At 66.8% G+C, this 57,112-nt stretch carries 50 protein-coding genes, 1 tRNA gene and 1 pseudogene (1 of these 52 running past the window's edge); 17 read left to right on the top strand and 35 right to left on the bottom strand.

The features are described from left to right. Window positions 1-23 precede the first annotated feature (23 nt). Window positions 24-1,250 (bottom strand): DNA polymerase IV, encoded by a 1,227-nt coding sequence (dinB, locus tag ABRP34_RS00505; RefSeq protein ID WP_353711855.1) that lies wholly within the window; start codon window positions 1,248-1,250, stop codon window positions 24-26. 75 nt (window positions 1,251-1,325) lie between these two features. On the opposite strand from dinB, the gene ABRP34_RS00500 reads away from it, so the two are divergent. Both ABRP34_RS00500 and ABRP34_RS00495 read left to right on the top strand, forming a co-directional pair. Further along, window positions 1,326-1,871 carry a hypothetical protein gene (locus tag ABRP34_RS00500; RefSeq protein ID WP_353711854.1) on the top strand — a complete coding sequence of 182 codons (546 nt, stop codon included), beginning with the start codon at window positions 1,326-1,328 and terminating at the stop codon, window positions 1,869-1,871. After that, a complete protein-coding gene (locus ABRP34_RS00495; RefSeq protein ID WP_353711853.1) occupies window positions 1,871-2,962 on the top strand; it encodes a polyprenyl synthetase family protein in 1,092 nt (363 codons plus the stop codon). The genes ABRP34_RS00500 and ABRP34_RS00495 overlap by 1 nt, the downstream gene beginning before the upstream one ends. A 52-nt stretch (window positions 2,963-3,014) precedes the next feature. On the opposite strand, the gene ABRP34_RS00490 is transcribed toward ABRP34_RS00495, so the two are convergent. Then, the gene (locus ABRP34_RS00490; protein ID WP_306922283.1) at window positions 3,015-3,368 is read right to left on the bottom strand and encodes an Rv2175c family DNA-binding protein; all 354 of its coding nucleotides are present in this window, start codon (window positions 3,366-3,368) and stop codon (window positions 3,015-3,017) included. A gap of 250 nt (window positions 3,369-3,618) precedes the next feature. Here ABRP34_RS00490 and ABRP34_RS00485 point away from each other — a divergent pair, with 250 nt between their 5' ends. Continuing rightward, on the top strand, window positions 3,619-4,938 hold the full coding sequence (locus tag ABRP34_RS00485; RefSeq protein ID WP_353711852.1) for a LysM peptidoglycan-binding domain-containing protein: 1,320 nt from the start codon (window positions 3,619-3,621) through the stop codon (window positions 4,936-4,938). Window positions 4,939-5,051: 113 nt separating this feature from the next. Next, complete coding sequence (locus ABRP34_RS00480) at window positions 5,052-7,313, top strand: PASTA domain-containing protein (protein WP_353711851.1); 2,262 nt, start codon at window positions 5,052-5,054, stop codon at window positions 7,311-7,313. A gap of 77 nt (window positions 7,314-7,390) precedes the next feature. On the opposite strand, the gene ABRP34_RS00475 is transcribed toward ABRP34_RS00480, so the two are convergent. Next, on the bottom strand, window positions 7,391-8,782 hold the full coding sequence (locus ABRP34_RS00475; RefSeq protein ID WP_003801783.1) for a class II 3-deoxy-7-phosphoheptulonate synthase: 1,392 nt from the start codon (window positions 8,780-8,782) through the stop codon (window positions 7,391-7,393). Window positions 8,783-8,937: 155 nt separating this feature from the next. Continuing rightward, window positions 8,938-9,726 carry a lysophospholipid acyltransferase family protein gene (locus tag ABRP34_RS00470; RefSeq protein WP_353711850.1) on the bottom strand — a complete coding sequence of 263 codons (789 nt, stop codon included), beginning with the start codon at window positions 9,724-9,726 and terminating at the stop codon, window positions 8,938-8,940. Window positions 9,727-9,836: 110 nt separating this feature from the next. On the opposite strand from ABRP34_RS00470, the gene ABRP34_RS00465 reads away from it, so the two are divergent. The 3 genes from ABRP34_RS00465 to ABRP34_RS00455 are packed head-to-tail and all read left to right on the top strand — an operon-like array spanning window position 9,837 to window position 12,140. Beyond that, window positions 9,837-10,625: an alpha/beta fold hydrolase gene (locus ABRP34_RS00465; RefSeq protein ID WP_353711849.1), complete on the top strand. Its 789-nt coding sequence runs from the start codon at window positions 9,837-9,839 to the stop codon at window positions 10,623-10,625. Continuing rightward, window positions 10,622-11,434 carry an alpha/beta fold hydrolase gene (locus ABRP34_RS00460; RefSeq protein WP_353711848.1) on the top strand — a complete coding sequence of 271 codons (813 nt, stop codon included), beginning with the start codon at window positions 10,622-10,624 and terminating at the stop codon, window positions 11,432-11,434. The genes ABRP34_RS00465 and ABRP34_RS00460 overlap by 4 nt, the downstream gene beginning before the upstream one ends. Then, window positions 11,427-12,140: a hypothetical protein gene (locus tag ABRP34_RS00455; RefSeq protein ID WP_353711847.1), complete on the top strand. Its 714-nt coding sequence runs from the start codon at window positions 11,427-11,429 to the stop codon at window positions 12,138-12,140. Before ABRP34_RS00460 ends, ABRP34_RS00455 begins: the two co-directional genes overlap by 8 nt. 25 nt (window positions 12,141-12,165) lie before the next feature. On the opposite strand, the gene ABRP34_RS00450 is transcribed toward ABRP34_RS00455, so the two are convergent. Beyond that, complete coding sequence (locus tag ABRP34_RS00450; protein WP_353711846.1) at window positions 12,166-13,311, bottom strand: ROK family glucokinase; 1,146 nt, start codon at window positions 13,309-13,311, stop codon at window positions 12,166-12,168. A gap of 194 nt (window positions 13,312-13,505) precedes the next feature. Between ABRP34_RS00450 and ABRP34_RS00445 the strand changes: the two genes are divergently transcribed. Continuing rightward, a complete protein-coding gene (locus tag ABRP34_RS00445; RefSeq protein ID WP_353711845.1) occupies window positions 13,506-15,326 on the top strand; it encodes a long-chain fatty acid--CoA ligase in 1,821 nt (606 codons plus the stop codon). A gap of 100 nt (window positions 15,327-15,426) precedes the next feature. Here ABRP34_RS00445 and ABRP34_RS00440 read toward each other — a convergent pair whose 3' ends face one another. Both ABRP34_RS00440 and ABRP34_RS00435 read right to left on the bottom strand, forming a co-directional pair. After that, the gene (locus tag ABRP34_RS00440) at window positions 15,427-16,875 is read right to left on the bottom strand and encodes a hypothetical protein (RefSeq protein ID WP_353711844.1); all 1,449 of its coding nucleotides are present in this window, start codon (window positions 16,873-16,875) and stop codon (window positions 15,427-15,429) included. 196 nt (window positions 16,876-17,071) lie between these two features. Next, the gene (locus tag ABRP34_RS00435; RefSeq protein ID WP_353711843.1) at window positions 17,072-20,467 is read right to left on the bottom strand and encodes a pyruvate carboxylase; all 3,396 of its coding nucleotides are present in this window, start codon (window positions 20,465-20,467) and stop codon (window positions 17,072-17,074) included. Between the two features lie 304 nt (window positions 20,468-20,771). Here ABRP34_RS00435 and ABRP34_RS00430 point away from each other — a divergent pair, with 304 nt between their 5' ends. Beyond that, window positions 20,772-21,593, top strand: a complete 822-nt coding sequence (locus ABRP34_RS00430; protein ID WP_353711842.1) for a ParA family protein — start codon at window positions 20,772-20,774, stop codon at window positions 21,591-21,593. Between the two features lie 96 nt (window positions 21,594-21,689). On the opposite strand, the gene ABRP34_RS00425 is transcribed toward ABRP34_RS00430, so the two are convergent. The 5 genes from ABRP34_RS00425 to gcvH all read right to left on the bottom strand — a co-directional run bounded on the left by ABRP34_RS00425 (window position 21,690) and on the right by gcvH (window position 24,790). After that, window positions 21,690-22,286: a MerR family transcriptional regulator gene (locus ABRP34_RS00425; RefSeq protein WP_003801807.1), complete on the bottom strand. Its 597-nt coding sequence runs from the start codon at window positions 22,284-22,286 to the stop codon at window positions 21,690-21,692. A 252-nt stretch (window positions 22,287-22,538) separates the two neighbouring features. Then, complete coding sequence (locus ABRP34_RS00420) at window positions 22,539-23,042, bottom strand: bifunctional nuclease family protein (protein WP_003801809.1); 504 nt, start codon at window positions 23,040-23,042, stop codon at window positions 22,539-22,541. Next, the gene (locus ABRP34_RS00415; protein ID WP_353713277.1) at window positions 23,042-23,758 is read right to left on the bottom strand and encodes a MerR family transcriptional regulator; all 717 of its coding nucleotides are present in this window, start codon (window positions 23,756-23,758) and stop codon (window positions 23,042-23,044) included. Before ABRP34_RS00415 ends, ABRP34_RS00420 begins: the two co-directional genes overlap by 1 nt. Window positions 23,759-23,780: 22 nt before the next feature. Beyond that, on the bottom strand, window positions 23,781-24,257 hold the full coding sequence (locus ABRP34_RS00410) for an FHA domain-containing protein (protein WP_003801812.1): 477 nt from the start codon (window positions 24,255-24,257) through the stop codon (window positions 23,781-23,783). A 146-nt stretch (window positions 24,258-24,403) separates the two neighbouring features. Next, entirely contained in the window at window positions 24,404-24,790 is a 387-nt protein-coding gene (gene gcvH / locus ABRP34_RS00405) for a glycine cleavage system protein GcvH (RefSeq protein WP_003801813.1), read from the bottom strand. Window positions 24,791-24,944: 154 nt separating this feature from the next. Here gcvH and ABRP34_RS00400 point away from each other — a divergent pair, with 154 nt between their 5' ends. After that, entirely contained in the window at window positions 24,945-25,817 is an 873-nt protein-coding gene (locus ABRP34_RS00400; protein WP_353711841.1) for a DNA-formamidopyrimidine glycosylase family protein, read from the top strand. Between the two features lie 81 nt (window positions 25,818-25,898). Here ABRP34_RS00400 and ABRP34_RS00395 read toward each other — a convergent pair. The 10 genes from ABRP34_RS00395 to ABRP34_RS00350 all read right to left on the bottom strand — a co-directional run bounded on the left by ABRP34_RS00395 (window position 25,899) and on the right by ABRP34_RS00350 (window position 35,515). Then, window positions 25,899-25,975: transfer RNA gene (locus ABRP34_RS00395), tRNA-Pro, on the bottom strand. 140 nt (window positions 25,976-26,115) lie between these two features. Then, window positions 26,116-27,666, bottom strand: a complete 1,551-nt coding sequence (gene der, locus ABRP34_RS00390) for a ribosome biogenesis GTPase Der (RefSeq protein WP_003801817.1) — start codon at window positions 27,664-27,666, stop codon at window positions 26,116-26,118. Window positions 27,667-27,676: 10 nt separating this feature from the next. Then, window positions 27,677-28,393 (bottom strand): lysophospholipid acyltransferase family protein, encoded by a 717-nt coding sequence (locus ABRP34_RS00385; protein ID WP_353713276.1) that lies wholly within the window; start codon window positions 28,391-28,393, stop codon window positions 27,677-27,679. 10 nt (window positions 28,394-28,403) lie between these two features. Beyond that, window positions 28,404-29,117, bottom strand: coding sequence for a (d)CMP kinase (gene cmk / locus ABRP34_RS00380; RefSeq protein WP_306922245.1), 714 nt, complete (start codon window positions 29,115-29,117; stop codon window positions 28,404-28,406). Further along, window positions 29,117-30,226 carry a prephenate dehydrogenase gene (locus ABRP34_RS00375; RefSeq protein WP_353711840.1) on the bottom strand — a complete coding sequence of 370 codons (1,110 nt, stop codon included), beginning with the start codon at window positions 30,224-30,226 and terminating at the stop codon, window positions 29,117-29,119. The genes cmk and ABRP34_RS00375 overlap by 1 nt, the downstream gene beginning before the upstream one ends. A 3-nt stretch (window positions 30,227-30,229) precedes the next feature. Further along, window positions 30,230-31,450 carry a pseudouridine synthase gene (locus ABRP34_RS00370; RefSeq protein WP_003801825.1) on the bottom strand — a complete coding sequence of 407 codons (1,221 nt, stop codon included), beginning with the start codon at window positions 31,448-31,450 and terminating at the stop codon, window positions 30,230-30,232. A gap of 106 nt (window positions 31,451-31,556) precedes the next feature. Continuing rightward, a complete protein-coding gene (locus tag ABRP34_RS00365; protein WP_353711839.1) occupies window positions 31,557-32,186 on the bottom strand; it encodes an SMC-Scp complex subunit ScpB in 630 nt (209 codons plus the stop codon). After that, entirely contained in the window at window positions 32,183-33,022 is an 840-nt protein-coding gene (locus tag ABRP34_RS00360) for a ScpA family protein (RefSeq protein ID WP_353711838.1), read from the bottom strand. Before ABRP34_RS00360 ends, ABRP34_RS00365 begins: the two co-directional genes overlap by 4 nt. 5 nt (window positions 33,023-33,027) lie before the next feature. After that, the gene (locus ABRP34_RS00355) at window positions 33,028-33,927 is read right to left on the bottom strand and encodes an AAA family ATPase (protein WP_003801831.1); all 900 of its coding nucleotides are present in this window, start codon (window positions 33,925-33,927) and stop codon (window positions 33,028-33,030) included. A 247-nt stretch (window positions 33,928-34,174) separates the two neighbouring features. Further along, on the bottom strand, window positions 34,175-35,515 hold the full coding sequence (locus tag ABRP34_RS00350) for a cation:dicarboxylase symporter family transporter (protein WP_353711837.1): 1,341 nt from the start codon (window positions 35,513-35,515) through the stop codon (window positions 34,175-34,177). Window positions 35,516-35,654: 139 nt separating this feature from the next. Here ABRP34_RS00350 and ABRP34_RS00345 point away from each other — a divergent pair, with 139 nt between their 5' ends. Further along, window positions 35,655-37,391, top strand: a complete 1,737-nt coding sequence (locus tag ABRP34_RS00345) for a sensor histidine kinase (protein ID WP_353711836.1) — start codon at window positions 35,655-35,657, stop codon at window positions 37,389-37,391. After that, on the top strand, window positions 37,388-38,101 hold the full coding sequence (locus ABRP34_RS00340; protein ID WP_003801835.1) for a response regulator: 714 nt from the start codon (window positions 37,388-37,390) through the stop codon (window positions 38,099-38,101). The genes ABRP34_RS00345 and ABRP34_RS00340 overlap by 4 nt, the downstream gene beginning before the upstream one ends. 80 nt (window positions 38,102-38,181) lie before the next feature. Here ABRP34_RS00340 and ABRP34_RS00335 read toward each other — a convergent pair. After that, window positions 38,182-39,919 (bottom strand): annotated as a pseudogene (locus ABRP34_RS00335) (DUF222 domain-containing protein). A gap of 393 nt (window positions 39,920-40,312) precedes the next feature. On the opposite strand from ABRP34_RS00335, the gene ABRP34_RS00330 reads away from it, so the two are divergent. The 4 genes from ABRP34_RS00330 (at window position 40,313) to ABRP34_RS00315 (ending at window position 44,598) form a co-directional block, all read left to right on the top strand. After that, window positions 40,313-40,969, top strand: coding sequence for a GntR family transcriptional regulator (locus ABRP34_RS00330; protein WP_003801839.1), 657 nt, complete (start codon window positions 40,313-40,315; stop codon window positions 40,967-40,969). Beyond that, on the top strand, window positions 40,962-42,482 hold the full coding sequence (locus ABRP34_RS00325; protein ID WP_353711835.1) for an MmgE/PrpD family protein: 1,521 nt from the start codon (window positions 40,962-40,964) through the stop codon (window positions 42,480-42,482). The genes ABRP34_RS00330 and ABRP34_RS00325 overlap by 8 nt, the downstream gene beginning before the upstream one ends. After that, window positions 42,483-43,388 (top strand): methylisocitrate lyase, encoded by a 906-nt coding sequence (prpB, locus tag ABRP34_RS00320; protein ID WP_353711834.1) that lies wholly within the window; start codon window positions 42,483-42,485, stop codon window positions 43,386-43,388. It begins immediately after the preceding gene. Window positions 43,389-43,458: 70 nt separating this feature from the next. Continuing rightward, window positions 43,459-44,598: a bifunctional 2-methylcitrate synthase/citrate synthase gene (locus ABRP34_RS00315; protein WP_353711833.1), complete on the top strand. Its 1,140-nt coding sequence runs from the start codon at window positions 43,459-43,461 to the stop codon at window positions 44,596-44,598. Window positions 44,599-44,685: 87 nt separating this feature from the next. On the opposite strand, the gene ABRP34_RS00310 is transcribed toward ABRP34_RS00315, so the two are convergent. The 12 genes from ABRP34_RS00310 to ABRP34_RS00255 all read right to left on the bottom strand — a co-directional run bounded on the left by ABRP34_RS00310 (window position 44,686) and on the right by ABRP34_RS00255 (window position 56,726). Then, the gene (locus tag ABRP34_RS00310) at window positions 44,686-46,209 is read right to left on the bottom strand and encodes a hypothetical protein (protein WP_353711832.1); all 1,524 of its coding nucleotides are present in this window, start codon (window positions 46,207-46,209) and stop codon (window positions 44,686-44,688) included. A 1-nt stretch (window position 46,210) separates the two neighbouring features. After that, window positions 46,211-46,735 (bottom strand): sigma-70 family RNA polymerase sigma factor, encoded by a 525-nt coding sequence (locus ABRP34_RS00305; RefSeq protein ID WP_353711831.1) that lies wholly within the window; start codon window positions 46,733-46,735, stop codon window positions 46,211-46,213. 75 nt (window positions 46,736-46,810) lie between these two features. Then, entirely contained in the window at window positions 46,811-47,302 is a 492-nt protein-coding gene (locus ABRP34_RS00300) for an 8-oxo-dGTP diphosphatase (protein ID WP_353711830.1), read from the bottom strand. A gap of 54 nt (window positions 47,303-47,356) precedes the next feature. Further along, window positions 47,357-48,250, bottom strand: a complete 894-nt coding sequence (gene xerD, locus ABRP34_RS00295; RefSeq protein ID WP_245531512.1) for a site-specific tyrosine recombinase XerD — start codon at window positions 48,248-48,250, stop codon at window positions 47,357-47,359. Window positions 48,251-48,384: 134 nt separating this feature from the next. Then, a complete protein-coding gene (locus tag ABRP34_RS00290; RefSeq protein WP_003801855.1) occupies window positions 48,385-49,047 on the bottom strand; it encodes an NUDIX hydrolase in 663 nt (220 codons plus the stop codon). A gap of 32 nt (window positions 49,048-49,079) precedes the next feature. Further along, window positions 49,080-50,837, bottom strand: coding sequence for a CTP synthase (locus tag ABRP34_RS00285; protein WP_003801857.1), 1,758 nt, complete (start codon window positions 50,835-50,837; stop codon window positions 49,080-49,082). A 90-nt stretch (window positions 50,838-50,927) separates the two neighbouring features. Beyond that, window positions 50,928-52,667: a DNA repair protein RecN gene (recN, locus tag ABRP34_RS00280; RefSeq protein ID WP_353711829.1), complete on the bottom strand. Its 1,740-nt coding sequence runs from the start codon at window positions 52,665-52,667 to the stop codon at window positions 50,928-50,930. A gap of 3 nt (window positions 52,668-52,670) precedes the next feature. Further along, a complete protein-coding gene (locus ABRP34_RS00275; protein ID WP_003801861.1) occupies window positions 52,671-53,696 on the bottom strand; it encodes an NAD kinase in 1,026 nt (341 codons plus the stop codon). Between the two features lie 13 nt (window positions 53,697-53,709). Beyond that, window positions 53,710-54,522, bottom strand: coding sequence for a TlyA family RNA methyltransferase (locus ABRP34_RS00270; RefSeq protein WP_353711812.1), 813 nt, complete (start codon window positions 54,520-54,522; stop codon window positions 53,710-53,712). A 2-nt stretch (window positions 54,523-54,524) separates the two neighbouring features. Beyond that, window positions 54,525-54,827, bottom strand: coding sequence for a hypothetical protein (locus tag ABRP34_RS00265; protein ID WP_353711811.1), 303 nt, complete (start codon window positions 54,825-54,827; stop codon window positions 54,525-54,527). A 9-nt stretch (window positions 54,828-54,836) separates the two neighbouring features. Then, window positions 54,837-55,829 carry an HAD-IIA family hydrolase gene (locus ABRP34_RS00260; RefSeq protein ID WP_353711828.1) on the bottom strand — a complete coding sequence of 331 codons (993 nt, stop codon included), beginning with the start codon at window positions 55,827-55,829 and terminating at the stop codon, window positions 54,837-54,839. Window positions 55,830-55,835: 6 nt separating this feature from the next. Further along, entirely contained in the window at window positions 55,836-56,726 is an 891-nt protein-coding gene (locus tag ABRP34_RS00255) for a hypothetical protein (RefSeq protein ID WP_353711827.1), read from the bottom strand. Between the two features lie 54 nt (window positions 56,727-56,780). Here ABRP34_RS00255 and ABRP34_RS00250 point away from each other — a divergent pair, with 54 nt between their 5' ends. Further along, window positions 56,781-57,112, top strand: partial view of a hypothetical protein gene (locus tag ABRP34_RS00250; protein WP_353711808.1) — the start only. It continues 583 nt past the right edge of the window; only the first 332 of its 915 coding nucleotides appear in the window; the start codon lies at window positions 56,781-56,783; its stop codon lies off the right edge, out of view.

Below are 57,112 nucleotides of genomic sequence, written 5' to 3'. Positions count from 1 at the left end.
GGAATCACGTCAGCCGGAACTCATCAGGAGTTGCCGCTGCCCGGCTCAAGCAGCCGGGCCGGAAGCACGGACTTACTGCCGAATTTCTGGGCCACTTTGTCCAGCGCCTGTTCGGCGGCCCGCCAGTTGTCATCGCGCCTGTCCAGGCTCAGTTGGAGGGAGGTCTGGGCGGCGGCTTCCAGCTGCTCCGCACGGACGCCCACCAGCCGGACCGTCAGGGGCCGGCTGCCCAGTGACTCCAGCAGCTGGATGGCCACTGCATAGATGAGCTGCGCACTGTCCAGTGGCGTGTGGACGGTGCGGCTTCGGGTTACGGTGGAGAAGTCGGCGTACCGCAGCTTGAGCGCCACCGTCCGGGCCACCAGCCCGGAAGCACGAAGCCGCTCGGCGGTGCGGTGGGACAGCCGCAGCAGCTCCCTGTGCAGCAGGGCATCGTCCGCCGTGTCCGCTGCGAACGTTTCCTCCGCTCCGATGCTTTTCTCGACCCGCACCGGCGTGACAGTCCGGCTGTCGATACCCCAGGAGAGCCGGTGGACGTGCTCACCGGTGGCGCCCAGCACCTTCTTGAGCGAGGAGACCGGCGTGGCAGCGACGTCCGCCACGGTACGGATTCCCATGCGGGCCAGCACCTCCGCCGTCTTGCCCCCGACACCCCAGAGGGCATTGACCGGAAGGCTGTGAAGATACGGTACGGTCTGCTCCGGCCGGATGAGCAGCAGGCCGTCCGGCTTGCACCGGGTTGAGGCAATCTTGGCCACGAACTTGCTGGCGGCGATCCCCACGGACGCCGTAATGCCCAGTTCGCCGGCGACCCTCCGCCGGATCAACTGCCCGATTTCCGACGGCGGACCGAGCCTGCGGATCGCGCCGCCGACGTCCAGGAACGCCTCGTCAACACTGAGCGGCTCGACGAGCTCGGTGATGGACTCAAATATCGCCATCAGCTGGCCGGACACTTCGTAATACAGCTTGTGCCGGGGCTCGATGATGGTGGCCTGCGGACACAGCCTGCGGGCCACCGCCATGGGCATCGCCGATTTCACGCCGAACCTGCGTGCCTCGTACGACGCAGACAGCACAACGGAACGCTCCGCAGGAAAGCCTACGATGACCGGCCGGCCGCGCAGGTCAGGGCGGGCCCTCAGTTCAACCGAGACAAAAAACGCATCCATGTCGACGTGCATAATGCTCGCCCGCCGAAGGTCCCGCAGCCGCGCTTCCGTCTGCTCTCTGTCTTCGTCCGGCCCCACAACTGCAATCCTATGCCCTGCACCTGACTAAACTGGAGGCTGAATCCGGCATCAACACCCAGGAGGACCGCACCTGTGAAGGTCATTCGAACGCTCATGCCTGCCCGCCTTGGGCTGCTCGCCGCTGGAGCGGCCGTAGTGGCGGCGGCGTCAGCGTGCACACCACAGGAACCCGGTTCCGCGACGTCCGCGTCAGCGGCGCCGGCATCGTCGTCCGCAGTGGCGACCGCCACGGCGTCCGCGACCGCAACCGCCAGCCCGAGTGCAACACCTGGCACGTCGGCCACCGTGGGGGCGCTCGTCGCCGGCTTCCCGTCCAAGCTTCTTCCCGTGATGCCCGGGGCCAAGGTGGTTGCCAGCAGCTTCGATAAGTCAACATCCCCGGCCACCGCCGCACTGGTGGGATCAACCGCCGCCAAGCCGGCCGCCGTCGTCGCGTATTACACCAAAGCCCTGGAGGCACAGGGCTTCAAACCCGTTCCCGGCAACACGGTGGGCAGCGTGGCGTCCAAGGACTTCGTGCGGGCGGGCAACGAGACCGTTAACATCGCCGTCCCCGCAACCGGCGGAATTTCCACCTTCACCATCGGCGCCAACGTGACGCCCGAGTCCGTCAAGTGATGGTGGCCGAGCAGCTTCGCGTGGAGCAGGCGGACTTCGTGGCCGCCGTAGCGGGAAAGCTCACGGACTTCTTGACAACCCGGCAGTCGATCATGATGGCAATCTCGCCGGACATCGATCCCATCATGGGGTCCATCTCCAATCTGGTCACCGGAGGGAAGCGGCTTCGTGCCCTCATGTGCTACTGGGGATGGCGCGGAGCGGGCGGCCCCGCCTCGGCCGAGGACATCGTCACAGCAGGCGCCGCGCTTGAGCTGTTCCAGGCGGCAGCCCTGATCCACGACGACATCATCGACCGGTCGGACACCCGCCGCGGCGGACCCAGCGTGCACCGCCGGTTCAGCCAGCTCCACGAGTCCCAGGGCTGGGCGCTCGACAGCGAACGCTTCGGCCACGCCGCGGCCATTCTGGCCGGCGACCTCTGCCTATCCTTCAGCGAGGAAGCCTTCACCGATATCGGCGAAACGGCAGCCTCAGGAAGCAGGGCAAGGCTGATCTTCAACCTGATGCGTTCGGAGGTCATGGCCGGCCAGTACCTGGACATCCTCGAAGAGGTGGCCGGGCCGGTCCGGGACCGCGCCGGGGCCGTCAGCCGCGCCCAGTCGATCATCCGCTTCAAGTCGGCCAAGTACTCGACGGAACATCCGCTCGCCCTGGGCGGTGCGCTCGGCGGAGCCTCGGACGAACTGCTCCGCGGCTACTCCGCGTTCGCCCTCCCCCTGGGCGAGGCCTTCCAGCTTCGCGACGACGTCCTGGGCGTTTTCGGCGACCCGGTCACCACTGGAAAGCCAGCGGGAGACGACCTCCGGGAAGGCAAGCGGACGGTCCTCGTGGCCTTCGCCCTGGACCTGGCCACCCCCGAGGAGTCCGCGTTCATCGACTCAAAGCTTGGCAGCCCCGACCTGAGTGAGGAAGACGTGGCCGAGATCCGCCGGATCATCGCGGACTGCGGTGCGCTGCAGGCCACGGAAGTGCTGATCGAGGAATTCGGTGCAGCGGCATACGCGGCACTGGAGGTCCTGCCCTTGGAAGACCTCCCCAAGACCGCGCTGCGGCGGCTGGCTGAGGCGACAGTGAGCCGGGCCGCCTGATCGGCTGGCCCGGCCCCTCCATCAGGCTGGGTTAGTTACCAGGCTGGGCCGGCTACCAGGCCAGGGACTGCGCCCGGCGTCGGATTTCCGTCTTGCGGCCCTCACGGAGGGCATCAATGGGCCGCCCGCGAAGTGACTCGTCAGGGGTAAAAAGCCAGCCGATAAGCTCCTCGTCAGAGAAACCGGCGTCTGACAGCACCACAATCGTGCCCTTGAGGCTGTCCACGACGTGGCCGTCCTGGAGGAAAGCCGCGGGCACCGAACGGATTCGCCGTTCCCCAATCCGCAGGGCCGCCAGCGCGCGCTCGTCAAGGAGCCCGTGGACTTTGGTAATGGACACATCCAGCAACTGGGCGACGTCGGGCAGGGGCAGCCAGTCGCCTACAAGGGTTTCTACAGTACTCACGGGTCAAGGTTGCCATGTCGGGCGCCCGCAAGCCTAGTCGAAACAGCTCACGTGTGCGCCCGCTCCATTTTCGCGCGCGACACTCCCAGCCGGGCAGATTTCCCGGCTGAAGGCCCGTTCTTGTGCTAACCGAAAAATCGTGAGAGATTCACATAGATAACATTCGCAACACGATTAACATCAGTAACATTGGTATCACGAGCAACTGGCATGACCGACAGCATTCGCCGCTGAGAAGAGGATCTTTCCCATGACGACGACCCGCTCCACTAAGCAGTCACCCCGGCCGGGGCTGCCCCTGATCGCGGCCACGACGGCCACGCTCCCCGCCGTCATGCTTTCCTCCCTTGCGGTCGCCCAGCCCGCAGATGCCGACGCCCGGCCCCAAACCGTGCCCGCAACACTCGCCGCCGCCATCGAGGCACAGGCTGCAGCAGTCAAAGCTGGCATCATCCCCGCAGCCGCCGTGCCGGCCGCGCTCCCGTCGGGCCTTCAGCCCACCCGCGTCACCCCGACGGCCCACACGGTGGTCCGCGGGGACACGGTCAGCGGCATCGCCGGCCGGTACGGGCTGAGCACCACTGCCGTGCTGAAGCTCAACAACCTGAAATCGAACTCCGTGATCTACCCGGGGCAGCGGATCAAGCTGACGGCAGCCGCCGCTCCGGCGGCCAGGACTGCTGCTGCGCCTGCCGGCACCGCTGCCAGGACTTACACAGTCAAGTCCGGCGACACACTGGGCGGCATCGCCGGGCGGCACGGCGTCAGGCTCTCCCAGGTGCTCAGCTGGAACGGGCTCAAGGTGACGTCGATCATCTACCCCGGCCAGAAGATCCGCCTCGGCGCCGGCACGGCTGTCGCGACGGCACCGGCCAAGGCGGCAGCACCGGCCGCCACCCGCTCAGCCTCCTACGTCATCAAGTCCGGGGACACACTGTCCGGCATCGCGGCCAGGCACGGCGTCAAGCTAGCGGACATCCTGTCGGCGAACCGGCTGAAGGTCACCAGCATCATTTACCCCGGCCAGAAGCTCGCCATTCCCGGGAAGGCCGCAGCCGTCCAGCCGGCATCCAGCGTCACGCCGCTCGTGCCCAGCTCGTTCCTGGGCTACACCTACCCGGCAGCCGTGGTCAGCTCGGCCAACAAGAACAAGGCCCTGCTCAACGCCTCGCCGGTTCCGTCGCTTGCCCAGATGCAGTCCATCGTGGCCGACACGGCACGGCGGATGGGCGTGGATCCGGCGCTGGCACAGGCCTTCGCGTACCAGGAATCCGGGTTCAACCAGCGGGCGGTGTCTCCGGCCAACGCCATCGGCACCATGCAGGTCATCCCCTCCTCCGGCGAATGGGCATCCGACCTCGTGGGCCGGAAGCTGAACCTGCTTGATCCGTATGACAATGCCACCGCCGGAGTCGCAATCATCCGCCAGCTGATCCGGACCAGCAAGAGCCTGGACTACGCCATCGCAGGCTATTACCAGGGCCAGTACTCGGTCAACAAGCACGGAATGTACACCGACACCAAGCGCTACGTCGCAGCCATCAAGGCACACCGTAAGAACTTCAGCTGACGCCCTCAACTGACCCCGGTGCCGGCAGATCCCGGCTCCGGGGAGCATAACGATACGGGTCCGGATCGCATGTTGATTCGGACCCGTTTCCGTGCAGCACTTAGTATCGAAGAGTGCAGGAAAACGCTTTAGGCAGTCTCGTTGGGTCCCTGGTGGACAACCGCTACCAGGTGAAGTCCCGGTTGGCGCGGGGCGGGATGTCCACCGTCTATGTGGCCACGGACCAGAGGCTGGACCGTGATGTTGCCCTGAAAGTCCTGCATCCACATCTGGTCAACGACGGCAGTTTCCTGGACCGCCTGGCCCGGGAAGCACGGGCAGCCGCCAAGCTCTCACACCCGCATGTGGTGGGCGTCCTCGACCAGGGGCACGATGGAGACACCGCCTACCTCGTGATGGAGTACATCAAGGGGCACACCCTCCGCGACGTCATCAACAGCAAGGGCGCCCTGTCCCCCCGGCTGGCCCTGGCACTCATCGATCCGGTGGTGGAAGGCCTGGGGGCTGCCCATGCCGCCGGCCTGATCCACCGCGACGTCAAGCCGGAGAACGTCCTGATCGCCGACGACGGCCGGATCAAGATCGGCGACTTCGGCCTCGCGCGCGCCGTGACGACGACAACCAGCACAGGTGCCCTGATCGGCACCGTCGCGTACCTCTCGCCGGAACTGGTCCTTGGCAAGCCGGCCGACGCACGAAGCGACATCTATTCCACGGGCATCATGCTGTTCGAGATGCTCACCGGACGCCAGCCGTTCGACGGCGACGTCCCCATCCAGGTGGCCTACCAGCACGTGAATTCCGCTGTGGGTGCCCCGTCAGGCCTGGTTCCAGGCCTCGCGGGGGAAGTGGACGAACTCGTGCAGTGGTGTACGGCCAGCGACCCCGAGCAACGGCCGGTGGACGGCAACGCCCTGCTCGCGGAACTCCGTCATATCCGGACCAACCTCACCGACACCGAACTTGACCTGCAACCCCCCGCAGCCATCCAGGCGGCCGCGTCGGCAGGTATGGCCCCCGACGTCGGCCCGCGCGGCATGGGCGCTCCCCCGGCACCTGCCCGGATGCCGTCCCGCATGCCGCAGAGCCCGCACGCCCAAGGAAACCAGGGAGGCCCGGGAAACCAGGCAAACCACACCGAGCTGCTCGCACCCATTCACGGCGATGACGTCCCCCGGGGCCGGCCCACGGAAGTCATTTCCCGCACCAGCAACCCGACCACCGTGTTTTCCGCCCCCGCCTCCTCACCTCCCGCCTCCTCACCCCCCGCCTCTTCAAGGCCTGCCGATTCAACTCCTGTCTCTTCAACTCCTGTCTCTTCAACTCACAGGCCGGTCCTCCCGCCCTACGGGTTCGACAACGACGACGACAGGGAGGCTGCCCCGCTCCCCCTGAGCAAGCGGGAACAGCGGAAGCTGGACCGCCACGAACAAAAGGAACGGTCGCGCGCGGCGGCCACTCCCGTCCGAACGCTCCGGGAAGGGAATTCCCGGCGCCGGGGAGCGCTCTGGATTGTGGTCCTGGTGATCCTGGCCCTTCTGGCCACGGGAGCGGGCTGGTTCTTCGGCATGGGCCCCGGCTCCCCCGGCACCGTGCCGGTCGTGGCGAACAGGACCGTGGCGGAGGCCCAGCAGCTGCTCCGGGACGCCGGTTTCCAGTCCAGTACCAAGGACGTCTTCGACGACGACGTCAAAGCCGGACTCGTGGTGGGATCAGAGCCGGACGCCGGAACGCAAATCCGCAAATTCCAGCAGGTCTCGCTGTTCGTGTCCAAGGGTCCGCAGCTATTTCCCCTGCCGCAGCTGACGGGCAAGACGCTCGATGCGTCCAAGGCCGCACTCAACGGGGCCGAGATGGCGCTGGGCAAGGTCACCGAAAAGTTCGATGAGGAGGTGCCTGCCGGCACGGTGCTGGGCCAGGCTCCGGCCCCGGGAACCGCCGTGCGGCATGGGACACCGGTAAGCCTCACTGTCTCGAAGGGCCCGCAGCCCATTCCCGTGCCGGACGTGCGCGGACAGGACCAGGACGCGGCGTTCCGTGCCATCGAATCCGCCGGCCTGAAAGCCGTCTTCGCCGACGAAACGGTGCATGACCGGAACGTTCCCAAGGGCGCCGTGGTCAGCCAGGAGCCTGCTTCAGGAACCCTGACAAGGGGCCAAACGGTCACCCTGACGATTTCCGAGGGGCCCAAGCTCGTGAAGGTGCCCAACTACATCGGCAAACAGGTGGAAGACGCAACCGAAGCGCTGCGGAAGCGCGGTTTCCAAGTCCGCGTCAACGAAGTCCTTGGCGGGTTCTTCGGCACGGTGCGGGACCAGGATCCCGTCGACACCGAGGTCCCTGAAGGCTCCGTCGTCACCCTCACCGTGGTCTAAGCCCGGACGGCAAACGAAAGACCGGCGCCGGGGAGCCTCAACTGCTCCCCGACGCCGGTCTTTCCTCGCCTTTGCTGTTAGCGGCGGGTGAGCGCGCCCGCCACGAGGAAGGCCATCTCCAGCGACTGCATGTGGTTCAGCCGGGGATCACAGACCGACTCATAGCGGTCAAGGAAGGCTTCCTGGTCGATGGGGTCGGCACCGCCGAGGCATTCAGCCACGTCATCCCCGGTCATCTCGACGTGCAGGCCGCCCGGAACCGTCCCCAGGGCATGGTGCACTTCGAAGAACCCGCGCACCTCGTCAATGACGTCGTCGAAATTGCGGGTCTTGTAGCCGTTGGGCGAGGTGACGGTGTTGCCGTGCATCGGGTCCGTGACCCACAGGACCTGGGCACCGGAGGCGGTGACCTTTTCCACGAGGGACGGGAGCTTCTCGCGGATGTTGCCGGCACCCATGCGGGTAATGAACGTGAGCCTGCCGGGTTCACGCTCCGGATCCAGCTTGTCGATGAGGCGCAGGGCGTCGTCACCGGACGTAGACGGGCCCAGCTTGACGCCAATCGGGTTGCGGACCCGGGACAGGAAGTCCACGTGCGCGTGGTCCAGCTCGCGGGTACGCTCACCGATCCACAGGAAGTGGCCGGAGGTGCCGTAGGGCAGGCCGGTGCGGGAGTCGATGCGGGTCAGCGCACGCTCGTAGTCGAGCAGCAGCGCCTCATGGCTGGCAAAGAATTCAACCCGCTTGAGGGCTTCGAAGTCCGCGCCGCAGGACGCCATGAACTTGATGGCGCGGTCGATGTCGCGCGCGAGTGACTCGTAGCGGGCATGGGCAGGGTTCTCGGTGAACCCCTTGTTCCAGGTGTGCACCAGGCGGAGGTCCGCGAAGCCGCCCTGGGTGAAGGCCCGGATGAGGTTCAGCGTGGACGCGGAAGTGTGGTAAGCGCGCAGCATGCGGCTGGCGTCGTGGGCCCGCGACTCGGGGGTGAAGTCGTATCCGTTCACGATGTCACCGCGGTATGCCGGCAGGGTCACGCCGTCCCGGGTCTCGTCATTGGAGGAACGCGGCTTGGCGAACTGGCCGGCCATGCGCCCCATCTTGATGACGGGCATCGCCGCACCATAGGTCAGCACCACGGCCATCTGCAGGATCGTCTTTACGCGTGCGCTGATCTTGTCCGCCGTGGCACCTTCAAAGGTCTCGGCGCAGTCACCGCCTTGGAGCAGGAATGCCTTGCCCTGGGCTGCGGCGGCGAGACGCTCGCGGAGGATGTCCACTTCGCCGGCGAAAACGAGCGGCGGCAGCACCGACAGTTCCTTGACGGACGCGTTGAAGACCCCGGGGTCCTGCCAGCTCGGCTGCTGGGAGATGGGAAGATCCCGCCAGTTGTCGAGTCCCGGATAGTTGGCCGCACCGCTCTGTGAAGTGCTGGTCAGGGAAGAGGCAGGTTTTGCAGATAGCTCAGTCACATTACTAAGAGTAGTTGGCCTGACCGGCTCGGGACACCCGGACTGTCATGCGCCCGGGCAGGGCGTCACAGATGCAGGGCGTCACAGATGCAGGGCGTCACAGATGCACAGCGCCACAGATGCGCAGCGCTAAAAGGTCAACGGGTCACAGCCTGCTAAGCCGACCGGGACGAACCGGCCTCCCCGGGCTCTTCGCCAGACTTCCCCGGCTCTTCGCCCGGCTTTCCGGGCTCTTCGCTGCCCTTTCCGGGCTCTTCGCCAGACTTCCCCGCCAGCCTGAGCTTGACCACCGAGGCGTACTCGTCCACGTATTCCTGCCCGGAGAGCCGCATGAGCTCGTACATGATCTCGTCCGTGACGGACCGCTGGATCAGCCGGTCATCAGCCAAGCCTTCATACCTGCTGAAGTCCAGCGGTTTTCCAAAGATCATGCCGATCCTGCGGATGTTCGGCAGCCGCTTGCCGATGGGCTGGACTTTGTCCGTTCCGATCATCGCCACCGGGATGACCGGGACGCCGGCCTGGAGCGCCAGCCGCGCCACCCCCACCTTTCCGCGGTAGAGCCGCGAGTCGGGGCTGCGGGTGCCTTCGGGATAGATGCCCAGCAGTCCGCCGTGCGTCAGCACGTCCATGCCCGCCTCGAGTGAGGCCGCCGAGGCCGCCCCGCCGGAGCGGTCCATGGGCAGCTGGTTGGTCAGGCGGAAGAACATCGCGGTCAGCCGGCCCTTGATTCCGGTGCCCGTGAAGTATTCGGACTTGGCCAGGAAAACGACAGGCCTCGGCACCATCAGCGGCATGAAGATCGAGTCCGAAAATGAGAGGTGGTTGGAGGCAATAATGGCTGCACCCTCGGACGGGATGTTGTCCAGTCCCTTGACCCATGGCCGGAAAAGAGTGCGGACCACCGGCCCCAGGAAGATCCGCTTCATGACCCAATAGAACACGTGTCTTACCTCTCCGGAAGGCTACCGCCGGGGCGTTCAGAGGGCCCGGCGGCACTGCAATGCAACCCTACTCTAGTGAGAATTGTCCGGAACAGTGACACGATGGATCCATGACAGAAAGCAGCGACCGGACGAGGCCCGCCGCTTTCAGCTACGCGGGACACGGCCCCAATGCACGGACCGGAATCGCGATTTCCCACGGCTTCACCGGCAGTCCCTTGAGCATACTGCCGTGGGCCGAATACCTGGCCGGGCGCGGCTTCGCCGTCACTGTTCCACTGCTCCCCGGACACGGCACCAGCTGGCAGGATCTGGCCGGCACAGGATGGCGCGAGTGGCACGGCGCCTTCGAGCAGGCATATCTGGACCTGGCCGCAAAGACGGACGAATGCTACGTGGCCGGCCTCTCAATGGGCGGTGCGATCGCCCTCCTCACCGCATCCCGCCACAGCGTCGCGGGCGTCGCCGTCGTCAATCCCGGCCTGAGTTTCTATGATCGGCGCGTCCGGATCATTGGCCTGCTGAAGTACATCCAAAGAACCACTGTGCCCATTGCGGAGGAAAATCCGACGGCGGCCACCACCGACGACGGGGACTACTCCCTGACGCCGCTGGCGGCGGTTCACCAGTTGAAGCGGCTCTTCGCTGCCGCCGCCCGCGGACTGCCGCGGATCACCGCCCCGGTGCTGGTCTTCAAGTCGGTCAACGACGCAGTAGTACCCCCGAGCTCACTCAGCCTGATACGGAAGCGCCTCACCTCCGCAGCCCTCGACGTGGTGCCGCTCAGGAACAGCGGGCACGTGGCTACGCTGGACACGGACGCCCAGGAAATTTTCGAGTCCTCGGCGCGGTTTTTCCAGCTGCGTTCCCGAAGCCACATACCGTCGGAGAAGTCATGACCACAGTTCCCGATCACAGTCCGTTCAGCAGCGCCTTCTCCGGCGAGGGACCGTCTATCGGCATTGCGCTGTCCCATGGGTTCACCGGCAGCCCGCACAGCCTCCGTATGTGGGCCCAGTCCTTTGCCGATGCCGGCTTTGCAGTCAGAATGCCCCTGCTTCCGGGCCACGGCACCACCTGGCAGGAGCTTTCCCGCAGCCGCTGGACGCAGTGGCATGAGGCGATGGACGACGCCTACCTGGAGCTCGAGTCCGAGTGCGACCTCGTGTTCGCCGCCGGCCTGTCCATGGGCGGCGCCCTGGCATTGCGCATCGCCGCGACCAGGCCTGTGGCCGGAGCGATTCTCGTCAACCCCGCGCTTGTCATCGATGACCGCCGGGCCCCGCTGGCCGGCATCCTCAAACTGGTCCTCAAGAGCACGCCGGCCATCGCCAACGACATACGGAAACAGGGCGTCGACGAGGGCGCATATTCCCGGACCCCTGTGGCGGCCGCCCACGAACTGCATAAGATGTTCAAGGACACGGTCCGTCTGCTGCCACGCATCACAGCGCCCGTGCGCGTGTTCCGCTCCGCTGTGGACCACGTTGTTTCCGATTCCAGCATCACGGCCCTGCGGCGCGGGCTTACCCACGCCCCACTGCAGCTCACGCGGCTGGACAACAGTTACCACGTGGCCACGCTGGACCACGACGCCGGCCAGATTTTCGGCGGCTCGGTGGACTTCATCCGCTCCGTGGTGGCAGACATCCGCCAGGAATCCGCCGACTCCGCGACAGCCAGCCAGAAGGGCGCCACCGATGAATAGGCCCGATTCGAACTCGTCCGATCCGAGTGCCAACCAGGACGACGCCGTCTGGCTTGACCTGGTGGCCAGGCTCCAGGGCGACGCCCCGGTTCCCGATGCGGACGTCGTTCCCGGCGACAGTGACTCCCCGGGCACCGGGTCTTCCCGCCATCACGGCGGACCCCGGCACAGCACGGCTACCAGCGACGACGCCGGCCCTGCACCGGAGGAAGGCCCTGCACCGGCAGAACGGGCGGACGACTCCGGTCCGGAAGGCGCTGCAAGGCGCTTTACCGATTTCGATCCCTTGGGCCTGGCGCCCCGGGCGCCCCGGGAACTGTCGGCCGCCGAGCGGCAGGAGGCTGCCGACCGGGAGAAAGCAGCCGGGCAGCCAGACTCCGCCGAGCCCGGACAGGCCGCCCGGTCCGGAGAGGGCGACGTTCGGGCCGGCGCGGGCGATCCGCGCGACTACAGCGTCGAGGACGACGACGGCGGGTTCGTCCCGGAGGAGCCCCCCAAGCTTTCGGCGACGGATCCGCTGACGATGCTGGCGTGGCTGGGCGCCGTGGGCGCTCCGGTTGCCCTGGTCCTGTCGTCCATGTTCTGGCGCTCCGCGCCGCTGCTGGCAATCCTCGGCATGGTGGCCGTCTTCATCGGGGCTGTGGTGTACCTGATCATGAAGCTGCCGCAGGAGAAAGACGAGAACGACGACGGCGCCCGGGTCTGACGCTTCCGTCAGCGGAGGATCGGGGTCAGCGGTGCATACGGCTCCGGACCCGCGACAGGTCGGCAGCGCCGATCAGGCCGGCGTTGGGCCCAAGGGCCGCCAGGTCGATGTCGGCGGCCGGACGGAATCCGCGGCCGGTGAGGTTACGGGCAAAGGCCTTGCGCGCCGGAGCCACCAGCAGTTCGCCGGCCGCGCAAAGGCCACCGCCGATCACGAACTTCCCGGGATCGAGGGCGGCGGCGAGGTTCGCCAGCCCCAGCCCGAGCCAGTTCCCGACGTCCTCCAGGAGTTCCCGGGAGGCGGCGTCGCCCGCGATCGCCAGTTCCGTCACCGTGGCTCCGGTGATGCGCTCGGCGCTTCCGTCCACGGCCTTGAGAAGTTCCTGGGCCACCGGCGAGTTCGCCAAGGCCAGTTCCCGGGCCTCCCGGCCAAGGGCATTGCCTGAGGCGTACTGTTCCCAGCAGCCGCGGTTGCCGCACTCGCAGCGGTGCCCGCCGGGCATGATGATCTGGTGGCCGAACTCCCCCGCCACGCCGAACCTGCCGCGTTCAACGTGCCCGTCCATCACCATGGCTCCGCCGATGCCGGTGCCAAGGGTGATGCAGACCAGCCGGTCCTGCCCCTGCCCGGCGCCAAAGCGCCACTCGGCCCAGGCCGCAGCGTCGGCGTCGTTAACCAGCATGACGGGGCGCCGCAGCAGGTGCTGCAGGTTTTCCCGCAGCGGTTCGTTCCGCCAGGCGAGGTGCGGGCTGAACAGCACCGTGCCGCCGTCGAGATCCATCCACCCGGCGGCGCCAATGCCCACCGATCTGATCCGGGCACCGGCGCTCAGCTCCTCGACGAGTTCGACGATGACGCGCTCCACCGCACGCGGATCGCTGCCGGGCGTGGACCGGCGCGCCTCGCGCAGGATGTGGCCCCCGGCGTCCACCACGCCGGCGGCAACTTTGGTGCCGCCAATATCAATGCCGATGGCGAGTCCCCGCCGGCCCAGCCGCAGCTGCTGCCGAAACAGCCGGTGGCCCGCCGGCTGGCCACCGTACGCCGACACCCGGGGCCGTGCCACTGGCCGCCGTAATGCCCCGCGCCGTGGCGCCCATTCAGCGGGCAGGCCGCCCCGGCCGGAGTCTAGTAGCGGGGCTGGCTGGTCGTTGGGCGGGGTGGGTTGCATAGTCCCCCATTCTAGATGTCGCCGCAGAGCGTCTCCGCAGGTACGACGCACACACGACACGCCCGGCACACTGGCGCCCCGCACTTCTCCGCCGTAAAGTTACCGGCGGGTAACCAGGATCTACCGGCCATCGCAGTGTGAGGTACTAAGGTTGGGGTTACCCGCTGCGGCCAACGGATATCAAAGGAGCTAACGTGCGCGAATTCAGCGTTCCGCCCTTGGCGAACGTCCCCCTGGACAGCAACATCACGGACCTTGTGCTGCGCCAAGCGGCAAAGTCATCCAACCCTGCCCTGTTTTCGCGCCTCGACTCCGCCGGCCAATGGCAGGACATCCGGGCCAAAGAGTTCCTGGCTGACGTGTCGGCCCTCGCCAAGGGGCTCATCGCCAGCGGCGTGGGCGCGGGCGACCGGGTGGGCATCATGTCCCGGACCCGTTATGAGTGGGCACTCATCGACTTCGCCATCTGGTTCGCAGGTGGCGTTTCCGTTCCCATCTACGAAACGTCGTCACCTTCCCAGGTCGCCTGGAACCTGGGTGACTCCGGTGCCGTCGCCGCATTCGGCGAATCGGACCACCACGAAAACGTCATCCGGCAGGCCGCTGCCACCGAAGGCCTCACGGCGCTGACCCACGTGTGGCAGCTGGAGGGGGACGGCCTCGACACCGTCCGCGCGGCGGGCGCCGCCGTCAGCGATGACGAGCTCGACGCCCGGCGGCGCTCCGCCGGGCTCCGCGACCTCGCCACCATTATCTACACCTCCGGCACCACCGGCCGGCCCAAGGGCTGCGAACTCACCCACGGAAACTTCGTGGAGCTGTCCGAGAACGCTCTGGCAACCTCGCTGAGCGGCGTTGTCAACGAGCAGTCCCGAACCATCATGTTCCTGCCGCTGGCGCATGTCTTCGCGCGCTTCATCTCGGTCCTGGCCGTGGCCGCCGGTGTCACCGTGGCACATACCCCCGACATCAAGCACCTGCTGCCCGATCTGCAGAGCTACAGGCCGACGTTCATCCTCGCCGTTCCGCGCGTGTTCGAAAAGGTGTACAACTCGGCCCTCACCAAGGCCGAGGACGGCGGCAAGGGTGCAATCTTCCACAAGGCCGCCGAAACCGCGATCGCCTACTCGCGTGCGCGGCAGGCAGGTGGCGCCGGCCTGGGCCTGAAGCTCAGGCACGCGGTCTTCGACAAACTCGTCTACGGCAAGCTCCGCGCCGCCATGGGCGGCGAGGTGGCGCATGCGGTGTCCGGCGGAGGCCCACTGGGCGAGCGTCTGGGCCACTTCTTCCAGGGCATCGGCCTGCAGATCCTGGAGGGCTACGGCCTCACCGAAACCACGGCACCTGTCAGCGTCAACACGCCGGAGCGGATCAAGATCGGCACCGTCGGCGTCCCGATTCCCGGCAACAGCGTCCGGATTGCCGACGACGGCGAGATCCTGGTCAAGGGCATCTGCGTCATGCAGGGGTACTACCAGCGCCCCGACCTGACTGAGGAGTCGTTCACTGATGGCTGGTTCCGCACCGGGGACATCGGCCAGCTCGACGACGACGGCTACCTGCTGATTACCGGCCGGAAGAAGGAAATCATCGTCACCGCCGGCGGCAAGAACGTGGTTCCCGCACTGCTCGAGGACCAGATCCGGGCTGATGCGCTGGTGTCACAGGTGCTCGTGGTGGGTGACAACCGCCCGTTCATCGGCGCCCTGGTGACCCTCGATGAGGAAGCCCTCCCGGGCTGGCTGCAGCGCCACGGCCTGCCGGCGGACACGCCCCTGGGCGACGCCGCCAGCCATTCCGAGGTCAAGGCCGCCGTGCAGGAGCTCATCAACCAGGCCAACCAGTCGGTGTCGCAGGCGGAGGCGATCAAGTCCTTCCGGATCGTGCCGAGCGACTTCACCGAGGCCTCCGGCCACCTGACCCCGTCCATGAAGGTCAAGCGCGCCCAGGTCATGAAGGACTTCGAAGCGGTGATCGATGACATGTACACGTCGCCGAAGCCCAGCCGCACCTAGCCGAGGGCTCGGTCCACCTCCGGAGTTTTTGTCCGCTTGTCGCGGCTTCCAGGGCCTCCGGAGGCCAATAAGTGTCCAAAAACTCCCGCCGGCGGGGGGCTCAGGCCTGCTGCAGCTCGTCCACTACCAGCGCGGCCAACTCCACGGCCGCGGCGCGGGTGGCGGGCTTCAGCTGGCCGAGGCGGATCCGTGAGCCTTCCGCCAGGTGCCGGTCGTGCGGAATACGCACCACATTCTTGACCCGGGACAGGAAGTGCTGCTCGATTTCGTCGATGTTGACCAGGGTGCGGTCGCCGGCGGCCATATTGATGACCACGGTGGCCTTGGCGACGAGATCCTGGCGGCCATGGGCTTCAAGCCAGGACAGCGTTTCGGACGCCAGCCGGGCCTCGTCCACGCTTCCGCCCGACACTAGTACCACGGCGTCGGCCTTTTCCAGCGTGCCCTTCATGACCGAGTGCACCATGCCGGTGCCTGAGTCGGTCAGCACGATCGAGTAGTACCGGCCCAGGATGTCGGTGACGGCGCGGTAGTCGGCGTCGTCGAAGGCGTGGGCCACCATGGGATCTGTGTCGGAGGCGAGAACATCGAGGCGCGAACCGTCGCGCGCGGTGTAATTGGACAGCTGTGCGAACGAGTTCACGGTGAACCTGTCCTTCACCAGCTGGCGGGCCGTGAAATCAGCCCGGCCCGGGGAACGGTCCGAGAGTGTGCCCCGGTCCGGATTGGCGTCCATCGCGATGACCCGGTCCTCACGCAGCTCCGCCAGCACCATACCGAGGAGTGTGGTGACGGTGGTCTTGCCCACTCCGCCCTTGCGCGAGAGCACCGGCACGTACCGGGTCCGCTCCCCCAGCCGCAGGGCGATGCGGTGCTCCATTGCCCGCTGGATGCGGACCTGGTCCGAGTCGCCCAGGTTCACGTAGCCCAGGGTCATTTGGTACAGCCATCGGCGCCAGCCCGAGACCGGTGCGGCAGCGGACCTGGTGAGGAGACGGTCGGCGGTCAGGGCGGCAGCAGGCTCAGGCCCCTCGGGGCGTTCGCGGCGCCCAGGGAGATCCCTGGCTTCTTCAGCCGGCGCCGGTTCGGCGGCGACAGCCACGCCGGCTGCTGAATCTGCGCCGGCCGGCTCCGTGCCCACGGCTGCTGGACCTGCTGCGTCCTGGCCCCCGGCCCTGACATCCCCTGGGGTGACATCCGCAGCGTTGACGCCCGCCATGTTGACTCCCGCCGTGCTGACGCCGTCGGGACCCGCCGTGACGACGGGCATGGCCACCGGCGCAATTCCCTGCTGCACCACGCCGCCGACTGCCGAGAGCGACCCGGCGGAGGTGCGGTCCTGGGCGTCGGAAACAGTCACCACGCTGATGTCCCCTGTCGGCGCGACGCTGGCGGCGTCGGAGCGGGCCACGCCGGCGTCGGACGGAGCCACGTCCGCAGCGTCCGCCAGTGACACGCCGCCGGGACGGGTTCCAGCCTCCCCCGCAACGTCGACGACGGGGGGCCTGTCGGGGCGCGGCCCGGGCTTGGGCGTATTGGTCTGCGTCATGGCTTCCGCTCTGTCTTGTACTGGCTTCCGGTGAAGTTCCGGGCTGCCAATGTGGTTCGGAAATGGCTGTGGGGGCGGCTTGGCGCCGTCCCCACAACCTTTTTCTGTTTTCCACCCTACCTGCAGGGCGGCCACTGGCCACCCTGCAGGCTAGTCAGCGGTCATTCTGCCCGCCGGGCAGCTGCCCAACAGTCGCCTACTCGACGACGATCAGCAGGTCACCGCCCTGTACCTGTTCCACAGCGGAAATGGCCAGCCGCGTCACCTTGCCGCCCACCGGCGTCGTGATGGATGCCTCCATCTTCATGGCCTCGATGGTGGCAATGGTGTCGCCTGCGTTGACGGTGTCGCCCGCCTTGACGGTGACCGTCACGGCGCCCGCGAAGGGAGCGGCGACGTGGCCCGGGATGGACGGGTCCGCCTTCTCTGCCGTCTTCACGTTACTGACGACGGACTTGTCGCGCACCGAGACCGGGCGGGACTGGCCGTTCAGCGTGCACATGACCGTGCGCATGCCCTTCTCGTCCGGCTCGGACACGGCTTCCAGGGACGCGATGAGGCGCACACCCTTTTCGAGCTGGATTACGTGCTCCTCGCCGCGCTGCAGGCCGTAGAGGTAGTCACGGGTGTCCAGGACCGAAACGTTGCCGTACATCTCCCTGCTCTTGAGGTAGTCCTTGGTGGGACCGGCGAAGAGCAGCCGGTTCAGCGTCTGCTGGCGGGTCTTGGAGTCACCGCGGAGAGCGGCGCTGTCCTCGGCACTCAGCTCGGCATCGCGCACCTTGATGCTTCGACCCTGGAGGGCCTTGGTGCGGAACGGTTCCGGCCAGCCTCCGGGAGGATCGCCCAGCTCACCGGACAGGAACCCGATGACGGAGTCCGGGATGTCGTAGTTCTGCGGGTTCTCGTTGAAGTCGGCCGGGTCTGCGTTCAGGCCCACGAGGTGCAGAGCGAGGTCGCCCACCACCTTGGACGAGGGGGTCACCTTGACCAGGTGGCCAAGGATCCGGTCGGCTGCGGTGTACATGTCCTCGATCGCCTCGAAGCGCTCGCCCAGGCCCAGCGCGATGGCCTGCTGGCGGAGGTTGGACAGCTGGCCGCCCGGGATTTCGTGCTGGTATACGCGGCCGGTCGGGCCCGGCAGGCCCGACTCGAAGGGAGCGTAGACCCTGCGAACGGCTTCCCAGTACGGCTCGAGTGAGCTGACGGCGGCCAAGCTGAGCCCGGTGTCACGTTCAGTGTGGGCCAGGGCAGCAACCAGGGCCGACGCCGACGGCTGGCTCGTGGTGCCGGCAAGGGATGCCGAGGCGACGTCAACGGCGTCGACGCCTGCATCGACTGCCGAGAGCAGGGTGGCGAGCTGGCCGCCCGCGGTGTCGTGGGTGTGCAGGTGGACCGGGAGGTCAAAGCGTTCCCGCAGTGCCGAGACGAGCTTCGCGGCGGCTGCCGGACGCAGCAGGCCTGCCATGTCCTTGATGGCCAGGATGTGGGCGCCGGCTTCGACGATCTTGTCCGCCAGGCCCAGGTAGTAGTCCAGCGTGTAGAGCGTTTCGTCCGGGTCCAGCATGTCCCCCGTGTAGCACAGTGCCACCTCGGCGACGGCGGTGCCGGTGGCCCGGACGGCGCGGATGGCAGGTGCCATCTGGCTGACGTCGTTCAGTGCATCGAAGATGCGGAAGATGTCGATGCCCGTGGCCGCTGCCTCGTTGACGAAGGCCTCCGTCACTTCCTCGGGGTATGGGGTGTAGCCCACGGTGTTCCGGCCGCGGAGCAGCATCTGCAGGCAGACGTTCGGCAGGGCCTTGCGCAGCGCGGCGAGCCGGTCCCAGGGATCCTCGCCGAGGAACCGCAGGGCGACATCGTAGGTAGCGCCGCCCCAGGCCTCAACGGACAGGAGATCCGGCAGGAGGGTGGAGACCGCGGGTGCGGCGGCCAGCAGGTCCCTGGTGCGGACGCGGGTGGCCAGCAGGGACTGGTGGGCGTCGCGGAACGTGGTGTCCGTGACGGCGACGGCCGTCTGCTCGCGCAGCGCCTTGGCGAAGCCCTCCGGCCCGAGTTCCAGCAGCCGCTGGCGGGAGCCGGGGCGGGCTTCGATGCCCTTGACTGAGGGGAGCTTGTCCGCCGGGTCGCTGTGGACCGGAAGTTCGCCGTTCGGCTTGTTCACAGTGACCTCGGCGAGCCACGTCAGCAGCTTGGTGCCGCGGTCGGCGGAGACGCGCGCCTTCAGCAGTTCGGGCCGCTCGTCGATGAAGGACGTGGCCACGTTGCCTGCGATGAAGTCGGCGTCATCCAGGACGGCCTGCAGGAAGGAGATGTTGGTGGAGACACCGCGGATACGGAATTCCGCCAGTGCGCGGCGAGCCCTGGCAACAGCGGCGGGGTAGTCCCGGCCGCGGCAGGTGAGCTTTACCAGCATCGAGTCGAAGTGCGGGCTGATCTCGGCACCCGAGTAGACGGTACCGCCGTCGAGCCTTACGCCGGCACCGCCGGCGGAGCGGTAGCCGGTGATCTTTCCGACGTCGGGCCGGAAACCGTTGGCCGGGTCCTCGGTGGTAATGCGGCTCTGCAGCGCGGCGCCCTTGAGGAAGACCGTTTCCTGGGACAGGCCCAGGTCAGCCAGGGTCTCGCCGGCGGCGATGCGCATCTGCGCCTGGACGAGGTCGACGTCGGTGACCTCTTCCGTGACGGTGTGCTCCACCTGGATACGGGGGTTCATTTCGATGAAGACGTGCTGGCCGGCGCGTTCGCCCACGGTATCCACCAGGAACTCGACCGTTCCGGCGTTGACGTAGTTCAGGGCCTTGGCGAACTTCACGGCGTCCCGGTACAGGGCCTGGCGGATGCCTTCGTCCAGGTTGGGGGCCGGGGCGATCTCGATGACCTTCTGGTGGCGGCGCTGGATGGAACAGTCACGCTCGAAGAGGTGCATGACGTTGCCCTCGGCGTCGGCCAGGATCTGGACCTCGATGTGGCGCGGGCGCAGCACGGCCTGCTCAAGGAACATGGTGGGGTCCCCAAAGGCCGCGTCGGCTTCGCGCATGGCGGACTGCAGCGCCTCCGGCAGGGCCTCGCGGGTGTCGACGCGGCGCATGCCGCGCCCGCCGCCGCCTGCCACGGCCTTGGCAAAGATGGGGAAACCGATCTCATCCGCAGCGGCGAGAAGCTCGTCGAGGTCCTTCGACGGCGCACTCGACTTCAGCACGGGAACGCCGGCCTTGCGGGCGGCCTCCAGGGCTGCCACCTTGTTGCCGGCGAGTTCCAGGACCTCTGCGGGCGGACCCACGAAGGTGATGCCTGCGGCCTTGGCGGCACGCGCAAGGTCGGGGTTCTCAGAGAGGAAGCCGTAACCGGGGTAGATGGCGTCCGCGCCGGACTCCTTGGCAACGCGAACCACCTCGTCAACGTCCAGGTAGGCGCGGACGGGGTGTCCCTCTTCGCCAATCAGATACGCCTCATCGGCCTTCTGGCGGTGGATCGAGTTACGGTCCTCATTGGGGAACACAGCGACTGTCTTGGCGCCCAGTTCGTAGCCAGCGCGGAAAGCACGGATTGCGATTTCTCCGCGGTTGGCCACCAGAATCTTGGAAAACATACTTCTCCTGCATCATTGCGGGTGGTATCGGTAAGTGGTCACAGTGTGTAAGACGGGCCGGAGGAAACACAAATCATTGTGTCTACCATCACAGAATTATCCGTCATGTCCGGGCCATATTCACTGCCGGGCCTGTATTTACTGCGAGGCATGCCCGGATCCCGATAAGAAGGGATTCGGGCCGAGGTCAACATATGATGAATGGGGCGGCGGAAGCCTGCCCCTGTTCCTGCAGCACCATCGGGCAGCACCGGAACGGAACGTACCCCAACACGGCAACCGGCGTTAGGTATTGGTTTATCAAGTGCAAGTAGTCAGCATAAGCAGCCTCAAGGGCGGTGTCGGCAAGACATCCGTGACAACCGGACTGGCGTCTGCGGCACTGGCCGCAGGCATCCCAACCCTCGTAGTTGACCTCGATCCCCATGCCGACGCCAGCACAGCCCTCGGGGTGCAGCCCAGCGACAAGCTGGACATCGGCAGAATGCTGAAAAATCCGCGCAAGGCCAAGATCGCCGAGAACGTTGTGCCCAGCGGCTGGATCAGCCGGGCAGCCACCAATGGTTCAGGCCCAGCGGTGCTCGATGTCGCCGTCGGGTCCGCGTACACCGGGATCTACGACCGGCCCGACCTCGGCAAGCGCGATCTGCGCAGGCTGTCCGCGGTGCTCGCCGGTGCGGACGCCTATGAGCTCATCCTGGTGGACTGCCCGCCGTCCCTGAACGGGCTCACCCGCATGGCCTGGTCCGCCAGCAACAAGGTGGCCCTGGTGGCCGAGCCCGGGCTATTCTCCGTCGCCGGTACCGAACGCACCATGCGGGCCATCCAGCTGTTCCGGCAGGAATTCGCGCCGAACCTCTCCCCGGCCGGCATTGTGGCCAACCGGGTGCGCTCCGGATCCTCCGAGCACGCTTTCCGGCTCGCCGAGATGCAGGCCATGTTCGGTGACCTCCTGCTGGCCCCACACATCCCGGAGCAGGCCAACTGGCAGCAGATCCAGGGCGCAGCACATTCCGTCCACCACTGGCCCGGCGACTCCGCCAAGGCCGCGGCCAGGCTCTACGACTCACTGCTCGAAAATCTTATGGCCGCCAACAAGACCAGCCGCAGCCGGGTGGCCCGCTAGCAGCGTGGTTTGCTCCCAGCCATGATCCCGCTGCATGCAGAAGGCCGCCTCCCCTACGGGAGGCGGCCTTCTGCGTAAATCTCGCGGCTGCCGCCGCTAGCCGATCTTGCGGGCGGCGCGGCGCTTGCTGAGTTCGTCGTCCGGGAACGTCTGTTCGCCGGCGTGCTCGCTGGGCAGCGAGGCGAGGCTTCCCTCGACTTCGCGCCACACGCGGCCCACGGCGATGCCAAACACGCCCTGGCCGCCCTGCACGAGATCGATGACCTCGTCCGCGGAGGTACATTCGTAGACGCTGGCGCCATCGCTCATGAGCGTGATCTGGGCCAGGTCCTCGACACCGCGTTCACGGAGGTGCTCCACGGCGCTGCGGATCTGCTGCAGGGATACCCCGGTGTCCAGCAGGCGCTTGACCACTTTCAGGACCAGGATGTCGCGGAAACCGTAGAGCCGTTGGGAGCCGGAACCTGCTGCGCCGCGGACTGCAGGCTCCACCAGGCCGGTGCGGGCCCAGTAGTCGAGCTGCCGGTAGGTGATCCCGGCCGCCTTACAGGCCGTGGGCCCGCGGTAGCCGGCGTCCTCGTCCAGAACGGGGAGATCCTCAGTGAAGAGAAGGCCCTGAGCACCGCTTGCGGGCACGGCAACGCCGGCCGTCGAGGGTTGCTTCAGCTCGCCTGCTTCGCCTTTCGGACTCACGTGGATCCTCCTTGTCATGAGCTCCCCTGAGGAAGTTGCCGCAACAGCTGCTACGCGCATGAAGTCCGGAAGAAATTCACGCTTGTAATTCGGCCGGAGTAGCACTTTCCAGTGTGACTTGCGCCGCTGTCGTATGCAATGGGAACTTGGTACCTTCGACGTTAGGCCTGCCACGGCCCAAGGTCAAAGACGTTCGCTTGATTATCGGGGCGTGTCGAAAGTTTCAGCCTTAACTTTAACCTTAACGTGACCTTAGCCGTCGAAATCCTCGGGTTCGACGTCGTCAAGGAACTCCCGGAACCGGCGCAGCTCGCGCTCTTCCTCCACCGTGGGGCCGGGCTCAGTGTCCTCGCCTTCGTCATGCTCGGTGATGCGCACGCCGGCCTCGTCCATGACAGAGTCGGCGCACCAGATCCGGCACTTGGCGCGCAGTGCGATGGCCAGCGCATCGGATGCCCTTGAGCTCACCGTGGCCCCGTTCTCGAACTGGAGCTGGCCGTAGAAGATGTTGTCCTCCACGGCCACGATGTTCACGCTGACCACGGAATGCCCGAGCGTCTCCACGACATCAACCAGGAGGTCGTGGGTCATGGGGCGCGGCGGCACCACGCCCTGCTGGGCCAGCGCAATGGCACTTGCCTCGGGTGTCCCGATCCAGATGGGAACGTGCCGTTCTCCGTGCATCTCGCGGAGCAGAACCAGGGGCTGGTTTGAAGGCAGTTCGATGCGGACGCCCACAATCTCGACTTCGATCATCAGATTTCCATCCGCGAGATACGGTCCTGCACGAGGGCCCGGTGCAGGGTGAGGCAGAGGTCGCTGATTTCCCGGGCGGCTTCCGCCGCGCGGGCCTGCGATGCAGCGTCCCGTCGCGAGGTCAGGGTGGCCACGGCCCGTTCAACGAGTCCGAATTCGCGCTCCGCGGCTGCCTGGAAGGGCCGGAGGTGCCGTGGCTCCAGGCCGTGACTCTCCAGCTGGACGCAGGCGCGCGCCACCTGGAGGGCGTGCTCGTCAAATTTGCCGTCAGTGTGCCCGATGAGGCCGAAGCTGAGCAGGGACTGCAGGAGCGGCACGCTGGCCCCCGACTCCGCGCGCAGCTGTTCCTCGCTGAGCCTGCGTGCTTTGTTCTGGAGTTCCGCGGCGAGCTCGTCCGAGACGATCCGCGGGGAGACGGTAACCCCGGGCGGAAGGTTCTCGGGCCGTTCGCCCCTGTCGATGGCGTCAAGGTAGTCCTTGATGACCTTCAGCGGCAGGTACTGGTCGCGCTGAAGAGACAGGACGAAGCGGAGCCGTTCGACGTCGCTGTCGGCGTACTGCCGGTAGCCCGCGGGGGTACGCCGGGGATTGATGAGTCCTTTTTCCTCAAGGAACCTGATTTTCGACGCCGTCATGCTCGGAAAGTCATCGCTCAGCTGAGCGAGCACTTCCCCGATGTTCAGGACCAGTGGTCCCCGGCGCTCCGGTTGTGCCATTGCCACAGGCAGCCGCTCCGAATCAGACGCGTCCTGCTGCGCGGGCAGGGCTCAGGTAGAAGGTGAGACGGAACTTGCCAATCTGGACTTCGTTTCCGGACCTCAGTTCCACGCTGTCCACGCGGTCATGGTTGACATAGGTGCCGTTCAGGCTTCCGGTGTCCACCACCTCGAAGCTCCGCGGTGTGCGCCGGAACTCGACGTGGCGGCGGGAGACCGTCACGTCGTCGAGGAAAATGTCAGCATCCGGGTGCCGCCCGGCCGTGGTGACATCAGAGTCAAGGAGGAACCGGGCACCCGAGTTCGGCCCGCTGTGGGCCACGAGCAGGGCGGAGCCGGAGGGCAGTGCCTCGACAGCAGATCGTTCCTCCGGGGAGAGCTTGGGTACGATCGTTGGCTCGTCATGAACCGGAGTGAGGTTGATCGAGGTGGTTTCCGAGGCCCTGCCCGCACCCGTGCCGTAATCGCCGTTGGTGTGGTTCTGTTCGCCGCCAACCATGGATTCCTCCTCCTTCGTTGCAGATGTCCCCCTGCAATCAACGCGTACCGTCCGGGGCTGCCTGGCAGCTCCGGTGTGCCGCCCGCCGTCCGGCCATTGGGGTCCATTGCTGGACTCCGGTGGCCGGGCTGCGGGACTGGTTAGCTTTAGCCTACCTGTTGTTCGTACTCCGATGCACTGAGCAGGGAATCCACTGCATCAGGTTCGGCGAGCTTGACTTCGATGAGCCAGCCGTCGCCGTACGGATCGGAGTTAATGAGCGCTGAATCGCTGTCGAGCGCCTCGTTGCGGGCCACGATCTCGCCGGAGACAGGCGCGTAAATGTCGCTGACGCTCTTGGTGGATTCAACCTCCCCCACGACGTCGTTTGCCTTAACAGTGGTACCAACTTCAGGCATCTGGGCGTAGACGACATCCCCGAGGGCGTCCTGGGCGAAGTCGGTGATCCCCACGCGGACCACGCCATCGGCATTCGGTGCGGTCACCCATTCGTGTTCGGCGGTGTAGGACAGATCAGAGGGAATGTTGCTCATCAGGGGCCTTTCATCGGGTCAATCACCAATGTCAACGGAGGCGTAGGGAACAGCCACCGGTTGAAAGTATATGCACAACTCCCTGGCCGCCGGATGTGCCATGATGCCCCGCGGAAACCGCCCGATCCGGCATCCCGTATGGCAAAGTGGTGCCATGCCGGAACTACCCGAGGTGGCCGCACTGAGCACGTTCCTCGACACGCGGCTGCGCGGCGCGGTGCTGGAGAAGCTGCAGATCCTGTCGGTGGCCGTGCTCAAGACGGCCGACCCGCCCTACACGGCGCTGGCGGGCCGAACGATCAGCGGCGTGGAGCGGTTCGGGAAGTTCGTCAGCATCAACGCCGACGGCCTGTATTTTGTCTTCCACCTCGCCAGGGCGGGCTGGGTCCGCTACACCGAAAAGCCCTCGCCCGATCCGCTCAGGCCCGGCAAGGGTCCCATCGCGGCACGCCTGCTCCTCGCCGGGGCGGACGGCGGGAAGATGGGCATCGACCTGACCGAGGCGGGCACCAAGAAGGGCCTGGCAATCTACGTGGCGTCAAAACCGGGCGACGTTCACGGCATCGCCGAGCTCGGCCCGGACCCACTGGCGCCGGCCTTCAGCCGGGAGATGTTCGCCGAGATCCTCGCCGGGCACGCGCATCAGATCAAGGGTGTCCTCCGGAGCCAGAGTGTCATTGCCGGCATAGGTAATGCGTACAGCGATGAAATCCTGCACGCGGCGAAAATTTCCCCGTTCGCCATGGCCAATTCCCTGGAACCGGCGAAGGTCGGGATCCTGTTCGACGCCATCCACACCGTCCTGGGAGCCGCAGTGGCGCAGGCCCAGGGGAAGGCGCCCGCCGACCTCAAGGATGCGAAACGGAGCGGCATGAATGTGCATGGCCGCGCCGGCCAGCCCTGCCCGGTATGCGGCGACACAGTCCGGGAGGTGTCCTTCGCGGACACTGCGCTGCAGTACTGCCCCACCTGCCAGACCAACGGCAAGATCCTGGCCGACCGCAGAACGTCCCGCTTCCTCAAGTAGCGCGTGCCGCCGTCGGGCGGCAACAAAAAACGGGCAACAAAAAAACCCCGCCGACCCGGTTGGGTTGGCGGGGTTTTGTTGTGGTCGGGCTGACAGGATTTGAACCTGCGACCCCTTGACCCCCAGTCAAGTGCGCTACCAAGCTGCGCTACAGCCCGTCAGTTCCGCCGTTCTCCGCTTCGGTGATCATTCCAAAGAATTTCACCTAAGCAGTCCGGCCGAACCACCTAGAAGAGCTTACACGATTCCGGAGGGTGCCAGTGACACTTTCCGGCATTCGCCGCCCGGTGTGTCGTAATTAACGCTTCTTGCCACGCTTTTCACGCACACGCATGCTGACTTCGATGGGCGTTCCCTCGAAGCCAAAGGTTTCCCGCAGGCGGCGGGTGATGAACCGGCGGTAGCCCGGGTCCAGGAACCCCGTGGTGAACAGGACGAACTTCGGGGGCCGGCTGGACGCCTGCGTACCGAAGAGGATGCGGGGCTGCTTGCCGCCGCGGACCGGGTGCGGGTGAGCCGCCACCAGCTCGCCCAGGAAGGCGTTGAGCCGTCCGGTCGGAATGCGCCTGTCCCAGTTTTCCAGCGCCAGTTCCAGCGCCGGCACCAGGCGGTCCTTGTGCCAGCCGGTCTTTGCGGAAATGTTGACGCGCGGTGCCCACTCCACGTGCGCCAGGTCCTGTTCGATTTCGCGTTCCAGGTACCGGCGGCGTTCGTCGTCCAGCAGGTCCCACTTGTTGAACGCGAGCACCAGGGCGCGCCCCGATTCGATGGCCAGCTGCAGGATGCGGACATCCTGTTCGCTGAGCACCTCGTCAACAGCCAGGAGAACGACGGCGACCTCCGCCTTTTCCAGCGCGCTCTGGGTCCTGAGGGAGGCATAGAAATCGGCGCCCTGTGCCATGTGCTGGCGCCGGCGGATGCCGGCGGTGTCCACGAAGCGCCAGGTCTGGCCGCCGAGCTCGATGAATTCGTCAACGGGGTCTCGCGTGGTGCCGGCGGTGTTGTCCACCACCACACGCTCGGAGCCGGCCAGCTTGTTCAGCAGGGAGGACTTGCCGACGTTGGGACGTCCGATCAGGGCGATCCGGCGGGGGCCGCCGGAGCGTTCAACGCCCTCGACGGTGGAGAATTCCGGCAGGGTGTCCATGACGTGGTCCAGCAGGTCGGCGACGCCGCGGCCGTGCAGCGCGGAGACGGGGTACGGCTCGCCGAAGCCCAGGCCCCACAGGACTGCCGAGTCGGCTTCCTGCGCAAAGTCGTCCACCTTGTTGGCCACGAGGATGACAGGCTTCTTGCTCCGCCGGAGCATCTTCATGACAGCCTCGTCGGTGGCGGTTGCGCCTACGGCAGAGTCAACGACGAACAGCACGGCGTCAGCGAGCTCGACTGCCATTTCGGCCTGTTCCGCCACCCGGGCGTGAATGCCGCGGGCATCGTGCTCCCAGCCGCCGGTGTCCACCAGGGTGAAGTTCCGGCCGTTCCAGTTCGCCGAATACATCACCCGGTCACGCGTCACGCCGGGGGTGTCCTCCACGACCGCCTCGCGGCGGCCGAGGATGCGGTTGACGAGGGTTGACTTGCCGACGTTCGGGCGGCCGATGATGGCGAGCACGGGGTCCAGCTTGAGCGGGCCCTCAAGCTCGTCCTCGTCGTGCAGGCCGCTGAGGAGCGCGGCGTCTTCCTCGTCGAGTTCGTAGTCGTCCAGTCCGGCGCGGAGGGAGGCGGCGCGAAGCTCGGCCTCGTCGTCGTCCAGGGCTGCCAGATGTTCAGCCACCTGGTCCGTGCCGGTGGGCGTGTATTCGTCTTCGCCGGCGCCGGAGTGGCCGGAAGTTTGAGTCGTATCGCTCATTGCACTTTCCTTAATGGTGGTCTGCCGGCGGCCCGGCTACTGCTGTTGTACGTTGGTGCGGATGATCCGCGGAGGGCAATGACAGCCCGCTGAGCCGGACAGTGTCGCGGATGTGCGCGGCCAGAGTGTTACGGATTTCCGTAGCCGCCCTGTCCATTGAAGCACGCCCGGTTTCTTCCGGTTTCCGGCCGAGCGCGAGGGGCTGGCCAAAGCTGACGTGCAGCCTGCGGCCCGGTTTCGGGATGCTGTCCAGGTGTTCGCCGCCCTGCCGCGTGCCCAGGATGGCCACGGGCACCACGACGGCGTCGGAATTCAGGGCGAGCCACGCCACCCCGTTGCTGATGCCGGCTGCGGTGCCGCTCCCCCGGGTTCCCTCGGGCAGGATGCCGACGCAGCGGCCGGCGTCGAGCACGTCCTTGCTGAGCTGCAGGACCGAGCGGTCCCCCGCCCGGTCAACCGGAAGCTGGCCCGATGCCTTCAGCACGCGGCCAAGGAAGCCCTTGAACATCTCCTTCTTAACGAGGATGTGCATGGGCCGGGGTGAGGCACCGAACATGACGGGTCCGTCGAGGAAGCTGATGTGGTTTCCTGCGAAGATCACCGGCCCCGCGGCCGGGACGTTGGAGCGCCCGGTCACGGATGTGCGGTAGACGATGTTGTTCAGGAACCGGCCGACGGGCCGGCTCCAGGCCATGGTCCAGCTGCCGGGAACTCCAGCCCCCGGCATCCTGGCGGAATCACTCATGGTTGATGACCTTGGTGACGATGCGCAGCGCGGCGGACACGGTTTCCTCGAAATCCAGCTCCGATGAATCCAGAGTCACCACGCCGTCCGCCGCCTGGGTGAAATTCACCACCGTGGAATCCTTCGCGTCCCGCTGGGTCACCTGGGCGGCCAGCTGCTCAGCGCTTTGCGTCCCGCCGAGCTGGATGCCGCGACGGCGGAGCCGCGCCTCCTCGCTGGCGGTCAGAAGCATGCGGACCTGGGCAGCGGGCGCGACGACGGTGGTGATGTCCCGGCCCTCCACCACCATGCGGCGGTTGTGCTTTTCAATCAGGGCGCGCTGGCGGCGGATGAGTTCCGTCCGGGCACCGAGCGTGGTGGCGACGGCGCTGACGGCCGAGGAGATGGCCGGTTCCCTGATGGCGTCGGTGACGTCGGTGCCGTCGACCCGCACATACTCGGTGTGCGGGCTGGTGCTGATGTCAAGCGGCAGTTCTTCGGCGGCCAGTTCGACGGCGGAGGCATCGGCGAGGTCTGTGCCGCGGTCGAGGCAGTACCAGGTGAGGGCACGGTACATGGCGCCCGTGTCCAGATACGCAAGGCTGAGCCGGCGGGCCACTTCCTTGCTGACGCTGGACTTTCCGGAGCCGGACGGCCCGTCAATGGCCACCACGAGCGGGCGGCCAAGCCGGAGGGCAGGCAAAGTTTCGGTCAGTTCCTGTGTCATTACTGCAGTACCCGCCATCCACGGTCGCTTAGTGCTTCTACAAGGAGGTCATGCGCGCTCGGCAGCACCGAGATCTCCACCATGCCCACATTCTGCCCTGAGGAGTGGTCCAGCCGGAGATCTTCGAGGTTGACGCCAATCTCACCGATCTCGGTCAGCAGCCTGGCGATCTGGCCGGGCCGGTCGTCCACGAGCACCGTGAGCCAGGAATATGCCTGCGGCGGCCCGCCGTGCTTACCCGGAATCCGTGCCTGCCCGGCGTTGCCTTCACTCATCAGTTGGGCCAGGTCGAGACGGGCTCCGGCGGCTGCGGGGTCCTCAAGCGTTCCGATCAGCCGGTTGAGGTCGTCGCGAACCCCGTAAAGGATCTGCACCACCTTGCCGGCATTCGCACCCAGGATCTGGACCCACAGCGTGGGGTCGCTGGCTGCGATGCGGGTGGTGTCGCGGAGCCCGTTCCCCGCGAGGGAGAGGGCGTGCAGCGGCGTGTCCTGCAGACGGGTCGCCAGCAGCGAGGACATCACCTGCGGCAGATGGGACACCAAGGCCACGGCGCCGTCGTGTTCCTCGGCCGTGAACTGCGAAACGACAGCACCGAGGTCGGTGGCCAGCGCCCGCGCAGCCTGGACCGCCCCGGCCGAGGATTCCTCGGTCGGGCATACAACCCACGGCATGGAGGTGAAGAGCTCGCCGCGGGCGGCGACGGGCCCGGATTTCTCGCGTCCGGCCATGGGGTGGGTACCGACGTAACGGCTGAGGTCCGCGCTGCGGGTGCGCAGGTCATTCAGGATCGCCGCCTTGACGCTGGCGATGTCGACGACGGTGGCGTACGGATAGCCTGCCAGCGCTCGTTCGACAACGTCCGCGGTTACGTCCGGCGGCGATGCGACAACCACGAGTTCAGGACTTTCGTCCCCCATGGCCGTCAGCGGGAGGCCGGCGCCGATGTCGACGGCGACCGCCTGGTTGGTGGGCGAGGGATCGGACAGGTAGACCGCAACGCCACGGCCGCGCAGGCCAAGGCCGATGCTGGTGCCGAGCAGGCCAGTGCCAATAACGACGACCGGGCCGTTCAGGTGGCCGCGGCCGTGCGTACGGAAAGCCGACATCCCTTACAGCCCCACGGATGCCAGCAGGTGGCCGACTTCCTGCTTGCCCAGGTTGCGGATGCTTCCCTGGCGCTGGTCGCCCAGACCGATGGGGCCCACCTTGACGCGCACCAGGCGCAGCACCGGGAAACCGACGGCGTCGAACAGGCGCCGGACAATGCGGTTCTTGCCGGAGTGCAGCACAACTTCGATCAGCACGTGGCCCGGAGTTGAGTCGACCAGCCGGAAGGAGTCGACCGACGCGAAGCCGTCCTCGAGTTCGATGCCGTCCTTGAGCTGCGCGCCGATGCCCTGCGGGAACGGCCCGCGGACCTGGACGAGGTAGGTCTTGGGGACCTCGTAGGACGGGTGGGTCAGCCGGTTGGCCAGCTCGCCGTCGTTGGTCAGCAGCAGCAGGCCTTCGGTGGCAACGTCCAGGCGCCCGACATGGAAGAGCCGTTCACCCTGGTTGTTGCGGATGTAGTCGCTGATGCACGGCCGGCCTTCGGGGTCCTCCATGGTGGACACGACGCCCTTGGGCTTGTTGAACACCATGTAGACCAGCGTGTCATCGAGCTGGATGCGCAGGCCGTCCACGTGGATAACGGCGGTCTTGGGGTCGACGCGGACGCCGAGCTCGGTCACGACCTTGCCGTCGACTTCCACGCGGCCCTCGGCGATCATTTCTTCACAGACGCGGCGCGAGGCGACTCCGGCCGAGGCCATGACCTTCTGCAGGCGGACGCCGTCGGCGTCGTGGACTTCCGACTGCGGCACCTCGGCGCGGGGACCGCGCGTGCGAGAGGGCCGGCGGACCGGCCCCAGACTCTGGCCGAAGCGTTCGCTGCCGAACGCGCGCGAACCCGCCGTCTTGGGGGCGCCGGACTTGGGCTTCAGCGCGCCCGGGGTGCCGGGGGCCTTGTTCGCTCCGGGCTTCCGGGCAGCGGCGGCCTTGCGTGCGCCGGCCTTGGGTGCCCCAGTCCTGGACGCGGGGGCCTTGGACCCCGGCTTCCAGTCGCCGGCCGGCCGGCGGCCCGCGGGTGCCTCGTCCGGATCGACGAAGCGCTCCTCGCGTGGCTTGGCCTTGTAGGTGCGGTCGCCGAAGGGGCGGTCGCCGCCCTTGGGGAAGTCGCGCTTCCCGGCGCCCGCCCCGCGGCCCTGTGCTGCGCCGCGCGGCGCGTTGCGCTCCGGACCTTTACGTCCGGAGCTGTTACGTGGTGAACCCTGGCGTCCCGCCTGTGTCATGACCCGTCCTCTGTGATTTTGACCGGCAAAGGTTGTCCAGAGACAACACTAGCCAGCCGTGCAGATTAAATCTGCCCTGGTAAAAACTGCTTCGCAGGCGTGGCGCCTACATTCTTCCGGCGTCGTAGAACTCTTCAATTCCTTCAAGCCCCGGAAGGTGCGGTGAAAGGTGAGGCAACTCAGCCACCGAGCCGATTCCCATGCGCTCAAGGAAATACGACGTCGTGCGGTACAGGACAGCGCCCGATTCCGGATCTGTTCCGGCATCCTCGATCAGCCCGCGCTGGGTCAGCGTCCGCACGACAGAGTCAACGTTGACTCCGCGAATTGCAGACACCCTTGCCCTGGACACCGGCTGCCGGTAAGCGATGACGGCGAGTGTCTCGAGCGCCGCCTGGGTCAGCCTGGCTGTCTGCCCTTCCAGGACGAAACTACCGACGACGTCGGCGAATTCAGCCCGGGAGTAGATGCGCCAGCCGCCGGCGACATTCCGCAATTCAAAACCCCGGGGGCTGGAAGCGACTTCATGCTCAGGTCCATTACTGCCAGTTTCCATATCCGGGGCTTTAACAGTATAGCCGTCATAATCACGCTGCAGGTCCAGCAGCAGCGCCTCGACGGCGGGCACCGTCAGGTTGAGTCCTGCCGCGAGGTCGGTGGCGGAGGTGGGCTCGTCCAGCACCATCAGCACCGCCTCAAGCGCGGCGCGTTCCCGGCCCGCAATTGGATCCGTCATGGCTGCTCCTCATATTCCTCACTCAGGTGCTCCCCTGTCCATCCGGTGCCGGCCGCTGTCCAGCGCACGGTCAGGTCGCCCAGCGGCGCCACCTGGTCGAAGGCCACCACCTGGTCCCTGAACAGCTCCAGAAGCGCCAGGAAGCGCGCCACCACAACCAGGGTGGATTCGGCGTCGGCGATCAGCGCCCGGAATGTCAGGGGCCGGCCGTCCTGCAGCCGCAGTCCGATCAGCTCCGCCTGCTCGCGAACACTCACCGTGCCGCCGTGCAGGTGGGCCACACCGACCTCTGTCGGCGCCGGGGCCTTGGGCTTGAGGGCGGCCTCGGCCAGCGCCGCGAACTGTGCGGGGCTGTGCTTCCAGACGAGCTCCGGCAGCATCGCGGCGAAATGTTCCTCGAGGGCGACCTGCCGCGGATAGCGAAGGGACTCCAGTTCCAGCGTGGCGTCCATCAGCGCGGCGACCTGTTTGAAGGCCTTGTACTGCAACAGCCGGGCAAAGAGCAGGTCACGTGCCTCGAGGAGGGCGATGTCGTCGTCGTCCTCCACCTCGCCTGCGGGCAGCAGGCGCGCTGCCTTCAGGTCCAGCAGCGTGGCCGCGATGACAAGGAACTCGCTCGCCTCATCAAGGGCCCACTCCTCCCCCAGCTCCTGGAGGTTCCGGATGTACCGGATGAACTCATCGGTGACCGTGGCCAGGGCCACCTCGGTGATGTCCAGCTGGTGTTTGGAGATCAGCCCCAGCAGGAGGTCAAAGGGGCCGCTGAAGTTGGCAAGGCGAACTTCGAAGCCGGACCGCCTGGCCTCGGCGGGGGGCGTTGCCGGCTCTGCGGTCATGCGGGCTAGGGCGCGCCGCCGCGCGAAATCAATTCCTTGGCGAGGCGGCGGTAAGCGTCGGCACCCACATGGTTTCCGGCGTAACTCGTGATGGGCTCGGCGGCCACGGTGGCGTCGGCGAACTTGATGGAGCGCTTGATGACGGTTTCGAAGACCTTGTCCCCGAAGGCTTCCACCAGTCGGCTGATGACCTCGCGGCTGTGCAGCGTGCGGGCGTCGTACATCGTGGCCAGCACGCCGTCCACCTGCAGCCGCGGGTTGAGGCGGTCCTGGACCTTGTCGATGGTTTCGACCAGCAGGGCCACCGCGCGCAGCGCAAAGAATTCGCAAATCAGCGGAATGATCACGCCGTGGGCCGCGGTCAGGGCGTTGACGGTAAGCAGGCCGAGGGAAGGCTGGCAGTCGATGAGGACGACGTCGTACTCGTCCTCGACCTTCTTGAGCGCCCGGTCGAGAACCTGCTCGCGTGCCACCTCGTTGACCAGCTGCACTTCGGCCGCGGAGAGGTCGATGTTGGCGGGCAGCAGGTCCACGTTCTCCACGCCGGTCTGGTGGATGGCCTCGCGGATGTCGATCTTGCGGTCCATCAGGACGTTGTAGACGGTCAGATCCAGTTCGTGGGGGTTGACGCCGAGCCCGGCGGACAGGGCGCCCTGGGGGTCAAAGTCCACCAGGAGCACACGCCGGCCGTATTCGGCCAGCGCCGCGGCAAGGTTGATGGTGGAGGTGGTCTTGCCCACCCCGCCCTTCTGGTTAACCATGGCTATGACGCGGGCCGGTCCATGGGAGGACAGCGGCGCGGGCTCCGGAAAATCGCGGTGGGGGCGGCCCGTGGGACCCATAACGGCGTCTTCCAGGTCGAGTTCCGTGCCTTCCAGAGTTGCTGAACCCTGTTCGCTGCTCACGTATCAATCCACACTTTCGATGACGGTGATTTTCTGCCGCTGTCTGCCAGCGCCCCTGCTACTTCCACCCCAAGGTTACAGCGCCCGACACGGCATTCCATGGACCTTGACTTTTGGCGGCGTTTGAGCCTTTACCTTGTACCTGAAGTCGAAGGTTGCTGGCCGGCAGCAAAGAAACCGCCCGCACAGGCTTGGCCTGTGCGGGCGGTTTCGCTGTGGCTGTATGCCGGCGCCTTGTGCCTTGGCCTTATGCCTTGGCCGGTACGGCCTGCTCGGGCGTTTCCGCCACACCGTGGTGGTGCGCCACCATCGTCTGCTCGTCGAACGGATCCTGGCCGGACAGCACCAGGTTCACCTGCTCGCCGTCGACCTCCTTGACCCAGGTGCCGATCAGCAGGGTGGCGACGGCGTTGCCGGTGAAGTTGGTCAGCGCACGCGCCTCGGACATGAAGCGGTCGATTCCCACGATCATGCCGACGCCGCCCAGAAGTTCAGGCTTGTGTGCCTGCAGGCCGGCAGCAAGCGTGGCCAGTCCGGCACCGGTGACGCCGGCTGCGCCCTTGGACGCGATGATCATGAAGATCAGCAGGGAGATCTGGGCGCCGAGATCCAGCGGCGTTCCCATGGCGTTGGCCACGAAGAGCGAAGCCATGGTCAGGTAGATGGCCGTGCCGTCCAGGTTGAAGGAGTAGCCGGTCGGCACCGTCACGCCGACCACCGGCTTGGAGACGCCCAGGTGCTCCATCTTGGCGATGAGGCGCGGCAGGGCGGCCTCAGAGGACGACGTCGAGAAGATCAGCAGGTACTCGCGGGCCAGGTACTTCATCAGCTTGAAGATGTTCACACCGGTGACAACCTGCAGCAGGCCGCCGAGGATGACGACGATGAACACGGCACAGGTGATGTAGAACGCGATCATCAGGGTGAACATGCTCACGATGGCCTGGAAGCCGGTGGCGCCGACCACTGCGGCGATGGCACCGAAGGCACCCACGGGGGCAAGCCACATGATCATGATCAGGATGCGGAAGACCAGGGCCTGGCCATGCCCGATGGCCCTCAGGATCGGCGCGCCCTGCGGGCCCATCCGCTGCAGCGCGAAGCCGACGAGGATGGCAGCGAGCAGGGTGGGAAGCACCGGAATGTCGCCGGGAATGATGCCCAGCAGGAAGTCAACCGTACTGTCCGTGGCCGCCTTCTTGTTGGGGTCGTACGGCGCGAGCTGCAGCCCTTCACCCGGGTGGATGAGGTTGCCGACAACGAGGCCGATCGCCAGGGCGAAAGTGGACATGACGACGAAGTAGCCCAGGGCCAGTCCGCCGACCTTGCCGACGGTGGCCGCCTTGGCGATGGAGCCGATACCCAACACGATGGTGCAGAAGATGACCGGGGCGATCATCATCTTGATCAGCTTGATGAAGCCGTCACCGAGGGGCTTGAGTGATTTTCCGACCTCGGGGAACAGCAGTCCCACCAGAGCGCCGAGAATGACAGCGGCGATAACCGCGATGTACAGGTAGTGGGACTTGTCGAGTCCCTTGCGCTCGGCCTTGGCCGGCACTGCCGACTCTCCTCGTTGAGAAGCCATCTTTCTCTCCTTATGGATAATCTGGAAGACGCTTCGGCACAATCTCTGGGCTCCGCGCGTCGGTCCTTTGTGATTTCCATCATTCGCCACGGAGTGACTTGGCTCACCGTTGCGTTCATATTGGTCATGGGAGGTGTTGATGATCCACCGCTGGAGCATTGCGAGGCGGCTGTTCGTGGCGAACCTGCTGTTCATGCTGGCCCTGACGGCCATCGTCGGGACGGCCGTCTTCGTTGACGCCCGGGACCATGCCTACGAGGAAGCCGGCCGCCGGATGGGGGCTTTGGCGACGTCCATCGCCGATAACCCGCTTGTTCTGCAGGCCGCCGCTACCGGGAACCCGACGGCGCAGCTCCAGCCCTACGCGCTGAGGGTCATGGCCGACTCCGGGGCCGACTTCATCACCATCATGGCGCCGGACCGGACGCGGTGGACGCACCCTTTGGACGAGGAGCTGGGCCGCCCGTACATCGGTTCGATCCAGGAGGCCCTCGAGGGCCGCGTGTTCACCGAGATCACCGCCGGAACGCTCGGGCCGTCGGTGCGGACGATCGCTCCGGTGAAGGACGCCCGCGGTGGGGTCCGCGCGCTTGTGGCGGCCGGCGTGACCGTTAACACGGTGGACGTGGCTGTGTCCGGCAGGCTGCCGGCGCTGCTGGCGGTGTCCGGGTTCCTGCTGGCAGGCGGATCGCTCGCGTCCTGGTTTCTTGGCCGCTACCTGCGGCGCGTGACCAGGGGGTGGGGACCCGAGCAGCTGGCCCAGCTCTTCGCCTACTACGAATCCGTGCTCCACTCAGTCCGGGAAGGTGTTGTCCTGATCGATCCGGCCGGAAGGGTGGTGATCTACAACGACCAGGCGGCCGAACTGCTGGGCCTGGAACCGCGGGAAGCCGAGGACGACCACGCGGCCACACCGCAGCTCGCCGACCTGCCCCTGGCGCCCAGCCTGAAGGAGCTTTTTGAATCGGGTCGCACGGCCCACGACGAAATCCACCTCACCCATGACGGCGTCCTGGTGGTAAACCAGCGCCCTGCAGTGGGGCCGGGATCCTCCGCCGAACGCCGGCGCGGCCCCGTGTTCGGAACCGTTGCCACCATCCGCGACCGCACGGAGATCGAATCCCTGGGCACCGAGCTGGAGAGCATGCGGACACTTTCCGATGCCCTCCGCGCCCAGACCCACGAGCATGCAAACCGGCTTCACACGATGGTCTCCCTGCTGGAGCTGGGCAGGACGGACGAGGCCCTGGACTTTGCCACGAAGGACCTGGAGCTGAGCCAGCAACTGGCGGACGACGTGATCGGTTCGGTCCAGGAGCCGGTGCTGAGCGCCCTCGTCATGGGCAAGGCGGCCGAGGCCCACGAGCGCGGCGTGGAGTTCGTGGTCGAGGCGTCCGGGCCGGCCCTCAGCGGAGAGCTGGCCGTCCAGGACCTCGTCACGGTGGTCGGCAATCTGCTGGATAATGCCATCGACGCCGCCGCCGACGCCCCCGCACCCAGACGGGTGGAGCTGCTGGTGGACACGTCCCGCGGCGACCTGGAGATAGCGGTGCAGGACTCCGGCAAAGGCATTGACCCATCAGCTGTGGACGACGTGTTCCGCTACGGTTTCAGCACCAAGACCGCCGGGCCGTTCGGGCGGGGCCTTGGCCTTGCGCTGGTCAAACAGGCCGTCCAGCGTCTGGCCGGTACCATGACCATAAGCAACTCCATCACTGGCGGGGCGCGCTTCCACATCGCGCTCCCGGCCAGCGCCGCTACCGGCACATTGCCCCCAGACACCTTTCCGCCCGGCTCGTTGCCGTCAGGCACATTACCGCCAAGCACATTGCCGTCAGGCACGCCTACATCGAGCCTCCCGGAGGAGCACACGTGACAGACATCCGAGTCCTCGTCGTCGAGGACGAGCCCGTCGCGGCTGCGGCACATGCCGCCTACGTGGGCCGGGTGGACGGCTTCACGCTGGCAGGAACGGCTCCGGATGGCCAGTCGGCGCTCCGGATGCTCACTGAGTTTTCCGCCGCCAGCAGCCCGGTGGAGCTGGTTCTGCTGGACATGAACCTGCCGGACCTGCATGGTCTCGATATCGCCCGGCGGATGCGCTCCGCCGGGCACTTCGCCGACATCATTGCCATCACAGCTGTCCGGGAACTGGCGATTGTGCGCAGCGCCGTCTCCATCGGCGTCGTGCAGTACCTCATCAAACCGTTCACCTACGCGACGTTCGCGGACAAGCTGGAGAGCTACCGGCAGTTCCGTGAACAGCTGGCGGGGCCGGAGGCGGGGTCGGCGAAGGCGGCGGCGTCGCAGAGCGATGTGGACCAGGCCTTCGCCAGCCTGCGTGCGCCGTCCGAGCTTCCGCTGCCGAAGGGTCTGGCCCCTTCAACGCTCGACGCCGTCCGCGACTTTATCAAGGAACAGCCCGGTGCCGTCTCCGCCACCGAAGTCATGACTGCCCTGGGCATGTCGAGGGTGACCGCGCGGCGGTATCTCGAGTACCTGGCCGACGCCGGGACGGTGTCCCGGACGGCGCGGTACGGGGCTCCAGGCCGTCCCGAGAATGAATACCGCTGGTCCCGCGCCTGACTTACTGGGAACCCTGTAAATGGGCACCCTGCAATCCTGCCCGCCCTTGATCATCCAGACCCCTTGGGCGGGACGCGCCTTCAGGCATGCCGCTGAGCAGGAACTGCCATGGGAGACGCCTTAAGCGGCCGCGGGTGAGGACCAGTGGGCCAGGGATCCTCAGGCTGTGGTGGTCGGAGTCTGTCGAGGACCCCCGGGCCCTCGACATCGTCAACGTCGCCGAACACGTCGATGTCATCAGGCTCGCCTGGCTCATCCGGCGGTTCGGGCCAGTGGGGCGGCTCCTGCCATCCTCGGTTGCGCAGCGATTCGGGCCAGGTTGGTGGTTCCCAGTCCTGCTGTTCGCTGCGGTAGGACCGGCCTGACGGGGAGACCCAGCCCGGCGGCGCGTCCCGCGTAGCTCCGACAGGCTTCCAGGTTGTTTGGTGTTTGAGTCTGTGGTGCTTGGGGCAGGGTTGGCCGAGGTTGCTGATGCCTGTGGTTCCGCCGTCGGCCCAGGCGAGGATGTGGTCGGCGTCGTTGTCGAGGGAGTGGTTGTTGCAGGCCGGGAAGGTGCACCGCGCGTCGCGAAGCCGCAGCCATTGGCGCATTGGCGTGGTGAGCCGGTAGCTGGTGCGTCCGATCTCCAGCGGAGCCCCGTCCCGCGGGTCCGTGAGCACTCTCAGGAATGACGCCGCGCCGTCGGCGACGAGCCGGCGGGCCATAGACGGTGGGATCGGCCCGTACCCGTCCAGCACCGCCGGTTCCTCCGTCTGTCCCAGCAGTGAGAACACCGGAACGGTGACCAGGACCTGCGCCCGTGGAGACGGCACACCGCCGACCGGCGCATCACCGACTGGCGCTGAAGCTGCCGGCACCAAACCTGCCGGCGCAGTGCCTGCGGGCACGGCTTTCGGGGGCGGGCCGTCAACCGCGGCGTTAACTGGGCGTCCTGCGGTGAGCAGCCACGCGGCGGCCACGTCCGCGCGCAGTTGGGTCAGGGTCCGGGAATCGGTCGGGCCCTGCAGGGCGCGGGCGGCGGCGGTGGCGCGATCCCAGATCCCGGCAGCCTGATCCGCGGGCAGATACGCCGAGAGCCAGGCCATGCCGTCCCGATCCGGCACATACTCCAGCCGGCGGTCCGTCGCACTGTTTGGTGTAGCGGGCCTCGATGCTCACCGGGTGGTGCCGTTCCCGCCAGGCACGTGCCTTGGCCCGGAACCTGGACGCTGTCAGCTCCTCGGCCGGGCAAGCCCGCGCCGCGTTGGGAGCGTCCGGGTCCGGGAAATGCGCCTCAAACGCCGCTGCAGCGGCCCGGTCCAGCCCGTCCGTTTCATCGCACATTACCCGGGCATGCTGCCAGGACAGGGTCCCCGCCCCGAGTGCGGCCAGCGTCAAGGGCAGGTCCCTGCTCAGCGTGGCGGAGTCAGCCAGGAACCGCGCCGCCGACCCTTCACTCACGGTCAGCGCACAGGCCACCTGCGCCGTCACAGACATCTGCGTGGCGGCCTGTTCCGGTGCGGACGCGTCAGGCGGCGCCACGGCCGCGACAGTACCGGCGAAGCCGGCCGCGGCGTGCGCTTTCAGCGCGGCCACCCGGGCCTCCAACCTTGTTGCCTCGGCCAGTACGTGCAGCCATGCATCCGCCTGATCCTGCAAAGGATCCGCGCCCAACCCCGCACGAGAACCGGTAAGTGAACCAGCACCGGCCTGTGGATCAGCGCCAGCCAAACCCCCAGAACTTGCCCCGGTCCCGGCGACCCGACGGACAACAACAGCCAACCCAGCGACGTCGGACTCAATGCCCTCCATCGTCTCCACAGCAGCCTTGCCATCCATACGCACAGCATGTCAGGGGGCACTGACATTAATGCCTACCCAACGAGACACACGCCATGGGAGGCAGGACGTTCAAAGCCCGCCCGCGCTGGCTAGCGGCCGAAACAGCGCCGCCCAAGGCAAACCTGCGCCTCAGTGTCTCGTCCTGGTTGCAGCGAGTGCCACCGGTGCCCTTCCATGCCGTTTTGTCCTACCCCGGCGCCACTCGTCATGCCGCCACGAGACAAGGACCGTGACGACAGATCCATGCTGCAGCGTGCCTCACCATCCAAGCAAGCCAGTGTCAGCTGTATACAAAGGCGGCGGTCAGATCCATGTTCCATGCAAAGATGCTAGGCAAAATCCACTTGGATGTATACACTCAGGGATCAACAGCTGATGAAGGGAGGCGGCATGCGCGCGAGTGACAGGGCCTACGCGGCACTGCGCGATGACATCATCGAATGGCGCCTCCTCCCCGGCACGGTACTCGCCGAAGTGGAGCAGTCCGCCAGGCTGGGAATCTCCCGGACGCCGCTCCGCGAGGCACTGAGCCGGCTCACGGCGGAGGGGCTGACGACGGCGGGAGGCCGCGGCGTCGTCGTCACCGACATCTCGCTGGACGACATCGACGAACTGTTTGAGCTGCGCGAAACCCTTGAAGGGAAAGCTGCAGCCCTGGCGGCGCTGCGCGGCGATGCCGCCGTCTTCCGCGCCCTGCAGGAAGAGCTGCTGGGCGCGCCCGCCCTGCTCAACTCCCCGGACCCGAACCGGCACGACTACTACGAGCTCGTTGGCCGCCTGGATACTGCCATCGATGCTGCCATTTCCAACTCGTACCTGGCCCAGGCCATGCGAAGCCTGCGCGTCCACCTGGTCCGTGTCCGCAGGCTGGCCGCTGACGACCAGGCCCGGCTCACGGCGGCCGCGGCAGAGCATGCTGCAATCGCCGAGGCGATAGCGGCCGGCAACCCCCGGCTGGCCGAGGCAGCCACCACCGTCCACCTGCACCGCAGTCTTTCCCACGTCAAAGCCGTCCACGCATCCGCCCAGAAGGAGCCCCATGGTTAAGGAACACCACGTCCGCGTATACAAGAGCGAGGAAAACCTCCCGCGCGAACAACAGCTCGCCCACAAGATTGCCGTGGTGGCAGCCGATCCGGTGGCCGTTTCCGACGACGTCACGGACATGGTCATCAACAGGATCATCGATAACGCCTCGGTGGCCGTCGCCTCGCTGAACCGCGCCCCCATCGTCGCGGCCCGGGCGCAGGCCCTCACCCACGGCCCGTCCAGCGGCGGCAAGGGGGCCAAGGTCTTCGGCATCGGTGAGCGGGTTTCCCCCGAGTGGGCTGCCTGGGCCAACGGCGTGGCCGTCCGCGAACTGGATTACCACGACACGTTCCTCGCCGCGGACTACTCGCACCCGGGCGACAACATCCCGCCGATCCTGGCCGTCGCCCAGCACGTGGGCTCCAGCGGCCAGGACCTGATCCGCGGCATCGCCACCGGGTATGAGATTCAGGTGAACCTGGTGAAGGCGATCTGCCTGCACAAGCACAAGATCGACCACGTCGCCCACCTCGGCCCCTCCGCGGCCGCCGGCATTGGTACCCTCCTTGGCCTCGACGTCGAAACGATCTTCCAGTCCGTCGGCCAGGCCCTGCACACCACCACCGCCACCCGCCAGTCCCGCAAGGGCGAGATCTCCACGTGGAAGGCGCACGCCCCGGCCTTCGCCGGCAAGATGGCGATCGAGGCGGTGGACAGGTCCATGCGCGGACAGACCTCCCCGGTTCCCATATATGAGGGCGAGGACGGCGTCATCGCCTGGATGCTGGACGGCCCGGACGCCTCCTACGAGGTTCCGCTCCCCACACCGGGTGAGGCCAAGCGCGCCATCCTGGACACCTACACCAAGGAACACTCCGCCGAATACCAGGCCCAGGCCTGGATCGACCTCGCCCGCAAACTGAACCGGGAACACCCCGAAGCCACCGATCCGGCGAACGTAAAGTCCGTCCTGATCAAGACGAGCCACCACACCCACTACGTGATCGGCTCCGGCGCCAACGACCCCCAGAAGTACAGCCCCACCGCGAGCCGGGAAACCCTGGACCACTCCATTCCGTACATCTTCACCGTGGCGCTGCAGGACGGGGCCTGGCACCATGTGGACTCCTACTCCCCCGAACGCGCCGCCCGTCCGGACACGGTGGAGCTGTGGCAGAAGGTGTCCACCGTGGAGGACCCGGAGTGGACCCGCCGCTACCACTCCCTGGACATCTCCGAGAAGGCCTTCGGCGGCTCCGTGGAGATCACCCTCACCGACGGCACCGTCATCCGGGACCAGATCGCCGTGGCCGACGCCCACCCGTTGGGCGCCCGCCCGTTCACCCGCGAGCAGTACGTCAACAAGTTCCGCACGCTGGCTTCCGGGCTGGTGACGGAGGATGAAATCGAAAGGTTCCTCTCCGCCGTCGAACGCCTCCCGGAACTTGCAGCGGGCGAGCTGGACCAGCTCAATATCGCGGCGGCCCCCGGCGTCATCGATTTCAGCGCCGCGCCCAAGGGGCTGTTTTAGATGCTCTACGCCAAAACGACGCCAGAGCAGAAACGCCTGAAGCTCCGAGAACTGCTGGCCTCCGGGACCATCCAGCAGTTTCCCGGGGCGTTCAACCCGCTCTCCGCCCGGCTGATCGAGGAGAAGGGCTTCGCCGGGGTCTACATCTCCGGGGCTGTCCTGGCCAATGACCTTGGCCTGCCGGACATCGGCCTCACCACGCTCACCGAAGTCGCAACCAGGGCAGGGCAGATCGCCCGGATGACCGACCTGCCCTGCATCGTGGACGCGGACACCGGCTTCGGCGAACCCATGAACGTGGCCCGCAGCGTCCAGGAACTGGAAAACGCCGGGCTCGCCGGCTGCCACATCGAGGACCAGTTCAACCCCAAGCGCTGCGGCCACCTGGACGGCAAAAACGTCGTTGACCTGGACACCGCCACCAAGCGCATCCGGGCCGCGGCGGACGCGCGGCGGGACCCGAACTTCCTGATCATGGCCCGCACCGACATCCGCGCAGTGGAAGGGCTGGACGCGGCGAAGGACCGGGCAAAGGCCCTGGTCGAGGCCGGCGCCGACGCCATCTTCCCCGAGGCCATGAAAGATCTGGAGGAATTCCAGGCCATCCGGGACGCCGTGAACGTGCCGATCCTGGCCAACATGACCGAGTTCGGCAAGAGCGACCTCTTCACCGTGGACCAGCTGCAGGCCGTTGGCGTAAACATGGTGATTTATCCGGTGACCCTGCTCCGTAGTGCCATGGGGGCCGCTGAGCGTACGCTGGACTCAATTAAGGCCGACGGAACGCAGGAGGCACAGGTAGGGAGCATGCTGACGCGCGCGCGGCTGTACGACCTGGTGGATTATGAGGCCTACAACCGCTTTGATACCGGCGTCTTCAACTTCCGGATCCCCGGAACCGACTGACGCCAATCCCCCCGCAGGACCACCGGCCGGTCCGGCCGGTATTCGGACGCAAGGAACGAAGGAGTTCAGCATGGCTGAAGAAGAGATCAAGAAAGGCCTCGACGGCGTGGTGGTGGACTACACCGCGGTCTCAAAGGTCAATCCCGACACGAACTCACTGCTGTACCGCGGTTATCCCGTCCAGGAGCTCGCCGCCACGCGCAGCTTCGAAGAGGTCGCTTACCTCCTATGGAACGGCGAGCTGCCGTCCTCCGGCGAGCTGGCTGATTTTACGGCCCGCGAGCGCGCCGGACGGCCGCTGGATCCCGTGGTCAAACAGGTGATTGATGCCCTCCCGACGACTGCGCACCCCATGGACGTCTGCCGCACCGCAGCGTCGGTGATGGGCGCGCGCCACGAACTCGCGGAGGATTCCTCCCGTGAGGCCAACATGGCCAAGGCCCTGGACCTGTTTGCCGCAATGCCGGCCGTGGTGGCCTACGACCAGCGGCGCCGGCGCGGGCAGGACCCCGTGGAGCCCAGGGATGACCTCGGCTACTCGGCCAACTTCCTGTGGATGACGTTCGGCGAGGAGGCCGTTGCCGAGGTGGTGGAGGCCTTCAACGTCTCCATGATTCTCTACGCGGAGCACTCCTTCAACGCCTCCACCTTCGCCGGGCGCGTCATTATGTCCACGCTGTCGGACCTCCATTCGGCGGTGACCGGCGCCATCGGTGCACTCAAAGGGCCGCTGCACGGCGGAGCCAACGAAGCCGTCATGCACACCTTCGACGAGATCGGAATTCGGCCCGAGGAGTCGCTCGAGGAAGCCGCCGACCGCGCCAAGGCATGGATGGAGAACGCCCTGGCCCAGAAGAAGAAGGTCATGGGCTTCGGCCACCGGGTCTACAAGCACGGTGACTCCCGCGTGCCCACCATGAAGGCAGCCCTCGACAAGATGATCGCCCACTACGGCCGGCCCGAACTGCTGGGCCTGTACAACGGTCTCGAATCGGCCATGGACGAGGCCAAGGGCATCAAGCCAAACCTCGACTACCCTGCCGGCCCCACGTACCACCTCATGGGCTTCGACACGAACATGTTCACGCCGCTGTTCGTCGCCAGCCGGATCACTGGCTGGACAGCCCACTTCATGGAGCAACTGAACGCGAACTCACTCATCCGCCCGCTGAGTGCTTACAACGGTCCGGACGAACGGCACGTGCCGTAATCGGTCGCCTGCAACGTACGACGCCGGGCCGGTCACCTCTCTGGGGTGGCCGGCCCGGCGTCGTTTATATGAGCGTCCTTTGCAGAGTCAGGAGCTGATCTGCAGGCTTTGGATCATGCCCTTCAGCTTCTTATACTCGGGAGTCTCCAGATAGGCCCTGGCCTCGGCCATGCCGGCGAACGTCGGCTCGGTGGCACTGCTTCCGGCACCAGCGCCCGTGAAGGACAGGATTCCTCGGGGAGTGCCAGTAACCACCGCAATAATCTGGCAAGTGTCCTGCACAGGGCTGCTGTCCTTGTCTACCAGCCCCACCTGGTAGGTGACTCCTTGGCCTGCAGGGGTACGGTCCAGGACGCGGTAGGAGAAACGGACTCCCCGCTGGACAGCCCAGTCTGCCGTGATGGACGACAAACCTGTATCCAATTCGGTCATGGTGTACTTCTCGTTCGGGCACGCACCCCCGAGGCCACCGGCGGCGGCGTGCTGGAAATTCGCCACGGTCTTGCCCGCTTCGTCGGACACCGTGATTCCCGAGCCCGGGTAGTCCGGCGTTCCAACCGGGACGTCCTTCGCGGTCCAGCCCTGCGGGAGAACGAAGCTGGCTTTCCCGTCCTCGCTGACGAAGCGCGGGCTGGTGGCCGTTTTGGCCGGCTTTAGTGCCAGGGAGATCAGCATGCGCTTGATGTCCCGGTATTCTTGCGTCGCCATGTAGGCTTTGGCCTCGACAACCGAGTCGAACGTGAGCGGAGCGCCCTGACCGTCGGACGTGAGCCAGACAGTATCGCCAAAATGCGCGAACGGGACATTGTCCGGGCCCAGGATGCCGTTGTATAAACCACACGTCGTGGGCTGCGGAGCTAAATCTCCGTCAGCCAGGGCGAGGGAACCATAGACCTTGTCTCCCTGGATCACACGGAAGACAAAAGCGGAGGGACCCTGAGGGTGTTCCTTGAGCTTGGCGGCTTTCTGCGGAATGTCGACAACCACGGAGTCGAGGGTCTGGTACGGCTTCGGGGCCGGGCACACCGGGCCACCCGTGACGTCGTAGACCAAGCCCAGGGTGGACACGGTCTTTCCGGCGGCAGTCTTCACTTCGACAATGTTGTAGGAACCGCCGTCGATGGTTTGCGGCATCTGGGACACAGTCCACCCCACCGGGTGTTCAAAGGTGGCCTGGCCGGTGGCGTCCGTGAAGGTGGTCCAGGTAACGGGCGCCGGTGTCGGCGCAGCAGTCGCAGTAGCAGCTGGTGCGACCGTCCGTGCCGCCGTCGGCTTTAGTGTTGCCGTCGGCTTCGCTGATGCTGCCGCCGTCGTTTCCGACGAGGTTGGTGCGACGGGGCCGGCAGGAGCCGGGGCGGATATCAGGGCGCCAAAGTTCGTTGCCACCAGCACACCGGCGGTCACCGTCGCCGCAGCCAAGGTCAGCACACCGGCAACGCGCGCCTGCCGCCGTTTCCGGTCCCGGAACCGCAGAACGTTGGCCGGCAGGCTGTCCGTGAACATCGGGGCCCCGGAGGTTACCCGCCGAAGGGCCGCATCGGCGTCGGGCATCTCGGCAGGATCGTTGCGGAGCGGGTCTGACCCGGAAATCAGGCTTTTGATCGGATCCATCTCATGCACCCATCTTCTGTGTGACGGAGTTCTGTTTGCTCGCTCCCGGGGTCACCGGCATTTGCTTGCGGAACGCGGCCCGGGCACGGTGCAGGCGGACCTTGGCAGCAGCTTCGCTGCACTGCAGAACTCCGGCGATCTCCGCCACGCTCAGCTCGTCCCAGTAGGCCAATTGCAGGATGTCGCGCTCACTGTCGCGCAGCGCGGCCATGGCATCGTGAACTAGCAGGTCCTCGGACTCCGCACCGGAGCGGAGCTCGGCGGACGCCCGGAGTTTTGCCTGCAGGGCCACGAACCGGTCTCGGCTCCGGTAGGCGTTGCCGATCAGGTTCCGTGCGACTGTCAGCAGCCACGCGATGTCCGCGTGCGGCTGGTCGTGCCATTTTTGCCAGACCACGCGGAACACGTCCGCTGCGAGCTCTTCGGCGAGCTCGGGCGATTCCACCCGCCGGCGCACGTATCTGTAAACCCGCGGATAGCTGTCCCTGTGAACGGCGATGAACGCCAGTTCGCGTTCCGAATCCACGTCTCCCCCAAACGTAAGAAGTAGTGTCCCTGACCAGGCAGGCTAAACGTTTAGTTTCCGGCAGGGAACGGGCGGTTACACGGCACGGAAGGAATATTCGGCGGCCGCCACGGTCTCGTTGTCCTCATTCAGGGTGATGACGGCATCGACGACGTTCCCGGCCAGCGCCAGCGGCAGCCAGTGCTCCGCATCCTGCCACATGCGCTCCAGTGGAAGGGCGGAAATGAGGAACCACTCCGGGATGATCTCAGGGCTCTCGACAGGTTCACCGGCCCACCGGCGGGACGTGAACAGGCGGGTGGACATGTTCCAGTCAGGGCTTGCGGGAAAGACGAACTCCACTTTTCCCGCGTCGAACAGGTCTTGCTCAAGGACGACGACGCCGGCCTCCTCCAGTACCTCCCGGCATGCCGCCTGGGCGTCGGTTTCGCCGGCCTCCACGTGCCCGCCCAGTCCGACGATCTTGCCCGTTCCGAAGCCTGTCCTCTTCAGGCCCAGGAGCACCTCAGGCCCTGACTCCGGGCGCTCCCGTAGCAGGAAGCAGAGGGTGACAGGCACGGAAGTCATGCAGACCAGCCTAGCGCTGCCTGCGCTTTCCGCATGTCTGTCCCTCGGCCGGGATTATCCCAGTGCCCGGGGATGCGCAGCAGCGTAGACTTCCCGCAGCGTGTCGGCGGTGACGAGTGTGTACACCTGCGTGGTGGTCACCGAGGCATGCCCGAGCAGTTCCTGGACCACGCGGACATCCGCTCCGCCTTCGAGCAGGTGGGTGGCGAAAGAGTGCCGGAGCGTGTGCGGGGAGACATCCTTGGTGATGTTCGCCTTGTCCGCCGCCGCCTTCAGGATGGTCCAGGCGCTCTGCCGGCTGATGCGCCCGCCCCTGGCGTTGAGGAACAGCGCAGGGGTGCCCTTGCCCTTCCCCGCGAGCAGGGGGCGGCCCCGCACCAGGTACGCATCGAGGGCCCGGGCCGCGAAGGAGCCAAGCGGCACGAGGCGTTCCTTGGAGCCCTTTCCAAACAGCCGAACGATGGCGGGGCCGGATTCGGCCGCCTGCACCGAGAGATCGTCGACGTCCAGGCCTACGGCTTCACTGATCCGGGCACCGGTGGAGTACAGGAATTCGAGCAGCGCCCGGTCCCGGAGGCCCGTCGCGGTGTCAGTACCGGCGGCTTCCAGGATTCTGGTGACTTCCTCAACTGTGATGGCCTTGGGCAGCCGTTTGCCGGGCATTGGCGGGTGGACATCGCTGGCGGGGTCCGCCGTCGTCGTCCCTTCCAGCGCCCAAAAGCGGTGCAGCCCCCGTACGGCCACCACGGTCCGCGCCGCGGACCGCACCCCCAGCGGGGTGCCGCCGTCGGCGCCGTCGGAGAGCGCTTGGGCAAAACCCGTCACGTGGTGGCGGGTGATGTCAGCCGGGCTGCTGAGGCCCTGCCCGGCCAGGTAGGCAGAATAGCGGGCGAGGTCGCGGCGGTACGCGGAGAGTGTGTTTGCTGCGAGGCCCCGTTCGACGCCCATGTGCTGGAGGTAGTCGGTCACGCCGCGGTCAATCGCGGTGCGGGGCCGTTCCGGCGGCGCCGTTTTCGCGCCATCTGCCAGGTGGGGTGCCGCCGTGTCCGGAGATTCCTCCGGTGCCGCCGTGTCCGCGGACATCAGCGCTGGCTGGGGTGCGCCGGCCAGGGGGCGTCGCCCGGCCGCAGTCCCCTGAAGCCGTCCGCTTTCGCGGCTGCAGCAGCAAGAATTCCGACGACGGCGGACGGGTTGTGCAGGTGGCCCTCCAGCACCGCCGCAACGGCATCCTCCAGCGGGATCCAATGCAGTTCGATTTCCGCTTCTTCGTCCGTGCGGACGTGCAATTCGTGGTGCGGGACCTCGGTGAGGCCGCGGGCCAGGTAGATGCGGATCGCCTCGCTGGAGGATCCGGGTGAATTGAAGAAGTCCACCAGGACGTTCCAGTCGCTGGCGATCAGGTCCGCTTCCTCGGCGAGCTCCCGCCCGGCGCCCACCACGAAGTCCTCACCCTCGACGTCGAGCAGACCCGCGGGAATCTCCCACAGGTCCATGCCCACCGGGTGGCGGTACTGCTTGATCAGCAGCACCTCGCCGTCGTCGTTCATGGGGAGCACAGCGACGGCACCCGGGTGCTCGATGTAGTCCCGGACAATGGGGTCGCCCTCGGAGGTGAGCTTGAAGCTGTCGCTGACAACGTCCCAGATCCGGCCGTTGTAAACCCGCTCCCGGGAGAGCAGACGGCGCGGGCTCGGCGCATCCGAAACCTGCCGGCCAGCAGGGGTGTTTTCAGACTTACCGGGCATCGCGCCGTCCTTACTCTATGGGTGCTGTGAAATTACTCTGCGGTGGCTTCGCCGGAGCCGGCAGCGGCGGGCTCGAAACCGGTTCCGTCGCCGCCCCTCTGATGGTCCAGGGCGGCTTTCACCAGGCCGGCAAAGAGCGGGTGCGGCCGGGTGGGCCGTGAGCTCAGTTCCGGGTGCGCCTGAGTGGCCACGTAATACGGGTGGACCTCACGGGGCAGCTCCACGTATTCCACCAGCTTGCCGTCCGGCGACGTGCCGGAGAACACCAGGCCCTCGGCAGCAATCTGCTCGCGGTACTTGTTGTTCACCTCGTACCGGTGGCGGTGGCGTTCGCTGACGGTGGTCTTGCCGTAGGTCTCGGCGATGACCGAGCCCTCGTCCAGCTTGGCCTCGTACAGGCCAAGGCGCATGGTGCCGCCGAGGTCGCCGCGGCCCTCGACGAATTCGAGCTGCTCCTCCATCGTGGCGATGACCGGGTACTTGGAGTCCGGCTCGAACTCACTGGAGGACGCACCCTCCAGGCCGACGACGTTGCGGGCGTACTCGATGACCATGCACTGCAGTCCCAGGCACAGGCCCAGTACGGGCAGCCGCGATTCGCGCGCAAACTTCAGGGCGCCCAGCTTGCCTTCCAGGCCGCGGATGCCGAAGCCACCCGGAACGCAGATGGCGTCCACGCCCTCCAGGGACCGCACTGCGCCCTCGTGGGTTTCGCATTCGTCGGACGGCACCCAGCGGATCTTGACCTTGGCGTCGTTGGCGAAGCCGCCGGCGCGCAGGGCCTCGGTGACGGAGAGGTAGGCGTCCGGCAGGTCGATGTACTTGCCCACCAGGGCAACCTCAACCTCATGCTTGGGGTTGTGGACAGCTTCGAGGAGCTTGTCCCAGCTGGTCCAGTCCACATCCTTGAACGGCAGGTCCAGCGCCCGGACGATGTACGAATCCAGGCCCTGGGTGTGCAGGGTCTTGGGGATGTCGTAGATGCTCGGAGCGTCGGCGGCGTTGACCACGGCGTCGATGTCGACGTCGCACATGCGGCCGATCTTCTCACGCATGGCGTCGGGGACTTCGCGGTCCGAACGGATCACGATGGCCTCCGGCTGGATGCCGATGGAGCGGAGAGCGGCCACGGAGTGCTGCGTGGGCTTGGTCTTCAGTTCCTGCGAAGGACCGATGTACGGGACCAGCGAAACGTGGAGGAAGAAGACGTTGGTCCGGCCGATGTCCTGGCGGACCTGGCGGGCGGACTCGAGGAAGGGCTGCGACTCGATGTCGCCGACGGTGCCGCCGATCTCCGTGATGATGACGTCCGGCGCGTTCTTGCCCTCGGAGGGAAGCCGCATCCGGCGCTTGATCTCATCGGTGATGTGCGGGATGACCTGGACGGTGTCACCGAGGTATTCGCCGCGGCGTTCCTTGGCGATGACCGTGGAGTAAACCTGGCCGGTGGTCACGTTGGCCGAACCTTCGAGGTTTTCGTCGAGGAAGCGCTCGTAGTGTCCGATGTCGAGGTCGGTTTCAGCACCGTCGTCTGTGACGAAGACCTCGCCGTGCTGGAAGGGGTTCATCGTGCCCGGATCCACGTTCAGATAGGGATCGAGCTTCTGCATAGTTACTGACAAGCCGCGTGCCCGCAGCAGGTGGCCGAGGCTGGAGGCCGTCAGTCCCTTGCCTAGCGAGGACGCCACACCGCCGGTGACGAAGATGTGTTTGGTCGTCTTGGACGAGCCCGGGAACCGGGAATTTACACGGGAATTTGATCGCTGCACCACGGAATTCGAGCCTATCATCAATTGAGCCTTCCACGGATCGGGTATGCGTCCCCAAAGGCTTCAGTTTTCCCTGTCCGTGCGCTCCCGGCAAGGGCTGCCATCAGCGGATCAGGCTTGCTGTGGCAGGAGCTTGGCGTCGTCCAGAAGCTCCTGGGCGTGCGCCTGGGCGGTTTCGGAGTCCTCCTGCCCTGCCAGCATCCGGGCAAGTTCCCTGACGCGTTCGGCCTCGTCCAGGAGTTGGACGTCGCTGGAGGTGAAGCCCTTGGCGGTGGAGCCGTCGGCGCCGCGCACCGAGGTCTTGGTCACACGGATGTGCTGGTCGGCAAACGCTGCCACCTGCGGCAGGTGCGTAACCACCAGGACCTGGACGTGGCGGGCCAGCATGGCCAGCCGCCGGCCGATCTCTACTGCGGCGCGGCCGCCCACGCCGGCGTCCACCTCGTCGAAGACAAACGTGGGCACGGGGTCCACGGCCGCCAGCACCACCTCGATGGCCAGCATGACCCTGGAGAGCTCACCACCGGACGCGCCCTTGCCCAGCGGCCGGGCGGGGGCGCCCGAGTGCGGCTGGAGCAGGAAGGAGATCTCGTCCGCGCCGTGGGGTCCCAGCTGGGTTGCGGCGTCGATGGTGATCACCAGCGTGGCGTCGGCCATGGCGAGAGCCTTCAGCTCCGCGCTGACCCGGGCGGAGAGGTCCTTCGCGGCCTTGGCGCGGACCTTGCTGATGGCCGCGGCCTGCTTCTTCAGCTCCGTGCCGGCCCTGGCCACCTCGGCTTCCAGGTTTTCGATCCGGGTGGAGTCGCCCTGCAGTTCGTCGAAGCGCGCGCGGGAGTTCTCGGCCCACTCGAGGACCTCGTCGATGCTCGGCGCGTACTTCCGGACCAGCTTGGCCAGGGACGCCCGGCGTTCTTCGATTTCGGCCAGGCGCTCCGGCCCCTCCGAGTCCAGCCCGGCCTGGTAGCTGGCCAGCTCGGTGGCGATGTCGTTGAGCAGGAACCCGACTTCGGCGAGGCGGGCGGCTGCTGAGCCGAGTTCCTCGTCGTGCTCGGCCACGTGTTCCAGGGTCCGCTTGGCCGCATCAACGAGCGACGTGGCGTCGCCGGCCTCGCCGAAGTCCTCGGCGATGAGGGCCTGGTGGGCGGTGGTGGCCGCGATCCGGAGTTCCTCGACATTGGCCAGCTTCACGGCCTCGGCTTTCAGGGCCTCGTCCTCCCCCGGCTGCGGGTCCACGGCGTCGATCTCCGCCAGCGCGGCTTCCAGGGACTCGGCCTCGCGGAGCCGCTCCCGCTCCGCGCTTCGGAGTGTGTCCAACTCGGCCTGGCTGGACTTCCAGGAGCTGTAGAGGTCCTGGAATCCGCCGAGCATCGAGGCCAGCCCGTCCCCCGCGAACTTGTCGAGGGCCTCGCGCTGTGCGGCTGCTCCCTTAAGCCGGATCTGGTCCGTCTGCCCGTGCACGACCACGAGCGACTCGCCGATTTCGGCCAACACTCCCACCGGGGCGGCCCGGCCGCCGAGGAAGGCCCGGCTGCGTCCGTCGGCACCCAGGCGCCGTGACAGCAGCAGTTCAGCGCCGCCGTCGAACTCCTCGATCTCAGCACCGGCATCCCTGGCGCGTTCCAGGGCGAAGTGGCCGGACCGCAACTGCACCACCGCTTCGGCAGAGGCGCTCTTGGCGCCGCTGCGCACGGCGCCGGCGTCCGACCGGGCTCCCAGCAGCAGCCCGACGGCGGTGACCACCATGGTCTTGCCTGCACCGGTCTCGCCCGTCACCACGCTGAGCCCAGGGCCCAGCGGCAGCGTGGCGTCGGTGATGACGCCGAGATCGCGGATTCTCAGTTCTTCAAGCATGGTTCACTTTTCAGTCGGAGGATCGGATTCTGAACCGGGTTCGTACGGCCGGAGGCCCGAGGGCGGCGCCATGGTCCGGGGTGTGCGCACGATCGGCACGGGACCGGTATGGACCTGCTCGGACTGGGGCACGGGGCCGCGCCAGCCATGGATGGGAAGTTCGAACTTGCGGACCAGCCGCGCAGAAAACGGTGTCTGGTGCGTGCGGGCGAGGCGAACGGGGGTGGTGGACCTGGTGACCTCCACGCGGGCGCCGGGAGGCAGGTCCACGGAGCGCCTGCCATCACACCACAGCACGCCCAGGGCGTCCGTGCGGTTGAGCACTTCGACGGCCAGCCGGGACCGGGGCGAAACCACCAGCGGCTTGGCGAAGAGGGCGTGCGCGCTGATGGGAACAATAAGAAGTGCTTCCACCTCGGGCCATACGACGGGGCCGCCGGCCGAGAACGCGTAGGCGGTGGATCCGGTGGGCGTGGCCAGCACCACGCCGTCGCAGCCGAAGGAGGTCAGCGGGCGCTCGTCCACCTCGGTGACCAGTTCGAGCATGCGCTCCCGGTCACCTTTTTCGATGGCGGCCTCGTTCAGGGCCCAGGTGTGCCAGATCTTTTGGCCGCGGACCCAGACCTGGACATCGATGGTCATGCGCTCCTCCACCGTGTATTCACGGCTGGCGATCCATTCGACTGTCTGGGCGAGGTCCGCACGCTCGCTCTCGGCGAGGAAGCCGACATGGCCGAGGTTCACGCCCAGCAGCGGCACGTCCACTTCGCGGACCAGTTCTGCCGCCCGCAGGATGGTCCCGTCCCCGCCCAGCACCATGACCAGTTCGACGTCGGGAAGCTGGATATGGTCATGGAGGATTTCGACCGGCTGGTCCATGGCGCCGAAGAAGCCCTCCATGTCGCCCAGTTCGGACTTCTGCATGACGGGGATGATGCCGGAGGCGTGGAGCTGGGCGCAGGCCTCCCAGGCCGCCTTTAGGGATTCCTCGCGGCCGGTATGGGCAAGTACCAGTACACGCCTGCTCATCGGGTTCCGCTCTCTAGTGGTTCGGCCAGATCTTTCCCAACAACGCAGCCACGGCTGCGTCCCGCTCTTCGATCTTAGGCAAGTCTTCGGACATTCTTTGCGTTATCCACAGGAAGTATTCGACATTTCCGTCCTGGCCAGGCAACGGGCTGGTGACCAGCCCCCGCAGTTCCAGGCCGGCGTCGAGCGCCGCCCCCGCCACTTTACCGACAGCCAGGCGCCGTTCGCGCTCCGAGGTGACGACTCCCGTGCGGGCGAGCCGCTCCTTGCCGATCTCGAACTGCGGCTTGACCATGAGGACCAAGTCCCCGCCCGGGGCAGTGCAGGCCGCCAGCGGGGCCAGCACCAGCGTCAGGGAGATGAAGGACAGGTCGGCAACCGTGAGCTCGGCCCGGCCGCCGATCTGGCCGGGATCCATGTAGCGGACGTTCAGCCCTTCATGCACGCTCACGCGCGGATCGCTGCGGAGCTGCGGCACCAGCTGGCCGTGCCCGACGTCGACCGCCACCACGTGCGCGGCTCCCCGCCGCAGCAGGACGTCGGTGAAGCCGCCCGTGGAGGCTCCGGCGTCAAGGCACCGTTTGCCGCCGACGGCGACCTCGGGGAAGGCGTCCAGCGCGCCGGCCAGTTTGTGGCCGGCCCTGCTGACGTAGGCGTCCGTCGCGTCTTCCGCGACGCTCAGTTCACGGTCGTCGCCCATCTGCAGCGACGCTTTGGCGAGGACGTCACCTTCGGAGGACACCTTGCCTTCGGCGATGAGCCGGGCGGCGTGCGTGCGGGACCGCGCCAGGCCCCTGCTGACGAGCAGTTGGTCAAGTCTGGTCATGGTCAGGCGGCACCCGGACCCTGCTGCGGTTCTTCACGCGGCGCCTCGTTCTGCGGCTCCTCGTTCAGGGCTTCCAGCAGGGCGTCGTGCATGGCTGCATAGGCGGCGGGGTGCTCCGACACCGGGAGCCCGGGGACCTCGCGAACCCGGTCCAGGGTGGCCAGCACCGCCGGGTCAGCGACGCCGGCTTCAGAGGCGCTGCCGGGCATGGGCAGCTCCGGCCAGACGGCGCCTGGCATTTCGGCACCTGGCATTTCGGGGTCCGGAGCCGCGCCGTCCGACGCGTCGTTGTTCAACTCGGGCATGGCACCAGTCTATTGATCCAGCCACTCGAGTTCGGGAGCCGTGGGGACGTCGGCGTCGGGCCGGGCCGCCCACCATGCGGCACATGCCGCCCGCCACGAATCGAGGTCATCCCTGCGCCCGGCGATGCGGATGGCATCTCCGGCAACGGTGGCGGTGGCGTTCCCGCAACGGAAGGTCCCGCCGTCGTTATCAATGTCCGGATATGCCTCGTAGAGGCCGGCCAGGTCCCGGATGATGTAGCGGGGCCGCTCCTCGGTCCGGGCCGCCAGCATGGTTTCCAGGGTGTCGATGCCGGTCAGCACGGCCACCGTGGCGAAGCCGGCCCGGTTGCCGCCCAGGATGTCGGTGTCCAGCCGGTCGCCGACCACCAGCGGCCGGTCGGACGACAGGCGCTTGGCCGCGGCATGGAACAGCGGGGCCTCCGGTTTGCCGGCGACGAGGGGCTGCCGGCCGGTTGCGGCCGCCACCACCGCCACGAGTGACCCGTTGCCCGGCGCGGTTCCCCGCGTCTGCGGGAGGGTCATGTCAGTGTTCGTCGCAACCCACAGCACCTCGCCGTCCGCCAGGACGAAGGACGCTTCGGCGAGATCCTTCCAGCCGATTGCGGGGTTGAAGCCCTGCACGACTGCCACCGGATTCTCCTCGGCGCTGTGCACCGGCTTCAGGCCAACAAGCTCAACCTCGTGGGCCAGCGCCGGGCTGCCGGTAATCAGCACGGCGGAGCCCGGGGACAGCAGGGACGCCAATAGGTCAGCCCCGGCTTGGGAGGAGCTCACCACCTGGTGGTCCTCTGCGGGGGCGCCGAGCTCACGCAGGTGGGCCGCGACCTGGGCCGGGGTACGGGAGGCGTTGTTGGTGACGTAACCGAGGCCGACGCCGATCCCGTCCAGCCGCTGCAGGGCTTCCACAGCGCCGGGGATCGCGTGGGGTCCTCTGTAGACCACTCCGTCCAGATCAGCCAGCAGTGCGTCGAACCGCGAAATCAGTTGTGCATCACTCATGTTCGACTACTCCTCCGAGCCGTTCTGGCGGCGGTCGGCATCCTGCTGTTCGGTGTGCCCGGCTGCGGCGTGCTCGGCTTCGGCGATCTCGGCGTCGTCATCCGGCTCGGCGGAATCCTCGTCGGACTCGGCGTCGTCGGATTCGAAGTAGTCCGCCTCGGCGTCGTCCAGGTTTTCTACCGCAGCGTCCGCTGAGGGCCGCTGCGCGGCAGCTTCCTCCCCGGCGCTGATGCCGGGAGCCGCCTGGCTGTCGGAAGACCCTGCTCCGTCCTGCGCCGGCGTGCCAGCAGCGTGCGCAATCCGCTTCCGGCGTTCGGCTTCTTCGCGGGCTTCCTCTTCCTCGTCCCAGCCAAGGTCGATGATGTCCGGTTCCTCGGCCATGCCCAGGCCCAGGGCTTCTTCCGCTACGACGGCCTGCCGCTGCCATTTTCCGGCTTCGGTTTCGCGGCCGACGGCGGTCAGGGCGTCGGCATAGGCGCGGAACAGGCGCGGGCTGTAGGAAAAGGCCCGGTTGATGTCCAGCTGAGGGATCTCCAGCTCCGCCACGGCGGCGTCCAGCTGGCCAAGGTCGGCACGGGCGCCGGAGGCGACAATCGCCAGTTCCACCTTGCCGGGCGCGTCGAGGTCCTGGGCTTCCTCGGAACGGACGACGTCCAGGGCGCGGTCGGGCCGGCCCAGGCCGCGTTCGCAGTCGGCCATCACGGGCAGGTGGACGTTGGAACCGCTGATCCGGCGGTAGGTGCGGAACTCGCGCAGGGCCTCGCCGTAGTGTCCGGCGGCATAGGCGGTCAGGCCCACGGCCTCGCGGACAGCGGCAAGGCGTCCTCCGCGCCGGCTGGCAGCGAGGGCGTGCTGGAACGCGAGCTCAGGCTCGTCGTCGAGAAGCCGTCCGGCCATGACGAGGTGGCGGGCAACCCATTCCGCGCTGTTTGATTCCAGGGTTTTGATCTGGTGCTGCGTGGCGCGGTCGAGTTCCTTGCCCGTGACATCCTCATCGATTTCGGGCGAACGTTCACGGTCCGGGCGGTTGGCGCTGCGGAGGTCGCGGGCGTTGGGAACGCGGGCCGGGCGGTCCTCAGCCCTGTCGCGGCCAAACTGGCGGGGGCCGGAGTCGCCACGGTCAAAGCTGCGGGGTGCACGGTCCTCGCGGGGTGCACGGTCCGGCCGGTCGCCGAAAGGCCTGCGGTTGTCTCCGCCACCAAAGCTGCGGCGATCACCGTCGCCCTCGCGGCGGGGACGGTCACCAAAGGGCTTACGCTCACCGCCGCCAAAGCTACGGCGGT

It is taken from the genome of Arthrobacter sp. K5, from assembly GCF_040448525.1.
GTDB lineage: Bacteria > Actinomycetota > Actinomycetes > Actinomycetales > Micrococcaceae > Arthrobacter > Arthrobacter globiformis.
The sequence above is the reverse complement of the archived record's forward strand: the minus strand, read 5'-3'. Positions and strand labels throughout refer to the sequence as shown.

Bases quoted from the DNA above. Each gene is read 5' to 3' on its own strand.
- der (WP_003801817.1), bottom strand. From the start codon at position 27,666: ATGAGCGATACGACTCAAACTTCCGGCCACTCCGGCGCCGGCGAAGAC.
- ABRP34_RS00275 (WP_003801861.1), bottom strand. From the start codon at position 53,696: ATGAGCAGGCGTGTACTGGTACTTGCCCATACCGGCCGCGAGGAATCC.
- recN (WP_353711829.1), bottom strand. From the start codon at position 52,667: ATGCTTGAAGAACTGAGAATCCGCGATCTCGGCGTCATCACCGACGCC.
- ABRP34_RS00410 (WP_003801812.1), bottom strand. From the start codon at position 24,257: ATGGTTGGCGGCGAACAGAACCACACCAACGGCGATTACGGCACGGGT.
- ABRP34_RS00385 (WP_353713276.1), bottom strand. From the start codon at position 28,393: ATGCCGGGGGCTGGAGTTCCCGGCAGCTGGACCATGGCCTGGAGCCGG.
- ABRP34_RS00365 (WP_353711839.1), bottom strand. From the start codon at position 32,186: ATGACGGATCCAATTGCGGGCCGGGAACGCGCCGCGCTTGAGGCGGTG.
- ABRP34_RS00485 (WP_353711852.1), top strand. From the start codon at position 3,619: ATGACGACGACCCGCTCCACTAAGCAGTCACCCCGGCCGGGGCTGCCC.
- ABRP34_RS00260 (WP_353711828.1), bottom strand. From the start codon at position 55,829: ATGAGTGATGCACAACTGATTTCGCGGTTCGACGCACTGCTGGCTGAT.
- ABRP34_RS00310 (WP_353711832.1), bottom strand. From the start codon at position 46,209: ATGGATCCGATCAAAAGCCTGATTTCCGGGTCAGACCCGCTCCGCAAC.
- xerD (WP_245531512.1), bottom strand. From the start codon at position 48,250: ATGGGCGTCGAACGGGGCCTCGCAGCAAACACACTCTCCGCGTACCGC.
- ABRP34_RS00315 (WP_353711833.1), top strand. From the start codon at position 43,459: ATGGCTGAAGAAGAGATCAAGAAAGGCCTCGACGGCGTGGTGGTGGAC.
- ABRP34_RS00465 (WP_353711849.1), top strand. From the start codon at position 9,837: ATGACAGAAAGCAGCGACCGGACGAGGCCCGCCGCTTTCAGCTACGCG.
- ABRP34_RS00415 (WP_353713277.1), bottom strand. From the start codon at position 23,758: ATGGCACAACCGGAGCGCCGGGGACCACTGGTCCTGAACATCGGGGAA.
- prpB (WP_353711834.1), top strand. From the start codon at position 42,483: ATGCTCTACGCCAAAACGACGCCAGAGCAGAAACGCCTGAAGCTCCGA.
- ABRP34_RS00460 (WP_353711848.1), top strand. From the start codon at position 10,622: ATGACCACAGTTCCCGATCACAGTCCGTTCAGCAGCGCCTTCTCCGGC.
- ABRP34_RS00360 (WP_353711838.1), bottom strand. From the start codon at position 33,022: ATGACCGCAGAGCCGGCAACGCCCCCCGCCGAGGCCAGGCGGTCCGGC.
- ABRP34_RS00290 (WP_003801855.1), bottom strand. From the start codon at position 49,047: ATGCCCGGTAAGTCTGAAAACACCCCTGCTGGCCGGCAGGTTTCGGAT.
- ABRP34_RS00495 (WP_353711853.1), top strand. From the start codon at position 1,871: ATGGTGGCCGAGCAGCTTCGCGTGGAGCAGGCGGACTTCGTGGCCGCC.
- ABRP34_RS00270 (WP_353711812.1), bottom strand. From the start codon at position 54,522: ATGACCAGACTTGACCAACTGCTCGTCAGCAGGGGCCTGGCGCGGTCC.
- ABRP34_RS00450 (WP_353711846.1), bottom strand. From the start codon at position 13,311: ATGCAACCCACCCCGCCCAACGACCAGCCAGCCCCGCTACTAGACTCC.
- ABRP34_RS00255 (WP_353711827.1), bottom strand. From the start codon at position 56,726: ATGGCCGGACGGCTTCTCGACGACGAGCCTGAGCTCGCGTTCCAGCAC.
- ABRP34_RS00400 (WP_353711841.1), top strand. From the start codon at position 24,945: ATGCCGGAACTACCCGAGGTGGCCGCACTGAGCACGTTCCTCGACACG.
- ABRP34_RS00440 (WP_353711844.1), bottom strand. From the start codon at position 16,875: ATGACGCAGACCAATACGCCCAAGCCCGGGCCGCGCCCCGACAGGCCC.
- ABRP34_RS00285 (WP_003801857.1), bottom strand. From the start codon at position 50,837: ATGATAGGCTCGAATTCCGTGGTGCAGCGATCAAATTCCCGTGTAAAT.
- ABRP34_RS00330 (WP_003801839.1), top strand. From the start codon at position 40,313: ATGCGCGCGAGTGACAGGGCCTACGCGGCACTGCGCGATGACATCATC.
- ABRP34_RS00435 (WP_353711843.1), bottom strand. From the start codon at position 20,467: ATGTTTTCCAAGATTCTGGTGGCCAACCGCGGAGAAATCGCAATCCGT.
- ABRP34_RS00325 (WP_353711835.1), top strand. From the start codon at position 40,962: ATGGTTAAGGAACACCACGTCCGCGTATACAAGAGCGAGGAAAACCTC.
- ABRP34_RS00455 (WP_353711847.1), top strand. From the start codon at position 11,427: ATGAATAGGCCCGATTCGAACTCGTCCGATCCGAGTGCCAACCAGGAC.
- ABRP34_RS00375 (WP_353711840.1), bottom strand. From the start codon at position 30,226: ATGTCGGCTTTCCGTACGCACGGCCGCGGCCACCTGAACGGCCCGGTC.
- ABRP34_RS00300 (WP_353711830.1), bottom strand. From the start codon at position 47,302: ATGACTTCCGTGCCTGTCACCCTCTGCTTCCTGCTACGGGAGCGCCCG.
- ABRP34_RS00420 (WP_003801809.1), bottom strand. From the start codon at position 23,042: ATGATCGAAGTCGAGATTGTGGGCGTCCGCATCGAACTGCCTTCAAAC.
- gcvH (WP_003801813.1), bottom strand. From the start codon at position 24,790: ATGAGCAACATTCCCTCTGATCTGTCCTACACCGCCGAACACGAATGG.
- ABRP34_RS00370 (WP_003801825.1), bottom strand. From the start codon at position 31,450: ATGACACAGGCGGGACGCCAGGGTTCACCACGTAACAGCTCCGGACGT.
- ABRP34_RS00345 (WP_353711836.1), top strand. From the start codon at position 35,655: ATGATCCACCGCTGGAGCATTGCGAGGCGGCTGTTCGTGGCGAACCTG.
- ABRP34_RS00265 (WP_353711811.1), bottom strand. From the start codon at position 54,827: ATGCCCGAGTTGAACAACGACGCGTCGGACGGCGCGGCTCCGGACCCC.
- cmk (WP_306922245.1), bottom strand. From the start codon at position 29,117: ATGACACAGGAACTGACCGAAACTTTGCCTGCCCTCCGGCTTGGCCGC.
- ABRP34_RS00350 (WP_353711837.1), bottom strand. From the start codon at position 35,515: ATGGCTTCTCAACGAGGAGAGTCGGCAGTGCCGGCCAAGGCCGAGCGC.